Origin of the sequence: Streptomyces sp. NPDC052225 (genome assembly GCF_040679615.1) — a bacterium.
Classification (GTDB): domain Bacteria; phylum Actinomycetota; class Actinomycetes; order Streptomycetales; family Streptomycetaceae; genus Streptomyces.
Genome location: NZ_JBFAVD010000005.1, coordinates 286476 through 343223 on the forward strand (window position 1 = coordinate 286476; position 56748 = coordinate 343223).

The 56748-nt window shown below is 71.6% G+C and carries 52 protein-coding genes and 1 pseudogene (2 of these 53 running past the window's edge); 19 read left to right on the forward strand and 34 right to left on the reverse strand.

Annotation, left to right across the window (positions count from 1 at the left end; all coding sequences use genetic code 11):
* From ccrA to pssA, 7 genes are all read left to right on the forward strand, one after another.
* Window positions 1-432: the final stretch of a crotonyl-CoA carboxylase/reductase gene (gene ccrA, locus AB0L37_RS10665; RefSeq protein WP_365502572.1), read on the forward strand. 906 nt of this gene lie to the left of the window's left edge; 432 of the gene's 1338 nt are visible here — the last part of the coding sequence; its start codon lies beyond the left edge, outside the window; its stop codon occupies window positions 430-432.
* Complete coding sequence (locus AB0L37_RS10670; RefSeq protein ID WP_365502574.1) at window positions 368-2503, forward strand: protein meaA; 2136 nt, start codon at window positions 368-370, stop codon at window positions 2501-2503. Before ccrA ends, AB0L37_RS10670 begins: the two co-directional genes overlap by 65 nt.
* Window positions 2500-3465, forward strand: coding sequence for a CoA ester lyase (locus tag AB0L37_RS10675; RefSeq protein ID WP_365502576.1), 966 nt, complete (start codon window positions 2500-2502; stop codon window positions 3463-3465). The genes AB0L37_RS10670 and AB0L37_RS10675 overlap by 4 nt, the downstream gene beginning before the upstream one ends.
* Before the next feature lie 6 nt (window positions 3466-3471).
* The gene (locus tag AB0L37_RS10680) at window positions 3472-3984 is read left to right on the forward strand and encodes a MaoC family dehydratase (protein ID WP_365502578.1); all 513 of its coding nucleotides are present in this window, start codon (window positions 3472-3474) and stop codon (window positions 3982-3984) included.
* 2 nt (window positions 3985-3986) lie between these two features.
* Entirely contained in the window at window positions 3987-5192 is a 1206-nt protein-coding gene (locus AB0L37_RS10685) for an acyl-CoA dehydrogenase family protein (protein ID WP_365502580.1), read from the forward strand.
* Between the two features lie 184 nt (window positions 5193-5376).
* Entirely contained in the window at window positions 5377-6033 is a 657-nt protein-coding gene (locus tag AB0L37_RS10690; protein WP_365502582.1) for a phosphatidylserine decarboxylase, read from the forward strand.
* Window positions 6034-6055: 22 nt separating this feature from the next.
* Window positions 6056-6877, forward strand: a complete 822-nt coding sequence (gene pssA, locus AB0L37_RS10695) for a CDP-diacylglycerol--serine O-phosphatidyltransferase (RefSeq protein ID WP_338703846.1) — start codon at window positions 6056-6058, stop codon at window positions 6875-6877.
* Between the two features lie 248 nt (window positions 6878-7125).
* On the opposite strand, the gene AB0L37_RS10700 is transcribed toward pssA, so the two are convergent.
* From AB0L37_RS10700 to AB0L37_RS10720, 5 genes are read right to left on the reverse strand one after another with little or no spacing between them, the layout of a single operon-like run.
* Window positions 7126-8406, reverse strand: coding sequence for an ABC transporter substrate-binding protein (locus tag AB0L37_RS10700; RefSeq protein ID WP_365502584.1), 1281 nt, complete (start codon window positions 8404-8406; stop codon window positions 7126-7128).
* Window positions 8403-9527 (reverse strand): branched-chain amino acid ABC transporter permease, encoded by a 1125-nt coding sequence (locus AB0L37_RS10705; RefSeq protein ID WP_365502586.1) that lies wholly within the window; start codon window positions 9525-9527, stop codon window positions 8403-8405. The genes AB0L37_RS10700 and AB0L37_RS10705 overlap by 4 nt, the downstream gene beginning before the upstream one ends.
* Window positions 9520-10410, reverse strand: a complete 891-nt coding sequence (locus AB0L37_RS10710) for a branched-chain amino acid ABC transporter permease (RefSeq protein WP_365502588.1) — start codon at window positions 10408-10410, stop codon at window positions 9520-9522. The genes AB0L37_RS10705 and AB0L37_RS10710 overlap by 8 nt, the downstream gene beginning before the upstream one ends.
* Entirely contained in the window at window positions 10407-11234 is an 828-nt protein-coding gene (locus tag AB0L37_RS10715) for an ABC transporter ATP-binding protein (RefSeq protein WP_365502590.1), read from the reverse strand. The genes AB0L37_RS10710 and AB0L37_RS10715 overlap by 4 nt, the downstream gene beginning before the upstream one ends.
* On the reverse strand, window positions 11231-12064 hold the full coding sequence (locus AB0L37_RS10720; protein WP_365502592.1) for an ABC transporter ATP-binding protein: 834 nt from the start codon (window positions 12062-12064) through the stop codon (window positions 11231-11233). Before AB0L37_RS10720 ends, AB0L37_RS10715 begins: the two co-directional genes overlap by 4 nt.
* A gap of 226 nt (window positions 12065-12290) precedes the next feature.
* On the opposite strand from AB0L37_RS10720, the gene AB0L37_RS10725 reads away from it, so the two are divergent.
* Window positions 12291-13487: a helix-turn-helix domain-containing protein gene (locus AB0L37_RS10725; RefSeq protein WP_365502594.1), complete on the forward strand. Its 1197-nt coding sequence runs from the start codon at window positions 12291-12293 to the stop codon at window positions 13485-13487.
* Here AB0L37_RS10725 and AB0L37_RS10730 read toward each other — a convergent pair.
* Window positions 13476-14201, reverse strand: a complete 726-nt coding sequence (locus AB0L37_RS10730; RefSeq protein ID WP_365502596.1) for a class I SAM-dependent methyltransferase — start codon at window positions 14199-14201, stop codon at window positions 13476-13478. The two genes, AB0L37_RS10725 and AB0L37_RS10730, sit on opposite strands and share 12 nt — an antisense overlap.
* Before the next feature lie 265 nt (window positions 14202-14466).
* Window positions 14467-15621: a glycerate kinase gene (locus AB0L37_RS10735; RefSeq protein ID WP_365502598.1), complete on the reverse strand. Its 1155-nt coding sequence runs from the start codon at window positions 15619-15621 to the stop codon at window positions 14467-14469.
* Between the two features lie 155 nt (window positions 15622-15776).
* On the opposite strand from AB0L37_RS10735, the gene AB0L37_RS10740 reads away from it, so the two are divergent.
* The 6 genes from AB0L37_RS10740 to AB0L37_RS10765 all read left to right on the forward strand — a co-directional run bounded on the left by AB0L37_RS10740 (window position 15777) and on the right by AB0L37_RS10765 (window position 22552).
* Entirely contained in the window at window positions 15777-17462 is a 1686-nt protein-coding gene (locus tag AB0L37_RS10740; protein WP_365502600.1) for a BCCT family transporter, read from the forward strand.
* A 26-nt stretch (window positions 17463-17488) separates the two neighbouring features.
* The gene (locus AB0L37_RS10745) at window positions 17489-18568 is read left to right on the forward strand and encodes an ADP-ribosylglycohydrolase family protein (protein WP_365502602.1); all 1080 of its coding nucleotides are present in this window, start codon (window positions 17489-17491) and stop codon (window positions 18566-18568) included.
* 214 nt (window positions 18569-18782) lie between these two features.
* Window positions 18783-19274, forward strand: coding sequence for an NUDIX hydrolase (locus AB0L37_RS10750; RefSeq protein WP_365502604.1), 492 nt, complete (start codon window positions 18783-18785; stop codon window positions 19272-19274).
* Window positions 19275-19427: 153 nt separating this feature from the next.
* Window positions 19428-20375 (forward strand): nucleoside hydrolase, encoded by a 948-nt coding sequence (locus AB0L37_RS10755; RefSeq protein WP_365502606.1) that lies wholly within the window; start codon window positions 19428-19430, stop codon window positions 20373-20375.
* The gene (locus AB0L37_RS10760) at window positions 20372-21814 is read left to right on the forward strand and encodes an MFS transporter (RefSeq protein ID WP_365502608.1); all 1443 of its coding nucleotides are present in this window, start codon (window positions 20372-20374) and stop codon (window positions 21812-21814) included. The genes AB0L37_RS10755 and AB0L37_RS10760 overlap by 4 nt, the downstream gene beginning before the upstream one ends.
* 15 nt (window positions 21815-21829) lie before the next feature.
* Window positions 21830-22552, forward strand: coding sequence for a Sir2 family NAD-dependent protein deacetylase (locus AB0L37_RS10765; protein WP_365502610.1), 723 nt, complete (start codon window positions 21830-21832; stop codon window positions 22550-22552).
* On the opposite strand, the gene AB0L37_RS10770 is transcribed toward AB0L37_RS10765, so the two are convergent.
* From AB0L37_RS10770 to AB0L37_RS10835, 14 genes are all read right to left on the reverse strand, one after another.
* Complete coding sequence (locus tag AB0L37_RS10770) at window positions 22549-23040, reverse strand: methylated-DNA--[protein]-cysteine S-methyltransferase (protein WP_365502612.1); 492 nt, start codon at window positions 23038-23040, stop codon at window positions 22549-22551. The two genes, AB0L37_RS10765 and AB0L37_RS10770, sit on opposite strands and share 4 nt — an antisense overlap.
* A 12-nt stretch (window positions 23041-23052) precedes the next feature.
* Window positions 23053-24519 carry an AlkA N-terminal domain-containing protein gene (locus AB0L37_RS10775; protein ID WP_365502745.1) on the reverse strand — a complete coding sequence of 489 codons (1467 nt, stop codon included), beginning with the start codon at window positions 24517-24519 and terminating at the stop codon, window positions 23053-23055.
* 101 nt (window positions 24520-24620) lie between these two features.
* Window positions 24621-25148: an O-acetyl-ADP-ribose deacetylase gene (locus AB0L37_RS10780; RefSeq protein WP_365502614.1), complete on the reverse strand. Its 528-nt coding sequence runs from the start codon at window positions 25146-25148 to the stop codon at window positions 24621-24623.
* Window positions 25145-26557, reverse strand: a complete 1413-nt coding sequence (locus tag AB0L37_RS10785; RefSeq protein ID WP_365502616.1) for an NAD(P)/FAD-dependent oxidoreductase — start codon at window positions 26555-26557, stop codon at window positions 25145-25147. The genes AB0L37_RS10780 and AB0L37_RS10785 overlap by 4 nt, the downstream gene beginning before the upstream one ends.
* Before the next feature lie 115 nt (window positions 26558-26672).
* A complete protein-coding gene (locus AB0L37_RS10790) occupies window positions 26673-27536 on the reverse strand; it encodes an inositol monophosphatase family protein (RefSeq protein ID WP_365502618.1) in 864 nt (287 codons plus the stop codon).
* A 105-nt stretch (window positions 27537-27641) separates the two neighbouring features.
* Complete coding sequence (locus AB0L37_RS10795; RefSeq protein ID WP_365502620.1) at window positions 27642-29486, reverse strand: gamma-glutamyltransferase; 1845 nt, start codon at window positions 29484-29486, stop codon at window positions 27642-27644.
* Window positions 29487-29494: 8 nt separating this feature from the next.
* On the reverse strand, window positions 29495-30532 hold the full coding sequence (locus tag AB0L37_RS10800; RefSeq protein WP_365502622.1) for an oligopeptide/dipeptide ABC transporter ATP-binding protein: 1038 nt from the start codon (window positions 30530-30532) through the stop codon (window positions 29495-29497).
* Between the two features lie 14 nt (window positions 30533-30546).
* Window positions 30547-31563, reverse strand: coding sequence for an ABC transporter ATP-binding protein (locus tag AB0L37_RS10805; protein WP_365502624.1), 1017 nt, complete (start codon window positions 31561-31563; stop codon window positions 30547-30549).
* Complete coding sequence (locus AB0L37_RS10810) at window positions 31560-32435, reverse strand: ABC transporter permease (RefSeq protein ID WP_365502626.1); 876 nt, start codon at window positions 32433-32435, stop codon at window positions 31560-31562. The genes AB0L37_RS10805 and AB0L37_RS10810 overlap by 4 nt, the downstream gene beginning before the upstream one ends.
* A complete protein-coding gene (locus tag AB0L37_RS10815) occupies window positions 32432-33385 on the reverse strand; it encodes an ABC transporter permease (protein WP_365502747.1) in 954 nt (317 codons plus the stop codon). Before AB0L37_RS10815 ends, AB0L37_RS10810 begins: the two co-directional genes overlap by 4 nt.
* A 50-nt stretch (window positions 33386-33435) precedes the next feature.
* Window positions 33436-35004 (reverse strand): ABC transporter substrate-binding protein, encoded by a 1569-nt coding sequence (locus AB0L37_RS10820; RefSeq protein WP_365502628.1) that lies wholly within the window; start codon window positions 35002-35004, stop codon window positions 33436-33438.
* Window positions 35005-35292: 288 nt separating this feature from the next.
* Window positions 35293-35697 (reverse strand): cold shock domain-containing protein, encoded by a 405-nt coding sequence (locus AB0L37_RS10825; RefSeq protein WP_365502630.1) that lies wholly within the window; start codon window positions 35695-35697, stop codon window positions 35293-35295.
* A 42-nt stretch (window positions 35698-35739) separates the two neighbouring features.
* Window positions 35740-36465, reverse strand: a complete 726-nt coding sequence (locus AB0L37_RS10830) for a response regulator transcription factor (RefSeq protein WP_365502632.1) — start codon at window positions 36463-36465, stop codon at window positions 35740-35742.
* The gene (locus AB0L37_RS10835) at window positions 36462-37679 is read right to left on the reverse strand and encodes a sensor histidine kinase (RefSeq protein ID WP_365502634.1); all 1218 of its coding nucleotides are present in this window, start codon (window positions 37677-37679) and stop codon (window positions 36462-36464) included. Before AB0L37_RS10835 ends, AB0L37_RS10830 begins: the two co-directional genes overlap by 4 nt.
* 180 nt (window positions 37680-37859) lie before the next feature.
* Here AB0L37_RS10835 and AB0L37_RS10840 point away from each other — a divergent pair, with 180 nt between their 5' ends.
* From AB0L37_RS10840 to AB0L37_RS10850, 3 genes are all read left to right on the forward strand, one after another.
* Window positions 37860-38864 (forward strand): carboxymuconolactone decarboxylase family protein, encoded by a 1005-nt coding sequence (locus tag AB0L37_RS10840; RefSeq protein WP_365502636.1) that lies wholly within the window; start codon window positions 37860-37862, stop codon window positions 38862-38864.
* Window positions 38861-39712 carry a class I SAM-dependent methyltransferase gene (locus tag AB0L37_RS10845; RefSeq protein WP_365502638.1) on the forward strand — a complete coding sequence of 284 codons (852 nt, stop codon included), beginning with the start codon at window positions 38861-38863 and terminating at the stop codon, window positions 39710-39712. Before AB0L37_RS10840 ends, AB0L37_RS10845 begins: the two co-directional genes overlap by 4 nt.
* A gap of 90 nt (window positions 39713-39802) precedes the next feature.
* A complete protein-coding gene (locus AB0L37_RS10850) occupies window positions 39803-40459 on the forward strand; it encodes a hypothetical protein (protein ID WP_365502640.1) in 657 nt (218 codons plus the stop codon).
* A gap of 23 nt (window positions 40460-40482) precedes the next feature.
* Here AB0L37_RS10850 and ligA read toward each other — a convergent pair whose 3' ends face one another.
* The 3 genes from ligA to AB0L37_RS10865 are packed head-to-tail and all read right to left on the reverse strand — an operon-like array spanning window position 40483 to window position 43655.
* Window positions 40483-42567, reverse strand: coding sequence for an NAD-dependent DNA ligase LigA (gene ligA / locus AB0L37_RS10855; protein ID WP_365502642.1), 2085 nt, complete (start codon window positions 42565-42567; stop codon window positions 40483-40485).
* 36 nt (window positions 42568-42603) lie between these two features.
* Window positions 42604-42948: a hypothetical protein gene (locus AB0L37_RS10860; RefSeq protein WP_365502644.1), complete on the reverse strand. Its 345-nt coding sequence runs from the start codon at window positions 42946-42948 to the stop codon at window positions 42604-42606.
* A gap of 32 nt (window positions 42949-42980) precedes the next feature.
* Window positions 42981-43655 (reverse strand): DNA alkylation repair protein, encoded by a 675-nt coding sequence (locus AB0L37_RS10865; protein WP_365502646.1) that lies wholly within the window; start codon window positions 43653-43655, stop codon window positions 42981-42983.
* 199 nt (window positions 43656-43854) lie between these two features.
* On the opposite strand from AB0L37_RS10865, the gene AB0L37_RS10870 reads away from it, so the two are divergent.
* Window positions 43855-45069, forward strand: a complete 1215-nt coding sequence (locus tag AB0L37_RS10870; protein WP_365502648.1) for a beta-ketoacyl-[acyl-carrier-protein] synthase family protein — start codon at window positions 43855-43857, stop codon at window positions 45067-45069.
* An 83-nt stretch (window positions 45070-45152) separates the two neighbouring features.
* On the opposite strand, the gene AB0L37_RS10875 is transcribed toward AB0L37_RS10870, so the two are convergent.
* Window positions 45153-45707: a dihydrofolate reductase family protein gene (locus AB0L37_RS10875; protein ID WP_365502650.1), complete on the reverse strand. Its 555-nt coding sequence runs from the start codon at window positions 45705-45707 to the stop codon at window positions 45153-45155.
* 47 nt (window positions 45708-45754) lie between these two features.
* Window positions 45755-46390, reverse strand: a complete 636-nt coding sequence (locus tag AB0L37_RS10880; RefSeq protein WP_365502652.1) for a helix-turn-helix domain-containing protein — start codon at window positions 46388-46390, stop codon at window positions 45755-45757.
* 150 nt (window positions 46391-46540) lie between these two features.
* On the opposite strand from AB0L37_RS10880, the pseudogene AB0L37_RS10885 reads away from it, so the two are divergent.
* A pseudogene (locus tag AB0L37_RS10885) lies at window positions 46541-46678 on the forward strand (cupin); the annotation flags it as partial.
* 45 nt (window positions 46679-46723) lie between these two features.
* On the opposite strand, the gene AB0L37_RS10890 reads toward AB0L37_RS10885, so the two are convergent.
* From AB0L37_RS10890 to AB0L37_RS10925, 8 genes are all read right to left on the reverse strand, one after another.
* Entirely contained in the window at window positions 46724-48238 is a 1515-nt protein-coding gene (locus AB0L37_RS10890; protein WP_365502654.1) for an NCS1 family nucleobase:cation symporter-1, read from the reverse strand.
* A 93-nt stretch (window positions 48239-48331) separates the two neighbouring features.
* A complete protein-coding gene (locus AB0L37_RS10895; RefSeq protein ID WP_365502656.1) occupies window positions 48332-49351 on the reverse strand; it encodes a TIGR03842 family LLM class F420-dependent oxidoreductase in 1020 nt (339 codons plus the stop codon).
* Window positions 49352-49369: 18 nt separating this feature from the next.
* The gene (gene hydA / locus AB0L37_RS10900; protein ID WP_365502658.1) at window positions 49370-50776 is read right to left on the reverse strand and encodes a dihydropyrimidinase; all 1407 of its coding nucleotides are present in this window, start codon (window positions 50774-50776) and stop codon (window positions 49370-49372) included.
* 25 nt (window positions 50777-50801) lie between these two features.
* The gene (locus AB0L37_RS10905; protein WP_365502660.1) at window positions 50802-51644 is read right to left on the reverse strand and encodes a nitrilase-related carbon-nitrogen hydrolase; all 843 of its coding nucleotides are present in this window, start codon (window positions 51642-51644) and stop codon (window positions 50802-50804) included.
* A 111-nt stretch (window positions 51645-51755) separates the two neighbouring features.
* Window positions 51756-53315 carry a PucR family transcriptional regulator ligand-binding domain-containing protein gene (locus AB0L37_RS10910; RefSeq protein ID WP_365502662.1) on the reverse strand — a complete coding sequence of 520 codons (1560 nt, stop codon included), beginning with the start codon at window positions 53313-53315 and terminating at the stop codon, window positions 51756-51758.
* A gap of 3 nt (window positions 53316-53318) precedes the next feature.
* The gene (locus AB0L37_RS10915) at window positions 53319-54614 is read right to left on the reverse strand and encodes an aspartate aminotransferase family protein (RefSeq protein ID WP_365502749.1); all 1296 of its coding nucleotides are present in this window, start codon (window positions 54612-54614) and stop codon (window positions 53319-53321) included.
* A 68-nt stretch (window positions 54615-54682) separates the two neighbouring features.
* Window positions 54683-55525, reverse strand: a complete 843-nt coding sequence (locus AB0L37_RS10920) for a nitrilase-related carbon-nitrogen hydrolase (protein WP_365502664.1) — start codon at window positions 55523-55525, stop codon at window positions 54683-54685.
* 147 nt (window positions 55526-55672) lie between these two features.
* A protein-coding gene (locus AB0L37_RS10925; protein ID WP_365502666.1) for a hypothetical protein crosses the window boundary here: on the reverse strand, window positions 55673-56748 show its 3' portion. It continues 217 nt past the right edge of the window; the window shows 1076 of its 1293 coding nt (coding positions 218-1293); the start codon falls outside the window, past its right edge; the stop codon is at window positions 55673-55675.

Below are 56748 nucleotides of genomic sequence, written 5' to 3' on the forward strand. Positions count from 1 at the left end.
CGCGAGTTCACCGGCGGCGAGGACATCGACATCGTCTTCGAGCACCCCGGCCGCGAGACCTTCGGCGCCAGTGTGTACGTGACGCGCAAGGGCGGCACGATCACCACCTGCGCCTCGACCTCGGGCTACATGCACGAGTACGACAACCGCTACCTGTGGATGTCCCTGAAGCGGATCATCGGCTCGCACTTCGCCAACTACCGCGAGGCGTGGGAGGCCAACCGCCTGATCGCCAAGGGCAAGATCCACCCGACGCTCTCGAAGACGTACTCCCTCGAAGAGACCGGGCAGGCCGCCTACGACGTGCACCGCAACCTCCACCAGGGCAAGGTCGGCGTGCTCGCGCTCGCCCCCGAGGAGGGCCTCGGTGTGCGCGACCACGAGAAGCGCGCCCAGCACATCGACGCCATCAACCGCTTCCGCAACGTCTGAACTCCCGGGGGAGCAAAGTCTGATGACTGAGCGTCAGAAGGACCGGCCGTGGCTGATGCGCACGTACGCCGGTCACTCCACGGCCGAGGCGTCCAACGAGCTGTACCGGCGCAACCTGGCCAAGGGCCAGACGGGTCTGTCGGTCGCCTTCGACCTGCCGACCCAGACGGGGTACGACCCGGACCACATCCTCGCCCGGGGCGAGGTGGGCCGCGTCGGCGTCCCGGTCAGTCACCTCGGTGACATGCGCCGGCTGTTCCAGGACATCCCCCTGGAGCAGATGAACACCTCGATGACCATCAACGCCACCGCCATGTGGCTTCTGGCGCTCTACCAGGTCGTCGCGGAGGAGCAGGGCGCGGACATCACCCAGCTCCAGGGCACGACCCAGAACGACATCGTCAAGGAGTACCTGTCGCGCGGGACGCACGTCTTCCCGCCGGGACCGAGTCTGCGTCTGACGACCGACATGATCGCGTACACGGTGGCGAACATGCCGAAGTGGAACCCGATCAACATCTGCTCGTACCACCTCCAGGAGGCGGGGGCCACACCGGTCCAGGAGATCGCGTACGCGATGTCCACCGCCATCGCCGTTCTCGATGCCGTACGCGACTCAGGGCAGGTCCCCGCCGAGAAGTTCGGGGACGTCGTGGCCCGCATCTCCTTCTTCGTGAACGCGGGTGTCCGCTTCATCGAGGAGATGTGCAAGATGCGGGCGTTCGGGCGGATCTGGGACCAGATCACGCGCGAGCGGTACGGCATCGAGAACGCGAAGCAGCGCCGCTTCCGGTACGGGGTCCAGGTCAACTCCCTGGGCCTGACCGAGGCGCAGCCGGAGAACAACGTCCAGCGGATCGTCCTGGAGATGCTGGCCGTGACGCTGTCGAAGGACGCACGCGCCCGCGCCGTCCAACTCCCCGCCTGGAACGAGGCGTTGGGGCTCCCCCGGCCCTGGGACCAGCAGTGGTCGCTCCGCATCCAGCAGGTCCTCGCCCACGAGAGCGACCTCCTGGAGTACGAGGACATCTTCGCGGGCTCGCACGTCATCGAGAAGAAGGTCGACGCGCTGGTCGCCGAGTCCTTCGCCGAGATCGACCGGATCCAGGAGATGGGCGGCGCGATGGCCGCCGTCGAGTCCGGCTACCTCAAGTCGCAGCTCGTCTCCTCGCACGCCGAGCGCCGCGCGCGGATCGAGGGCGGCGACGAGAAGATCGTCGGTGTGAACATCTACGAGTCGACCGAGCCGAACCCGCTCACCGCCGACCTGGACGCCGCGATCATGACGGTGGACCACGCGGTCGAGGCGCGGGTCGTGCGGGCCATCGAGGAGTGGCGCACCACGCGTCAGGAGTCGAGCGACCGGCAGGGCATGGGCGACCCGTTCCACTACCCGACGACCGGGCAGGCCCTGGAACGCCTCAAGGAGGCCGCCGCCGGCACGGAGAACCTCATGGAGGCCACCCTGGAGTGCGCTCGTGCGGGCGTCACGACCGGCGAGTGGTCGCAGGCCCTGCGCGAGGTCTTCGGCGAGTTCCGCGCCCCCACGGGCGTCTCGTCGGCGCCGGTCGCGGTGACCGCCGAGGAGGGCACGCCGCTCGCCGTCGTCCGCGAGAAGGTGCGGCGCACCGGCGACGAACTGGGCGGCAAGCTCCGCCTGTTGGTCGGCAAGCCGGGCCTCGACGGGCACTCGAACGGCGCCGAGCAGATCGCCGTGCGGGCCCGCGACGCCGGGTTCGAGGTGGTCTACCAGGGCATCCGGCTCACCCCGGAGCAGATCGTGTCCGCCGCGCTCGCCGAGGACGTGCACTGCGTCGGCCTGTCGATCCTGTCGGGGTCGCATGCCGAACTGGTGCCTGACGTCCTCGCCCGGCTGCGCGAGGCGGGCGCCACCGACATCCCCGTGATCGTCGGGGGCATCATCCCCAACGCCGATGCCGAGGACCTGAAGCGTGCGGGTGTCGCCGCCGTCTTCACCCCCAAGGACTTCGGCATCACGGAGATCATCGGCCGTATCGTCGACGAGATCCGGCAAGCGAACCACCTCGACCCCCTGGAGGTCCCCGCATGACCAGTCCTGTGAACCGTCTCCGTCCGCGCCGCTCCTGTCTCGCGGTGCCCGGGTCGAACCCGCGTTTCCTGGAGAAGGCCCAGGGCCTGGCCGCCGACCAGGTCTTCCTCGACCTGGAGGACGCCTGCGCGCCGCTGGCGAAGCCGGAGGCCCGGCACACCATCGTCAAGTTCCTCAACGAGGGCGACTGGACCGGCAAGACGCGCGTGGTGCGGGTCAACGACTGGACGACCGAGTGGACCTACCGCGACGTCGTGACCGTCGTCGAGGGCGCGGGCCAGAACCTCGACTGCATCATGCTGCCGAAGGTGCAGACGGCCGACCAGGTCGTCGCGCTCGACCTCCTCCTCACCCAGATCGAGAAGACGATGGGCTTCGAGGCCGGCAAGATCGGCATCGAGGCGCAGATCGAGAACGCCAAGGGCCTCAACAACGTCAACGCGATCGCCGAGGCGTCCCCGCGCCTGGAGACGATCATCTTCGGCCCGGCCGACTTCATGGCCTCCATCAACATGAAGTCCCTGGTCGTCGGCGAGCAGCCGCCCGGCTACGGCGCCGACGCCTACCACTACATCCTGATGAAGATCCTGATGGCGGCCCGCGCCAACGACCTCCAGGCGATCGACGGCCCCTACCTCCAGATCCGCAACGTCGACGGCTACCGCGAGGTCGCCCAGCGCGCCGCGGCCCTCGGCTTCGACGGCAAGTGGGTGCTGCACCCCGGCCAGGTCGAGGCGTCGAACGAGATCTTCTCGCCCTCGCAGGAGGACTTCGACCACGCCGAGCTGATCCTGGACGCGTACGAGTACTACACGTCCGAGGCGGGCGGCAAGAAGGGCTCGGCGATGCTCGGCGACGAGATGATCGACGAGGCCAGCCGGAAGATGGCGCTGGTCATCTCCGGGAAGGGTCGTGCGGCCGGCATGCGGCGCACGACGAAGTTCGAAGCCCCGGAGGCGTAAGCGATCATGCAGTTCGGCCGCACCTACGAAGAGTTCACCGTCGGGGACGTCTACAAGCACTGGCCCGGCAAGACGGTCACCGAGTACGACGACCACCTCTTCTGCCTCCTGACGATGAACCACCACCCCCTCCACATGGACACCAACTATGCGGAGAAGACGACGGACTTCGGCAAGAACGTCGTCGTCGGCAACTACATCTACTCCCTGCTGCTCGGCATGTCCGTGCCCGACGTCTCGGGCAAGGCCATCGCCAACCTGGAGGTCGAGTCGCTCAAGCACGTGGCGCCGACCTTCCACGGCGACACGATCTACGGCGAGACGACCGTCCTCGACAAGACGCCGTCGAAGTCGAAGAGCGACCGCGGCATCGTCCACGTGGAGACCAAGGGCTACAAGCAGGACGGCACGCTCGTCTGCGTCTTCCGCCGCAAGGTGATGGTGCCCACCGAGACCTACATCAAGGAGCGCGGCGGCGAACAGCCCGGCCGCCCCGACCTCAAGCAGCAGGAGAAGTAGCCATGGCGCGACTCGCCCAGACCGCGGGCCTCACCGACGTCCAGCAGGAAATCCTCTCCACCGTCCGCGACTTCGTGGACAAGGAGATCATTCCGGTCGCGACGGAGCTGGAGCACCGCGACGAGTACCCGCAAGAGATCGTCGACGGGCTCAAGGAGTTGGGCCTGTTCGGGCTGATGATCCCCGAGGAGTACGGGGGTCTCGGCGAGTCGCTGCTCACGTACGCGCTGTGCGTGGAGGAGATAGCGCGCGGCTGGATGTCGGTCTCCGGCATCATCAACACCCACTTCATCGTGGCGTACATGCTCAAGCAGCACGGGACGCAGGAGCAGAAGGACCACTTCCTCCCGCGGATGGCGCTCGGTGAGGTGCGCGGCGCGTTCTCGATGTCGGAGCCGGCGCTCGGCTCCGATGTGTCGGCGATCACGTCGAAGGCGGTCAGGGACGGCGACGAGTACGTTCTCAACGGCCAGAAGATGTGGCTGACGAACGGCGGCACGTCAACGCTTGTGGCGGTTCTCACGCGAAGTGACGAAGGCCACCCCGAGGGCACGGCGCCCCACAAGTCGATGACGACCTTCCTCGTCGAGAAGGAGCCCGGCTTCGGTGAGGTCCGCCCCGGCCTCACGATCCCCGGGAAGATCGACAAGATGGGTTACAAGGGTGTCGACACCACCGAACTCATCATGGACGGACTACGCATTCCGGCCAATCGTGTACTCGGCGGGGAGACCGGCCGAGGGTTTTACCAAATGATGGACGGCGTCGAGGTCGGCCGGGTGAATGTCGCGGCCCGTGGCTGCGGCGTCGCACAGCGTGCCTTCGAACTGGGCGTCGCTTACGCCCAGCAACGGCACACTTTCGGAAAGCCCATCGCTCAGCACCAGGCGATCCAGTTCAAGTTGGCCGAGATGGCTACCAAGGTCGAGGCCGCCCATGCGATGATGGTCAACGCAGCACGCAAAAAGGACTCCGGGGAGCGAAACGACCTCGAAGCAGGAATGGCCAAGTACCTGGCCTCCGAATACTGCAAGGAAGTCGTGGAGGACGCGTTCCGCATTCACGGTGGATACGGGTTCTCCAAGGAGTACGAGATCGAGCGCCTGTACCGCGAGGCGCCGATGCTGCTGATCGGTGAAGGTACCGCCGAAATCCAGAAAATGATCATTGGTCGTCGACTGCTCGAGGAGTATCGATTCCAGGGCTGAGCCTGGGTGAGATGTCCTGTTTCGGGGTGTTTTCTTCGCGAAGAAGATCACACCCCGTCAACACTCTTCGGCCGTCGACTCGGCTTCCTGGCTTGCCCAGTTGTGGCTCGCAACCGATAGCATCCCCGGAAAAGCCGCCGTCCCCCCGTATACAGCGCGGCCTCATCCGCTACGAAGGTCATCCATGCCCCACAGCCAAACCTCTGCACCACGCGACGGCGCCCTCAAGGGACGTCTTGCGCGCGGAGCCTCGCCGTGGCTTCTCCCGACCGTGGCCACGGCCGCACTGAGCCTGGCCCGTTCGCGCCGCTCCAAGAAGGCCGCAGCACTCGCCGTCCCGACCACCGCTCTGGCGGCCGGCATGCTGTGGTTCTTCCGCGACCCCGAGCGCGAGATCGCTTCCGGCCGGGTCATCTCCCCGGCCGACGGCGTGGTGCAGAGCATCATGCCGTGGAAGGACGGTCGCACCCGCGTCGCGATCTTCATGAGCCCGCTCAACGTGCACGTGAACCGCGCTCCCCTCGCGGGCACCGTGACGTCGGTTGAACACATCCCGGGCGGCTTCGTCCCGGCGTTCAACAAGGAGAGCGAGAACAACGAGCGAGTGGTGTGGCACTTCGACACCGAGCTCGGTGACATCGAGATGATCCAGATCGCCGGAGCCGTCGCCCGCCGCATCGTGCCGTACATCCCCCAGGGCACGAAGGTCGAGCAGGGCGAGCGCATCGGTCTGATCCGGTTCGGCTCGCGCGTCGACATCTACCTCCCCGAGGGCGTCGAGGTCGACGTCGAGGTGGGGCAGAAGACGGTGGCTGGGGTGACTCGCATTGACCGTGACTGATCCCGAGACCCAGGCGGGCTGGGTGCCCGGTCCCGACGACACGGCGGACGACGCGGAGGAGATGCCGCTCTCACTGCGCCTGTCGATAGCGGACACCCTCACGCTCGGCAACGCCACGTGCGGCTTCATGGCGGTCTACTTCACGACGACCGGCATCCTGATCCCGCACATCCAGGGCAGCCAGGACTCCGGCATGGCGCGGCACAGCGCCGCGACCGCCGTGATCCTGATGCTGGCCGCCGCGATCTTCGACCTGTTCGACGGTCTGGTGGCCCGCAAGCTGCGCTCGTCGCCGATGGGCGCCGAGCTGGACAACCTGTCCGACCTGATCAGCTTCGGCCTCGCCCCCGCGTACTTCGTGCTCGTCTACGGCATGGTCGCCGACGACGCGCACCAGAGAGTCGCGGCGGTGGGTGCCATCGTGGTGCTGCTGGCGGTGGTGCTGCGGCTAGCGCGGTTCTCGTGCGTGACCGTGAAGGACGGCACGTTCCAGGGCATGCCGTCGCCGTTCGGCGCGCTGACCGTCGTCTCGATCGTGCTCCTGGAGCTGCCCTTCGTGGCGACGCTCCTGGCGATCCTCGGTACCGCGTGGCTGATGGTGAGCCGCGTCGAGTACCCGAAGCCGCGGGGCCGCCTGGCGGTCGCGATGCTGTCGTGGATCGTCCTGAGCATGGGTCTGCTGGCCGCGTGGGCGTTCGACGCTCCCGGGGGCCAGCTGCTGCTCGCGACGGGCTGTGCGCTCCAGCTGGTCCTCGGCGCGGTCATCCCGCTGTTCGCCACGGCTCGCCGGGTGAACAACTTCCGGGACAACCGGCGTGAGGCACGTACGGCACAGCTGCCGTAACCCGGCGGAACGCGACAACGGTGGGCCCGAGCCTTCTTGGCTCGGGCCCACCGTTTTTTCGTTTCGGGTGCGGGTTCGGTGGGGGTTGCTCACGCAGTTCCCCGCGCCCCTGGAGATGCTCCGCATCTCTCGGGGAAATGCGACGCGAAGCGTCTGCATTTCAGGGGCGCGGGGAACTGCGCGACCAGCCCCCACCGGCCGGCAGCCGCCCACGGAGCGAGATGCCCCGCCCCGTGGGCGCCACCCGGTCACCCCGCGGAGGACGTGTAGGCCTTCGCCTCCGGCGCCTCGCTCGCCTCGCGCACGACCTTCGTGCCGCCCACCGCGGACTTGTCGGGCTGGAGGATCACCGACTCGTGCGAGGACGGGGCCTTGGGGTCGCTGAAGTTCTGGTCGACGCCGAAGCCGTTGTCGAACGTGCTCAGGGTGAGCAGCGCCTTGTCGACGCCCTCGCGGGTGAGGTCCTTGCTCTCGCACGCCTTCTTGAGGGCCTCGCCGAAGACGGAGGCCGCGGTCCAGCCGGCGACGACGCCGTTGTCCAGGGAGTCCTTCGGGTACGCCTTCTTGTAGTCCGAGACGAGCTTCTTCGCCTCGGGGGTGTCGGCGCCGATCGGCAGCGACGGGGACGCGACCCAGTAGTTCTTCTCCAGGGCCGGGCCCGCCTGGGTGGCGAGGAGCTGCGGCGCGAACGCCGAGTTGTTGCCGATCACCGGCACGCTCAGCTTCGCCGCGGCCGCGACGCCGACGAGGGAGGCCGCTTGGCGCGGGCCGGCGCTGATCACGATGCCCTTGACTCCGGCCTTCTTCAGGGCGGCGACCTGGGCGGTCATGTCGTTGTCGGTGGGCTTGATCTTCTGCTCGACGACGGTGAGCCCGGCCTTCTCCGCGATGAACTTCGAGCCCTTGAGCGCGTTCTCGCCGTAGTCGCCCTCGAAGTAGACGTGGCCGAGCTTGTCGCCCTTCTTGAGGCCTTTCTCCTTCATCAGGAAGTCGACCGCGTTGATCGTCTCGATGTCGTACGTCGAGCCGATGACGCGCACGTACGGGTTGCCGAGCAGGTTCGCCGACCAGGCCTGCGGCAGCACGAGCGCCTTGTCCTCGCCGATGCGCTTCTCGACGGCGGCGACGAACGGGGAGCCGATGAACTGGGTGAAGCCGAGCACCTTCGGCGACAGCTCGGTGTACCCGGCGACGGCCTTCTGCGGGTCGTAGCCGTGGTCGCGGACGGTGAGCTTGAGCTGGTAGCCGCAGATGCCGCCGTCGGCGTTGGTCTGCTTCACGTAGAGCTGCTGGGCCTGGGTGACGGACTTGCCGAGGGTGGCGTAGACGCCGGTCATGTCGGTGAGGACGCCGAGGTCGATCGTCTTGCCCGAGATGCCCTGGCCGGTCTTCACCCCGCCCGCGCTCTGCTTGTCGTCGTCTCCCCCGTCCTTCGCCTTGGAGCTGCACGCGGCGGTCAGCGCGAGCAGCGCGGCCACGGTGGTCACCGTGAGCGTGCGGGATCGGGTGCGGGCGTTACGGGCGGTCATGCGTCCTCCTGAGGGTGTTTCCGGGCGCGCCGGGCGGCGAGTTGCACCAGGCCGCCCGGGAGAAAAAGGACCGCTGCCACGACGGCGGCGCCGTAGAGGTAGCGGGCGGCCTCGCCGGGGGCGATGCCGCCGGTGCCGGGGGCCGAGACCAGGGGCAGGGCGTCGCTGTAGCGGGTGAGGATCTGGGGCAGCAGCGAGACGAACGCGGCGCCGACGACGGCGCCCGCCACCGAGCCGAGCCCGCCGATGACGATCATGGCGAGGTATTCGAGGGAGAGGGCGATGCCGAAGTAGTCCGGCACGGTGCGCTGGAAGACGAGGGCGAGCAGGACGCCGGCGAGGCCCGCGTACATGGACGACAGCACGAAGACGCCTGCCCGGTAGCGGGCCACCGGGACGCCGAGGACGCCGGCGGCGATGCGGTGGTCGCGGATGGCGTTCATGGCGCGCCCTGGCCGGCCGCGCAGCACGCCCCGCGCGAACAGGGCGCAGAGGAGGGTGAGGGCGAGGCCCAGGTACCAGAGCTTCTCGGCGGAGCCGAACGGCACGTTGGCGACGGTGAGTTCGCTCTCGTCGAAGGTGATGCCGAACAGGCTCATCGCGGGGACGTCGCGGCCGTTGGCGCCGCCGGTCAGGTCCTCGGCGTTGAACAGGACGTGTTGCCCGATGAAGATCAGGGCGATCGTCGCGATGCCGAGGTACGCGCCCTTGAGGCGGCCCGCGATGGGGCTGAAGAGGCCGCCTGCCGCCCCCGCCACCAGCACGGCGAGCAGGGCGGCGAGCCAGGACGGCAGGCCGAGGCCGCTGATCTCCTCGCCTCGCTCCCCCGCGAAGACGCAGTACGCGTAGGCGCCGACGGCGAGGAAGAAGGCGTGGCCCATGGAGAGCTGGCCGGTGGCGCCGGTGAGCAGATTGAGGCCGATCGCGCCGATGGCGGCGGCCATCGCGAACAGACCGGCCTGGAGCCAGAAGCGGTCGAGGTAGAACGGGAAGGCGAGGAGCAGCAGCGCGCAGACGGCGATCACGTACGTGCGGCGGCGGGCGAGCAGCGACCGGGACGAACTCCGCGGCTGCGCGGGGGACTTGGCCGCCTCGGCCTGGGCGGTGAGGGCGTCAGACACGGGCGAGCTCCTTGGTGCCGAAGAGCCCGGAGGGGCGCAGCAGGAGGATGGCCGTCATCACGAGGTAGGGCGCGAGGTCGCCCAGCCCCCGCCCCATGAAGGCGAGTTCGCTCTGGTAGCCGGTGGCGAGGGACTCGGTGACGCCGACGACGAGGCCGCCGACGAGGGCACCGGTCGTGGAGTCGAGGCCGCCGAGGATGGCGGCCGGGAAGGCCTTCAGGGCGGCGAGCGACGTGGCCCGTTCGAGCCCGGGGGTCGGGAACACGGTCAGGAACAGGGCGGCGACGGCGGCGAGCCCGCCGGCCACGGCCCACGCCCCGAGCGATACCCGTCCCAGTCGTACGCCCATGAGCGCGGCGGTCTCGGAGCTCTCGGCGGCGGCGCGCATCGCGACGCCCCACGACGTGTACCGGAAGACCAGGAGGAAGCCGGTGATGAGCAGCGCGGCGGCCACGAACGCGGCGATCCGGGTGTGCGCGATGGAGATCCCGCCGACGGTGAGCACGGCGTCGCCCCACGGGTCGCCCATCGTGAGGACGTCGGTGCCGAGGCGGCGGGTGAGTTCGGTGGTGAGCAGGATGTCGACGCCGATGGTGACGATGGCGAGGACGCTGTGGTCGCGGCCCCGGTAGCGCCGCATGACGAGGAACTCGACGGCGGCGCCGACGACCGCGGCGGCGGCGATGCCGACACCGAGCGCGGGCCAGAACCCGAGGTCGTCATGGAGGGACGCGGTGACGTAGCCGCCCGCGAGGAGCAGCGACGCGTGGGCGAAGTTGACGACTTCGGTCGCGCGGAAGATGACGACGAAGCCGAGGGCGATCAGAGCGTATACGGAGCCCAACGAGACGCCGTTGAGGAGGAGTTCGAGGAAGGTGGTCATGGGGTGGCCTCTTCGTTCGTGTCACCCGTGTCGGGTGCGCCCAGGTAGGCCTGGATCACCGCCGGGTCGTTCTGGACGCGGGACGGGGGTCCTGCCGCGATGCGGCGGCCGAAGTCGAGGACGGTGACCTCGTCGGCGAGCCGCATGACGACCCCCATGTCGTGCTCCACCAGGACGATGGAGATGCCGAGGCTGTCGCGGACGCCGGCGATGACGGCGGCGGTGCGGCGCCGTTCGTCGGCGGTCATCCCGGCGACGGGTTCGTCGAGCAGCAGCACGCTGGGCTCCATGCACAACGCTCGGGCGAGTTCGGCGAGTTTCTGGAGTCCGTACGGCAACGCGCCGGTAGGTGTGGCGAGCTGGTCGCCGATACCGACGAACTCGGCGATTTCGCGCACCCGTTCGCGGTGCGCGCGCTCCTCGCGGACGGCGGACGGCAGCCGCAGTCCGGCCGTGACGAAGCCCGTGCGGGTGAGCCGGTGGCGGCCGAGCAGCAGGCTGTCGGCGACGGTGGTGCGCGGCGGCAGGGCGAGGTTCTGGAACGTGCGGGCGACACCGAGGGCGGCGATGCGGTGCGGAGGCAGGCCGGTCAGTTCACGGTCGCCCAGGTGGACGGTGCCGGAGGTGGCACGGTAGACGCCGGAGAGCACGTTGAAGGTGGTGGACTTCCCCGCGCCGTTGGGGCCGATGACGGCGTGCACGGTGCCGGGTGCGACGGTGAGGCTGATGCCGTCGAGCGCGGTGAGTCCGGCGAACCGTACGGTCAAATCCCGTACGCGCAACGGGAGTACGTCGGTGGCTCGGTCGGTGGTGGCGGTGGTCATCGGGTTCCCTCCCAGCGCCGCAGGGCGGGGGCGTGGGCGGCGCCTCCGGAGGCATCGGCGGCGGCGGTCTCGTCGACGACGCCGAGATAGCGCCGGCGCACCTCGTCGGAGCCGGCCAGTTCGTCGGCGGGGCCGTGCAGGGTGATCTCGCCGACTTCGAGGACGTACGCGTACGAGGCGAGGCGCAGGGCGAGTGCCGCGTTCTGCTCGACGAGGAGGACGGAGACGCCCTGGGCGTTGATCTCGCGGACGGTGTCGGCGATGCGGGCCGCCATCAACGGGGCGAGGCCCAGGGACGGTTCGTCCAGGAGGAGCAGTTTCGGCCCCGCCATCAGGGCGCGTCCGACGGCCAGCATCTGTTGCTCGCCGCCGGAGAGCAGTCCGGCCCGCTGGTGCGCGCGGTCGGCGAGCACCGGGAAGAGTTCGTGGACGCGGCGCAGCGCCGCGGCCTTGTCGGCGCGCGATCCCGTGGCGCCGAGTGCTCCGGCGCGCAGGTTGTCGGCGACGGTCATGCGGGCGAACACCTGCCGCCCTTCCGGGACTTGGCAGATCCCGGCGGCGACGACCCGGTCGGGGCCGAGGCCGCTGGTGCGGCGCCCGCCGAACCGCACCTCGCCGGACGTCACCGTCCCGCCGTGGAAGGTGAGCGTGCGCGAGACGGCGCGCAGCAAGGTCGACTTGCCGGCTCCGTTGCCGCCGAGCACGGCGACGACGGAGCCGTCCCGCACCTCCAGCGTCACGTTGCGCAGCGCGCGTACGGGCCCGTAGCCGACCGACACGTCGTCGACGGCGAGCCCCGACCCGCCTGTAGCCCTTTGTGCTTCGTTCACTGTCCGGGTCCTCCCCTGGGCTGATGGCGTCACGACAGCACCGCGCGGGCGGCCCGTCCACGGGCGGCCCGGGAATCGCTGCGCGGGCCCAGCGCCCGAGCGGGTCGGTTGTGCCCGCGCACAAGACCGCGTGTCAGGGGCCTGCCGAGGAGCGGCTCGGGGTGGCATCCTCCGCACAGGAAGAAGAGTCCTTTGCCGTCGCTTTACGGGATGTTGGGGAGGGGCGATGGGCGGGCGCAGGCACCGCACGGAGCAGGACTGGAAGCTCCTCAAGGAGGCGTGCGCCAGTCTGCTGGAGCGGATCCCGGAGCTGGTCGACGAGCATCTGCGGCAGTTGTTCGCCTACTCGGACGTGTACGCGCGGGTGCTGCCGTACGACGCCCAGTGGCGGGAGGCCGAGGAGGCGATGCGGATCGGGGTCGAGACGATCTCGGCGCCCCGCGACTCGCCGCGCAGGGACCTGGAGTACGCGGAGGACGCGGGCCGGCGCCGGGCGGGCCAGGGCCTCCCCCTCGACCTGCTGATCCACGCGTACCGCAACGCGGGCTATCTCGTATGGGACGCCCTGATGGAGAGCGCGGGCGGCGAACCGGCCCGTCTCTCGGCGCTGATGCGGTCGGCGACGATGGTGTGGGCGGCCGTCGACGCGCAGGCCGAGGCGGCCTCGGAGGCTTACCGGGCAACGGAGTTGGAGCTGCGGCGCCGCACCGACGAGCAGATGCAGGCGCTCCTCGACGCGCTCCTTGAGGGCCGCCCGGCGCCGGGCCTCGCGCCCCGCGCGGCGGCAGGGCTCGATCTGCCGGAGCACGGCCCGTACGCGGTGGTGGTGCTGCGGGTGGAGCGGCGGGACGGGCGCGAGGCGTTCCACCGGCGCATCCAGGACCCGGGGTTCCGGTTCGTGTGGCGGATGCGGGCCGACTGCGAGGTCGGGGTGGTGGCGATCGGCGCGGACCGCACACTGGACGATCTGGCGGGCGTCCTCGACGGGCGGTGCCCGGGGCCCGGCGGGCTCAGCCCGGTCGTCACGGGCCTCACGGAGCTGGGACACGCCCGGCGTCTGGCCGAACTCGCGCTGCGCACCTGCCCGCCGGACACGACCGGCGTCGTCCGCCTCGACCACCGGATGCCGACGGCCCTCGTGGTCAGCCAGCCGGATCTGGCGCAGCGCCTGGTCTCCGGTGTCTTCGGCGAACTCCTCGCCCTCGAACCGGCCGACCGGGCCGTGCTGTTGGAGACGCTCGACGCGTGGCTGGCCTGCGAGGGTTCGGCGGGCCGCGCGGCCGGCCGCCTCTACTGTCACCGCAACACGGTCTTCAACCGCCTGCGCCGCCTTGAGCAGTTGACGGCACGGTCGCTGTCGAGGCCGCGGGATCTGATGGAGATGACGCTGGCGCTCGACGCGTACCGGCTGTCAACCGGCTGATCTGCGGAACAGAGCGGTGAGGAGGACGGGCACGCCGTACGTCGCCGAGTGCGCGGGCTGCGCGCGCATGGGCCGGATCTCGACCTCTTCGAGGCCCACCTCGGCGAACAGGTGACGCAGTTCGTCGGGGGTGAAGGCGAGCCCGCCTTCCAGGTCGCCGGTGCGGTACAGCTCCGCGTCGGGTGTGCGGGAGCCCTCTTCTCCGGCGGCGAAGCAGACGAGCCCGAAGTGACCGCCCGGGGCGAGGACCCGGTCGAGGAGGGCGAGGTAGCTGAGGCGGCGGTGCGGCGGGAGGTGGTGCAGGCACCCGGAGTCGTACACCACGTCGTAGGTCGCGTGCGGCAGTTGGACGTCGAAGATGTCGCCCTGGTGGAACCGTACGGGGACGTCCGCCGCGGCGGCGCGCTCCTGTCCCCACGTGACGGCTGTGGCGGACAGGTCGACGGCGTCCACGTCGTGGCCGTGGCGGGCGAGGTGGACGGCGTTGCGGCCCGGGCCGCAGCCGAGGTCCAACGTGCGGGCTTCTCGGGGGATGTGGCCTTGTTCCAGGTGGGCGGCGAGGTTCTCGTCGGGCTTGTCGACGAAGAAGGGGACGTCGCGATCTCGGTCCCCGTAGAACTGGTCCCACCAGTCGGCGCCGCCGGCTCCCGAGCGGGCGAAGACTCCGTCGAGGAGGGTGAGGAGGTCGTCCTGGGTGCGGATCTTTCTGTCCACCTGAGGGCTCCTATTCGCCGTGGGGGGGGATCGGTCGGGTGGCGGCTGCGGCGCCATCCTGGCTGGTCGCGCAGTTCCCCGCGCCCCTGAAATGCAGACGCTGCGCGCCGCATTTCCCCGATACGAACGCGCCCGATGAGATGCCGCACCGAAGGTGCGCATCTCAGGGGCGCGGGGAACTGCGCGACCAGCCCCCACGCACCCGCACCCGGCAACCGAACCCGCCGAAGTCACGGCGAGACGGCACACCCGGCAACGAGACCGCTCACCCCGGCAGGAAATCCGCCCCGACACGCGCAGCCAGCTCCTCAAGGATCGGCCCCGCCTCGGCGATGCACCGGGCCACATCCGGCTCCACGTCCGTCAGGGCATAGGCGCGGCGAATCCCGGCCCGCCCCAACGCCTCCGGCGGCAGCGCGAGGCGCCCGCACACCGCGATGACGTCCACCCCGGCGGCCCGCGCCGCGGCGGCGACACCGGCCGGCGCCTTCCCGTGCAGCGTCTGCTCGTCGAGCGACCCCTCACCGGTGATCACCAGCGTGGCCCGCTCCAGCGCCGGCGCGAAGCCGAGGACGTCGAGCATGACCTCGATCCCGGCCCGGAAGCTCGCCCCGAGGCCGACAAGGGCCCCGTACCCGATCCCGCCCGCGGCCCCCGCCCCCGGCGACTGCGCGTACTCCAGGGCGCGCGGCCCGACGCACTCCCCGAGCACCTTGGCGAAGTGGCCGAGCGCGGCGTCCAGCTCCGCCACGTCCTCGGGCGTCGCGCCCTTCTGCGGCCCGTAGACCGCGGGGGCGCCCTTCGGCCCGGTGAGCGGGTTGTCGACATCGCTGGCGAGGACGATCTCCACCTCGGCGAGGCGCGGGTCGAGCCCGGACAGGTCGGCGGAGGCCACCTTCGCGAGGGGGGCGCCGCCGGGTCCGACGGGCTCGCCGGCCGCGTCGAGGAAGCGGGCGCCGAGCGCGGAGAGCATGCCGGCGCCGCCGTCCGTGGTGGCGCTGCCGCCGACACCGAAGACGATGGAGCGGGCGCCCGCGTCGAGCGCCGCGGCGATGAGTTCACCGGAGCCGTACGTGGTCGAGGTGAGCGGGGCGAAGACGCCCTCCGGCAGGAGCTGGAGGCCCGACGCCTCCGCCATCTCCACGACGGCGGTACCGTCCCGCAGCGCCCACGCGGCGGTGACCGGCTCGCCCAGCGGCCCCGTCACCCGCGTCTCGCGGCGCTCGAACCCGGCCGCGACCGCCGCCGCGACGGTTCCGTCGCCGCCGTCCGCGACCGGCACGGACTCGACCGTGACCTCCGGCGCGACCCGGTGGAGCCCCGCCGTCACACGCTGTGCGACCTGCACCGCGGTGAGCGAGCCCTTGAACTTGTCCGCCGCGATCAACACGTGCCGCGCGGCCTGTGCAGCGTCCGCCACCTTGCTCCCCTTGCTGTTCGTGCCTTGCTCGCGGCAAGGCAGTCGCGCCGCTGCGACCTTAACCGCAGGAGGGGCCCGCTGCCCATGGTCGTCCGCGTCGCGGGACGGCGTGCCCAGCGGATAAATCACCCTATGCGCGTCCATAGTGGGTCGCCATGAGCACGGAAACGATCGATCAACCTGTCCACGACGAGGGCCCGCCGGACGACTCCCCGGACTTCACCGTGGTCGGCATCGGCGTCGTCGCGGTTCTCGCGGTGGTCGCCTGGGCGGCGTTCGGCCAGGACTCCTTCGCGAGCGCGTCGAGCACGGCCCTGGCCTGGGTCCTCGACAACTTCGCCTGGCTGTTCGTGATCGCCGCCGACGTCTTCCTCGTCCTGTGCGTGGTCCTCGCCCTCAGCCGCTACGGCCGTATCCGGCTCGGCGCCGACGACTCCGAACCGGAGTTCACCAACCTCGCCTGGATCGCGATGATGTTCAGCGCGGGCATGGGCATCGGCCTGATGTTCTACGGGGTCGGGGAGCCGCTCACCCACTACCTCAACCCGCCGCCGTCCACCGGCGCGCAGCCCCGCACGGGCGGCTCCGCGCTGGTGGCGATGGAGTACTCGTTCTTCCACTGGACGCTGACCCCGTGGGCGATCTACGGCATCGCGGGCCTCGCGCTCGCGTACGCGGGCTTCCGCAAGGGCCGCGGGAACAGGCTGAGTTCGGTGTTCGTGCCGCTGATCGGCGCGCGCCGGGCGGCAGGCTGGCCGGGCCGGGTCATCGACCTGCTCGCCGTGTTCGCGACGGTCTTCGGGACGGCGACGAGCCTCGGCGTGGGCGCGCTCCAGGTCGCCACGGGCCTCAACCTCACCACCGGCGTCGACAACACCACGACCACCCAGCTGATCATCATCGTCGCGCTCGGCGCGGCCTTCGTGTGCTCGGCGTTCTCCGGCCTGCACAAGGGCGTCAAGTGGCTGAGCACGATGAACATCGTGCTCGCCGCGTGCCTGATGGTGTTCGTGTTCGTGCTCGGCCCGACCGTGTACATCCTGAACGAGATCCCGGCGAGCGTCGGCGGCTACCTGCACGAGCTGATCCCCATGGCGTCGCGCACGGGCGCGTTCACGGACCGCGAGTGGCTGGGCTCGTGGACGATCTTCTACTGGGCGTGGTGGCTGTCGTGGGCGCCGTTCGTGGGGACGTTCATCGCGCGGATCTCGCGCGGCCGCCGTATCCGCGAGTTCCTCATCGGCGTGCTCGTCATCCCGAGCGGGGCGACCGCGGTGTGGTTCTGCGTGATGGGCGGCACCGGCATCCGCCTGGACTCCACCGGCAAGGTCGACATGTCGGCGAAGATCTCGGAGGGCGCGGAGTCCTCGCTGTTCGCGATGCTCGACGCGCTGCCGATCGGCACGGTCACGTCGTGGATCGCGATGATCCTCGTGATGACGTACTTCGTCACGAGCGCCGACTCGGCGTCCCTGGTGATGGGGTCGCTGACCAGCCGGGGCGCGCTGCACCCGCGGACCTGGCTCGTGGTGACGTGGGGCGTGCTGATGGCGGCGGTCGCGGCGGTGCTCCTGGTCGCGGGCGGGCTCGACTCGTTGCAGAGCGCGACCATCCTCGTCGCCCTCCCCTTCGTCGTGGTCATGCTGGCGCTGTGCTGGGCGCTCCTGAAGGAGCTGCGCGAGGACCCGGGCGCCGGACCGGTGCGCGGGCACGCGCTGCACGGACTGCGGGACGCGGTGCGGACGATGGTCGGCGACGCGATGACCGAACAGACGCCGGGCGCGGCCCGCCACCACCGCCTGCGCCGGATCGCGAACTCCCGCAATCAGGACGACAGTTGATGTACGGAAGCGGGTAGACCGGATTCATGACGCCTACGAGCCCCCGGCTCACCGGAGAGGTCCTCGCCGACCGTGTGCTCGGCGGCTGGCTCGGCCGGATCGCGGGCAACATGCTCGGCAAGCCGGTCGAGCAGGGCGAGGTCTGGACGCGCGAGCGCATCGACCGCTATCTGCGGCAGGCCGAGGCCCTGCCGCTGACCGACTATCTGCCCGAACCCCCGTCGGACGACGTGGAGTTGGCGCTCCGTCCCGAGTGGCGTCGCTGTGTGCGCGGCCGGATCCACGGCAGCTGCCGTGACGACGACGTGGACTACGCGGTGCTCGGCCTGCACCTCCTGGAGACCCACGGCTTCGCCTTCACGACGGAGCAGGTCGGCGAGTTGTGGCTGCTGCGCCTGCCGTACCTCCAGACGTTCACGGCCGAGCGGGCCGCCTACCGCAACCTGGCGAACGGCCTGAAGCCGCCGCTCACGGCGACGTACGACAACCCGTACCAGGAGTGGATCGGCGGTCTGATCCGCGCGGACGTCTTCGGCTGGACGTGCCCGGGCGTCCCGCGCCGCGCCGCGTCCCTCGCCCGGCGCGACGCCGTCCTGTCGCACACCGGCAACGGCGTGTACGGGGCGATGTGGGCGGCGGCCCTGGTGTCGGCGGCCTTCACGGCGCCGACCCCGCGGGCCGCCCTGGACGCGGCGCTCACCGTGATCCCGGCGAGCAGCCGCCTCGCCCGCGTCGTACGCCGCACGATCTCCCTGCACGACTCGCGCCTGACCTGGGAGGAGACCCTCTCCACGATCGAGGAGGAGACGGGCGGCCTCGGCTGGATCCACACCGTGCCGAACGCCGCGGTCATCACGGCCGGACTCCTGTACGGGGACGGGGACTTCACCCGCACGGTGACCCTGACGGTCCGCGGCGGCCTGGACACCGACTCGAACGGGGCGACGGCCGGTTCGGTCGCCGGCGTCCTGTGCGGAGCGGCGGCCCTGCCGCCCCGGTGGACGGAGCCGCTGGAGGACCGGGTGCGCAGCGCGGTCTTCGGTTTCGACGGCGTGCGGATCAGTGAACTGGCCGCCCGCACCGCCGAGTTGGCGGAGCTGACCTAGGCCGTGTCCGCACAGTCGTGGGAGCCGGAGTGGTAGGCCGGAGTTCGCGGCGCTGTCGTCGGCCGACGACGTCACGGCGTTCCGCTCGCCGGTACGGCGCCTCGGTGACGTGGCGTTGATGTACGTACCGTCTGGAAGTGGCCGGGGCACCCAAGCTGAGCGGGTCCGGGGCGGAGCCCCGAGGCCCGCCGGCGGGCCTCGTTAAGGTGGTCGAATGACCACCGCGGACTACGCCACCTACATCGCCGGACTCCCCCGCATCCTCGCCGGAGCTGCCGTGCTGTTCCGTGACGACGACGGCCGCGTGCTGCTCGTCGAGCCGAACTACCGGGACGGCTGGGCGCTGCCCGGCGGGACCGTGGAGTCGGACGAGGGCGAGACGCCGCGGCAGGGCGCGCGGCGCGAGACGCTGGAGGAGATCGGGCTCGACGTGCCGCCCGGGCGGCCGCTCGCCGTGGACTGGGTGCCCGGCACCGCGCGGCCGCCGATCGTCGCCTACCTCTACGACGGCGGCGTGCTGAGCGCCGAGCAGATCAAGGCGATCCGGCTCCAGGAGGAGGAGCTGGTGTCGTGGCGGTTCGTGCCCCGCGCCGACCTGCCCGCGCATCTCCTGGGCGCTCTCGGCGGACGTGTCCTGGCCGCCCTCGACGCGCTCACCACCGGCACGGGCCCCGTCGAGCTGGAGAACGGGACGCCTGTCGCCTGACCCCGGCTTCCGCCCCTCACCTGGGCCTTCTCGGAGGACTCTCCATATCCGTACGCCTCGTCTTGGGTATCTACGCGCGTTGACAAACTCGTGTGGCGCCGGGTGAGCTTTGCGTGGACAGTTTTCCCATCCGGAGCAAAGGGGCTCGAACCGTTGGCCAGGAAGATCATCCTCGACTGCGACCCGGGGCACGACGACGCCATCGCGCTGCTGCTCGCGCACGGCAACCCCGACATCGACCTGGTCGCCGTGACCACCGTGGTCGGGAACCAGACCCTGGAGAAGGTCACCCGTAACGCGCTCTCCGTCGCGGCGATCGCCGGGATCACCGGCGTGCCGTTCGCCGCGGGCTGCCCGCGGCCGCTGGTCCGCGAGATCGAGAACGCGCCGGAGATCCACGGCGAGACCGGCCTCGACGGGCCCGACCTGCCGGAGCCGACCACCGAGCTCGACCGCCGGCACGCCGTCGACCTGATCATCGACACCGTCATGGCCCACGAGCCGGGCGAGATCACCCTCGTACCGACCGCCGGACTCACCAACATCGCCCTCGCCGCCCGCAAGGAGCCCCGCATCGTCGAGCGGGTCCGCGAGGTCGTGCTGATGGGCGGCGGCTTCCACGAGGGCAACTGGAGCCCGGTCGCCGAGTTCAACATCGTGATCGACCCGGAGGCGGCGCACATCGTCTTCAACGAGTCATGGCCGGTCACCATGGTCGGGCTCGACCTGACCCACCAGGCGCTCGCCACCCCCGCCGTCGAGGAGAAGATCGCCGCCGTCGGCACGAAGCCGGCCCGCTTCGTCCTCGAACTGCTCGACTTCTTCCGCGAGGCCTACCGCGAGAACCAGGGCTTCGAGCACCCGCCCGTGCACGACCCGTGCGCCGTCGCGTACGTGATCGACCCGGGCGTCATGACCGTGCGCAAGGCACCCGTCGACATCGAGCTGCGCGGCGCGCTCACCCTCGGCATGACCGTGACGGACCTGCGCTCCCCCGCGCCCGCCGACTGTCACACCCAGGTCGCCGTCGACCTGGACCACGACCGCTTCTGGAACCTGGTCGTGGACGCTCTCGTACGCATCGGAGACCCCGCAGCATGAACGTCGCCGCCTCCCCCCACACCCCGGCCGGCGACCCCCGCGCGGGGCGTCCGGCCAGGATCGGCGCGCTCATGGTCGCGCTGCTCGCGGCCAGCTTCGCCTTCCAGCTCAACGCGTCGATGCTCAGCCCGGCGCTCGCCACGATGGCCGACGAGCTGCACACCACGTCGTCGGCGATCGGCGTCACCCAGACGGCCTTCTTCACCGCCGCCGCGCTCTTCTCGCTGTTCCTGCCGCGCCTCGGCGACCTGATCGGCCGCCGCAAGGTGCTCACCGGGATGATGGTCCTGATGGCCGTCGGCTGCGTGATCGCGGCGCTCGCCGGGTCCGTCGGGACGCTCGCCGTCGGCCGGGTCGTCCAGGGCGCCTCGGGTCCCACGATCCCGCTCGCGCTGATCATGCTGCGCGTCGAGGTCCCCGACCCGAAGAAGTACGGCACGCTGCTGGGCATCGTCACCGCGGTCAACGGCGGTATCGCGGGCGTCGACTCGTTCGCGGGCGGCTCGCTGGCCGAGCACCACGGCTACGCCTCGATCTTCTGGGTGATGACCGCGTTCGCGCTGGTCGCGGCCGTGCTCGTCCGGTTCCTCGCGCCCGAGTCGCGGGCGGACGAGCGGCCGCCGATGGACTGGCCCGGCGTCGTGCTCCTCGTCATCTCGGTGGGCGCGCTGCTGATCGCCTTCAACGAGGCGGGCAAGCTCGCCGACGCGAACTGGGCGCTGGCGATCGGCCTGATCGTGCTGGCCGCGGTCGCGTTCTGGGCGTTCTGGCGGATGGAGACCCGCGCCAGGCACCCGCTGGTCACCACGCATCTGCTCAAGCGGCGCGCGACCTGGTCGATCCTGCTGTCGACGATGCTGACGATGACCGGCGTCTTCGCGATCATGAACGGCCTGCTTCCGGGTTTCGCCCAGGACACCGCCGTCGGTCTCGGCCTCGGCGCCGAGGGCGCGACGTGGTGGACGCTGACGCCGTACGCCCTCGCGGGTCTCGCGATGGGCCCGGTCTCCGGGCGGCTCGCGGCGACCTTCGGCTACGGCCGCATCCTGCGCATCGGCCTGATCGCCACCGCCGCGGCGACGGTCCTCGCGCTGCTCACGCTCCAGACCGACTCCTCGGGCCTGCTGCTCACCGTGTCGATCCTGCTCGGCGTGACCTACGCCGGCACCGTCAACATCATGCTCAACGGCCTCGGCATCCTGCTCTCCCCCGACGAGAACCCGGGCTTCCTGCCGGGGCTCAACGCCGGCTGCTTCAACCTCGGCGCGGGACTGAGCTTCGTCGTCCTGTACGCGGCCGTGGACGCGGTCGCCCCGGCCGACGGATCGTCGGTCGGCGGGTACAGCGCGGGTGTCGTGGCGGGCCTCGTGCTCATCGTCGCCGCCCTGTTCGCGTCGCTGCTCATTCCGAAACCGGTGGACGCGGAGGAGGGCGCCTGATCTACCGTTGAGGTCATGACTCTCGTCGCGTTCCTCACCGGTGCCGGTGTCAGCACGGACTCGGGCATCCCCGACTACCGCGGCCCCGACGGGGTGTGGACCAAGGATCCCGACGCCGAGAAGCTCGTCACGTACGAGTACTACATGGGCGATCCGGAGATCCGGCGCCGCGCCTGGCAGGTGCGGCGCCGCCAGCGGACCCTGACCGCCGAGCCGAACGCGGCGCACCGCGCCATCGCGGAGCTCTCGGCGGCGGGCATGGCGGTGCGGGTCATCACGCAGAACGTGGACGGGCTGCACCAGCTCGCCGGTCTGCCGGCCCGCAAGGTGCTCGAACTGCACGGCTCCGCGCTGAAGTTCGTCTGCACCCAGTGCGGCGAGCGCGGGCCGATGGAGGCGGCGCTCGCCCGGGTCGACGCGGGCGAGGACGACCCCGCCTGCCTGATCTGCGGCGGCATCCTCAAGTCGACGACCGTGATGTTCGGCGAGCACCTCGACCCGGTGGTGCTCGGCGAGGCCGTGTCGATCACCAAGGCCTGCGAGGTGTTCTTCGCGGTCGGCTCCAGCCTCCAGGTGCAGCCGGCGGCGGGCCTGGCCGGCGTCGCCGCGCAGCACGGCGCCCGTCTGATCGTGGTGAACGGGGAGCCGACCCCGTACGACGAGCTGGCCGACGAGGTCGTCCGCGAGCCGATCGGCACGGCGCTGCCGCGGCTCCTGGAGGAGTTGGTCGCCGCCTAGAACAGCGCCGTGCCGCGCTCGAAGTCGAGCAGTCGGCGCTTGCGGTCCAGGCCGCCGCCGTAGCCGGTGAGGCTGCCGTTCGCGCCGATGACGCGGTGGCAGGGGACGATCACACCGACCGGGTTCTTGCCGTTGGCGAGGCCGATCGCGCGGGACGCGGCGGGCTTGCCGAGGGCGTCGGCGAGTTCGCCGTAGGTGCGCGTCTCGCCGTACGGGATCTGCTGGAGCTGCTGCCACACGGACCGCTGGAAGGGCGTGCCGTTCAGGTGCAGCGGCAGGTCGAACGTCGTCAACTCGCCCTGGAAGTAGGCGTGCAGCTGGTCGACGACCGCGCCGAACGGGCGGTCGTCGCGCTCCCCGAAGGTCTCCTCGGCGGGGCGGTGGCGCTGGTCGGTCATGTAGAGGCCGCAGAGGGTGCCGTCGGTGGCGACGAGCGTGAGGGCGCCGTAGGGGCTGTCGATCACTGTGTGCCGGACGTGCGGTGACATGGTTCGGATTCCTTACGCGGGAAGGAAGTTGATCGGGTGGTCGTCGGTGGCCCAGAGGTACTGGGTCGCGTACGCCCGCCAGGGGCGCCAGGCCGCGGCGCGTGCGGTGAGCGCTGCCGGGGTGTGCGGCAGCCCCAACTCCTGTGCAGCGCGCCGCATCCCGAGGTCGGTGGGCAGGAAGGCGTCCGGGTCGCCGAGGGCGCGCATGGCGATGGCCTCGATGGTCCAGGGGCCGAACCCGGGCAGCTCGGCCAGGCGGGCCCGGGTCGCGTCCCAGTCGGACTCGGGGCCCAACGTCAGCGTGCCGTCGGCGAGTTGGCGTACGAGGGTGAGCAGGGTGGTGCGGCGGCTGCGGGGCAGCGCGAGGGACTCGGGGTCGAGGGACGCCAGGGCGTGCGGTCCGGGGAAGAGGTGCGTGAGGCCGCCCTCGGGGTCCTCGATCGGGTCGCCGTGGGCGAGGACGAGGCGGGCGGCGTGGGTGCGGGCGGCGGCGGTGGAGACCTGCTGGCCGAGCACGGCCCGTACGGCGAACTCGGCCTCGTCGACGGTGCGCGGCACCCGGCGGCCCGGCGCCTTGTCCACGAGCGGCGCGAGCAGCGGGTCGGTGCGCAGCCGGTCGTCGACGGCCACGGGATCGGCGTCGAGGTCGAGCAGGCGGCGGCAGCGGCTGATGGCGACGGTCAGATCGCGCTGGTCGGTGAGGATCAGGCGGCAGCCGATGTGCTCGGCGCCGGGGGTCAGCGCCACGATGCCGTGCCCGTACGGGAGCCGGAGCGTGCGCCGGTAGGCGCCGTCGCGCCACTCCTCGACGCCGGGCACGGCGGTGGCGGCGAGGTGCCCGAAGAGGTTGTCGGGGGTGAGCGGGGCGCGGAACGGCAGGCGGAGCGTGATCGCCCCGGGGGCGGCGGTGCGGCCCTGCGGCGCGCGGGTGCGCAGTTCGCTCGGGGAGAGGGCGAAGACCTCGCGGACGGTGTCGTTGAAGGTGCGGATGGAGGCGAACCCGGCGGCGAACGCGATGTCCGCCATGGGGAGTTCGGTCGTCTCGATGAGCAGGCGGGCGGTCTGGGCGCGCTGCGCGCGGGCCAGGGCGAGAGGGCCCGCGCCCAGTTCGGCGAGGAGCTGCCGCTCGATCTGGCGCTCGCTGTAGCCGAGCCTGCGGGCGAGGCCGGGGACGCCGTCGCGGTCCACGACGCCGTCGCCGATCAGGCGCATCGCGCGGGCGGTGAGATCGGCGCGCTGGTTCCACTCCGGGGAGCCGGGGCTGGTGTCGGGGCGGCAGCGCTTGCAGGCCCGGAACCCGGCCTGCTGGCAGGCGGCGGCGCTCGGGTAGAAGACCATGTTCTGCGGTTTGGGCGGCACGACGGGGCAGCCGGGCCGGCAGTAGATGCGGGTGGTCAGGACGGCGGTGAAGAAGACGCCGTCGAACCGGGTGTCCTTGGCCTGCACCGCGCGCACACAGCGCTCGGTGTCGGTGTGCATGGCGGCGGTTCCTGCCGTGCGGTCCACGGCCTCTTCGGTGGGCATGACTCAAGGATCGGCCATGGTGAGCGCCCTGGCTGGCGAGAATCCGACATCGACCTTCAGGGGGCGGTCTCCCCCAGGTGCGCGGCGAACGCCGCCCGCGCCCGCTCGTCGAACACCACGAACCGCACCTGCGTCACGGACGTGGTCCGCGCCTGCCGCACCGTCTCCACGGCGATCCGGGCACCGTCGTCCAGGGGCCAGCCGTAGATCCCGGTCGAGATCGCCGGGAAGGCGACGGTGCGCGCCCCGAGCTCGTCGGCGACGCGCAGTGACTCGCGGTAGCAGGAGACGAGCAGCGCGGAGCGGTCCTCGGTCGGGGACCAGCGGGGGCCGACGGTGTGGATGACGTGGCGGGCGGGGAGACGGCCCGCGGTGGTCGCCACGGCCTGTCCCGTGGCCAGGCCCTTGCCGTAGTGCGAGGCGCGCAGCTCGCGGCAGGCGGCGAGGATCTCGGGGCCGCCGCGGCGGTGGATGGCGCCGTCGACTCCGCCGCCGCCGAGCAGCGACGAGTTCGCCGCGTTGACGATCGCGTCGACCTCTTGCTCGGTGATGTCGCCCTGGACCAGGGTCAGTCGAGGGCTCATGAGGCCGCTCGCAGCTTGCGCCAGACGGCCTTCGCCGCGTTGTGCCCGGACATGCCGTGGACGCCGGGGCCCGGGGGCGTCGACGACGAGCAGATGAAGACGGCCGGGTGCGGCGTGGTGTACGGGGAGAGGGTCAGCTTGGGGCGCAGCAGCAGTTGGAGGCCGCTGGCGGCGCCCGCGGCGATGTCGCCGCCCACGTAGTTGGCGTTGCGGGAGGCGAGCTGGGGCGGGCCCGCCGTGGCGCGGGCGAGCACCAGGTCCCTGAACCCCGGGGCGAAGCGCTCCAGTTGGCGCTCGATCGCGTCGGTCAGGTCCCCGTCCCAGCCGTTCGGCACGTGACCGTACGCCCAGAACGTGTGCTTGCCCTCGGGCGCGCGCGTCGGGTCGGTGACGGTCGGCTGCACGGTGATGAGGAACGGCGACTCGGGCCCGCGGCCCTCGCGGGACGCGGCGCGCAGGGCGGTGTCGATGTCGGAGCGGTACGGGCCGACCTGGACCGTGCCCGCCGAGCGGGCCTCCTTCGCCGTCCACGGCACGGGGCCGTCCAGGGCGTAGTCGACCTTGAAGACGCTCGCTCCGTAGCGGAAACGGTCGTAGTAGCGGCCGAGGCCGGCGATCCGGGCGAGGGCCGTGGGCGAGGTGTCGAAGATGTAGGCGCGGGCGGGCGGCAGATCGTCGAGCCGCTTGACCTCGAAGTCGGTGTGGATCGTGCCGCCGAGGTCCTTCAGGTACGCGGCGAGCGCGTCGGAGATCGACTGGGAGCCGCCGCGGGCGAGGGGCCAGCCGCGCGCGTGGGCGGCGAGCGCGAAGACGAGACCGATCGCGGAGGTCGCGAAGCCGCCGAGCGGGGCGATGACGTGGGCGACGAGACCCGCGAACAGGGCGGCCGCCCGCTCGTCGCGGAAGCGGCGCAGCTGCCAGGTCGCGGGCGGCAGGCCGACGAGTCCGAACCGGGCGAGGGTGACCGGGTCACGTGGCAGCGCGCTGAGCGGCAGCGACATGAAGTCCCGTACGAGGGTGTCCCAGTGCGGAAGCAGCGGCTCGACGAGCCGGCGGTACGTGCCCGCGTCGCGCGGCCCGAACGAGGCGGCGGTCTCGGCGACCGACCGGGAGAGGACGGCGGCCGTTCCGTCCGGGAAGGGGTGCGCCATGGGCAGCGCGGGCTGCGCCCACTCCAGTCCGTACCGCTCCAGCGGCATGGCGCGGAACGCCGGGGAGTTGATCCCTAGCGGGTGCGCGGCGGAGCAGGGGTCGTGGCGGAAGCCGGGCAGCGTCAGCTCCTCGGTGCGCGCCCCGCCGCCGACGGTGTCCTTCGCCTCGAACAGGGACACGGAGAAACCCCGTCTGGCCAGTTCGACAGCGGCGGTCAGCCCGTTGGGCCCCGCTCCCACCACCACCGCATCGAGCATCGACGGCACCTTCGGACTCCTTCGTCAGCCGATGGCCACTGCTCCCACAGGATAGGCCTGAGCACCGACAGGGCAGGGGCGCGGGTGGGGCGCGGCGGACGGCAGCCCCTTCGGGTCAGGCTCCGCCCGACAGAAGTCCTGCCACCCGGCGGGCCGTGGCCGCGTCCCGGGCCGCGGTGAACGGCAGGGCGTTGCCCCCGGTGATCACGAACGGGACGCCCCCGCGGGTGAGGTGGGCGCCGCCCGCCTCCTCCACGAGGAGCAGGCCCGCCGCGTGGTCCCAGGCCAGCTCCCAGCTGAACGCCGTGGCGTCGAGGGCGCCGCGGGCGACCGCCAGGTACTCCAGACCGGCCGAGCCGCAGGGGCGCGGCGCGAAGCCGTCCGTGCGCAGGCAGAGCAGCGCGCGCTTCTGGTCGTCGGTGGTGTAGTCGGGGTGGGAGGTCGCGACGGCCAGGTCCGCGCCCGGAGCGGGCGAACCGGCGTGCAGCGCCTGCCCGTTGAGCCGCGCGCCCCGGCCGCGGACCGCGACGGCGAACTCGTCGAGCGCGGGCGCGTACGTCCACGAGGCGACGACCACGCCGTCGAGCGCGAGGGCGACGAGGGTGCAGAAGCCGGGGTCGCCGTGGACGAACTGGCGGGTGCCGTCGACCGGGTCGACGATCCACACCGGGGCGGTGCCCCGTATCGCCTCGTACGTCGTCGGGTCCGCGGCGACGGCCTCCTCGCCGACCACGACGGAGCCGGGCAGCAGGGCGGCCAGCTCGCGCGTGAGGTACACCTCGGCGCGCTGGTCGGCGACCGTGACGAGGTCGTGCGGGGCGCTCTTCTCCTGGATCTCGTGGGCGGCGAGCTGCCGGAAGCGCGGGGTGATCTCGGCGGCGGCCGCGGCGCGCACGGTGCGCTCCACGTCGGACACGAGCTGGTCGGTGACCTTGTGGTTCAGAAAGTCGTCGATGCTTTCCGTCATTGTTTCGATCATGGCTCCATGAGAACACGCGCCACTGACAACGCGTACCCGCAGGGTGAACAGAGGGTGGAATCACCGTGAAATCGGCGATTCCACCCTCTGTGACGCAGGGCGGCGTCAGCGGCCGACGGCGTAGCCCTGCATGCCCCGCGGGTTCGCCGCCGCCGACAGGACGCCGGTGCGCGGGTCACGGGCGACCGCGCACAGCCGCCCCTCCGACCAGGCGTCGCCCACCGTCACGTCATGGCCGCGGCGCCGCAGCTCGGCGACGACCTCCGCGTCCATGCGGGACTCGACGGTGACCGACCCCGGCCGCATGCCGCGCGGGAAGAAGGAGCCGGGGAACGAGTCGTTGTGCCAGTTCGGGGCGTCGATGGCGCCCTGGAGGTCGAGGCCGCCGCGGACCGCCTCGCGCAGCGCCACCGCGAGGAAGAAGTGCACCTGCCACTGGTCCTGCTGGTCGCCGCCCGGGGTGCCGAAGGCCATGACCGGGACGCCGTCCTTCAGGGCGAGGGACGGGGTGAGGGTCGTGCGGGGGCGGCGGCCCGGGGTGAGCGAGTTCGGCAGTCCCTCGTCGAGCCACGCCATCTGGAGGCGGGTGCCGAGCGGGAAGCCGAGCTCGGGGACGACCGGGTTGGACTGGAGCCAGCCGCCGGACGGGGTCGCGGCGACCATGTTGCCCCAGCGGTCGACGATGTCCAGGTGGCAGGTGTCGCCACGGGTGAGCCCGTCCTCGCTCACGTCGGGCTCACCGGGCACCGGCGACGTCGGGCTCTTGGCGACGGTGGGCTCCCCCGCGCCCGCGAGCCCCATGGCGTCGAAGCCGGGCTCTCCGGAGGCGACGGCGTGCGCGTGGGCGCTCAGCCGCGGCTCGGCGCCGAGCGGGCTGCCGGGGCGCAGCTCGTGCGAGGCCTTCTCGGGGTCGACGAGGGCGCGCCGCGCCGCGTTGTAGTCGTCCGACAGCAGCACGTCCACGGGGACGTCCGCCGCGTCGCCGTACCAGGCCTCCCGGTCGGCCATCGCGAGCTTGCAGCCCTCGATCAGGAGGTGGACGTAGTCGGCCGACATGTAGGCGGGCAGTTCCGGCGGGAGGAGCGCGAGCTGCTGGAGGAACGCGGGGCCCTGGCTCCAGCCGCCGGCCTTGCACAGCGTCCAGCCGTTCCAGTCGTACGTGGCGGGCGCCTCGTAAGTGGCCTCCCAGGAAGCGAGGTCCTCAAGGGTGAGCGTGCCGGTGTGGCGCTCGCCGCTGGTGTCCTTCGTGGGGCGCCCCGACTGCCGTACGAGCGCCTCGGCGATGAAGCCCTCGCGCCAGATGCGCCGGGCCTCCTCGATCTGGGCGACGCGGTCCGCCCCGCCGCCCGCCTCGGCCTCTTCTATGAGCCGCTTCCAGGTGGCGGCGAGCTGCCGGTTGCGCAGGAGTTCGCCGGGCCGCGGCGCCTTGCCGTCGACCAGGTAGATCTCGGCTGACGAGAGCCACTCGTCCTCGAAGAGGGCGCGGACGGTCTCGACGGTCTCGCCGACGCGCTCGACCGGGGCGTGCCCGTCCTCGGCGTAACCGATCGCGTACTTGAGGACGTCGGCGAGCGGCTTCGTGCCGTGGTCCTTCAGGAGCAGCATCCAGGCGTCGAAGGCGCCGGGCACGGCCGCGGCGAGCGGTCCGGTGCCGGGCACGAGGTCGAGGCCGAGGGAGCGGTAGTGCGCGACGGTGGCGCCGGCCGGGGCCACCCCCTGTCCGCACAGCACCCGCACCTCGCCGCCGGCCGGGGCGAGGATGATCGGCACCTCGCCCGCGGGCCCGTTCAGGTGCGGCTCGACGACGTGCAGCACGAAGCCCGCGGCGACGGCGGCGTCGTAGGCGTTGCCGCCGTCCTCCAGGACCGCCATCGCGGACTGGGAGGCGAGGTAGTGCGTGGAGGACACCATGCCGAAGGTGCCCTGGAGGGTCGGCCGGGTGGTGAACAAGGAGGCTCCTAGCGGGTGGCGGTGCGGGTGTTCGGGATCGTACGAGAGGGGGCGCCGGCCGCGTCGGGTGCGGTGCCGTCGTCGGCGACCAGGTGGCAGGAGACCTCGCGGCCGCCTTCCAGGGTGCGCAGGGCGGGTACCTCGGTGCGGCAGCGGTCCACGGCGAGCGGGCAGCGCGTGTGGAAGCGGCAGCCGGGCGGAGGGGCGAGGGGGCTGGGCAGTTCGCCGCTGAGGACGATGCGCCGGCGGGTGCGCTGGGTGGCCGGGTCGGGGACGGGAGCGGCCGACAGGAGGGCCTGGGTGTAGGGGTGCTTGGGATCGGCGAACAGCTCGCCCGTAGGGGCCTGTTCGACGATCCGGCCCAGGTACATGACGGCGATCCGGTCGGCGAGGTACTCCACGGCGGCCAGGTCGTGCGTGATGAACAGGCAGCCGAAGCCGCGGTCGCGCTGGAGGTCGGCGAGGAGGTTGAGCACGGACGCCTGCACGGAGACGTCGAGCGCCGACGTCGGCTCGTCCGCGACCAGGAGGTCGGGGTCCACGGAGAGCGCGCGGGCGATGGAGATGCGCTGCCGCTGGCCGCCGGAGAGTTCGTGCGGGTGGCGGTCGGCGTGTTCGGGGCGCAGCCCTACTTGGGCGAGAAGTTCCGCCACGCGCGCGCGTGCGGCGTCTTTGCTCTTCACCATGGCGTGCAGCCGGATCGGTTCGGCGATGATCTCGCCGACCGTCATGCGCGGGTCGAGCGACGAGGGCGGGTCCTGGAAGACCAGGTGGAAGTCCTTGCGCAGGGGGCGCAGGGCCCGCCGGGACAGGGTCGTCACGTCGGTGCCGTTGATGCGGACCGTGCCGGACGTGGGGTCGTCGAGGCGTACGGCGCAGCGGCCGACGGTCGACTTGCCGCTGCCGGACTCGCCGACGAGGCCGACGACCTCGCCGCGGCCGACGGTGAGGGTGACGCCGTCGGCGGCGCGCACGGTGCCGCCGGAGCCGGCGAAGTGGCGTTCCAGGGCGACGAGTTCAAGGACCGGGGTGCTCTGGGTGCTCATAGCACTCATGGTGCTCATGGGGCGATCGCCTCCTGGAGGGTGTGCGGGTGCCAGCAGGCGGCGCGGTGGGCGGCGTCGGCCCCGGCGGCACCGTTCTTGTCGGGGACCGCCTTGAAGCCGGGGCGGCTCGCGGTGCAGGTGTCGTCGGCGCGGGCGCAGCGCGGCGCGAACGTACAGGCGTCGGGCTGCGCGTCGAGGCTCGGCACCAGGCCGGGGATCTCGGGCAGCCGCCGCTTGCCGGTGGCGCCGGGCTTGAGGACCGCGGAGAGCAGGCCGCGCGTGTACGGGTGCCGGGGTGCGGCGAACAGCTCGTCCACCGGGGCCTGTTCGACGGGACGGCCCGCATACATGACGAGCACCCGGTCGGCGGTGTCGGCGACGACTCCCAGGTCGTGCGTGATGAGCACGATGGCGGTGCCGAGCCGCTCGCGCAGCGACCGGAGCACGTCCAGGATGCCCGCCTGGACGGTCACGTCGAGGGCCGTCGTCGGCTCGTCGGCGATGAGGACCGTCGGGTCGCAGGCGACCGCGATGGCGATCATCACGCGCTGGCGCATGCCGCCGGAGAGCTGGTGCGGATACTCGTCGACGCGCTCGGCGGGCGCCGGGATGCCGACGAGGTCGAGGAGTTCGACGGCACGCGCGCGTGCCTCCTTCTTGCCGAGCCCCTGGTGGCGGCGGAGCACCTCGCCGATCTGCCGCCCGACGGTGAGCACCGGGTTCAGGGAGGTCATGGGCTCCTGGAAGATCATGGCCATGTCCTTGCCGCGGATCTTCCCGTACGTCCTGTCGTCGGCGCCGGCGAGTTCGCGCCCGCCGAGGCGGATCGAGCCGGTGACGCGGGCGGTGGGCGGGAGCAGCCCCATGACGGCCATGGACGTGACGGACTTGCCGCACCCCGATTCGCCCACCACCGCGAGGACCTCGCCGGCGTGGACCTCGTACGAGAGGTGGTCGACGGCGTGCACGGTGCGGGTGTCGGAGGTGAAGGAGACCGACAGGTCCCGCACGCTGAGAACCGGCTCGTTCATCGGGTCGCTCCACGGGGGTCGAGGACGTCGCGCAGGCCGTCGCCGAGCAGGTTGAACGCCAGGGTCGCGGCGACCACCGCGAGGCCGGGGAACACCGCCATCCAGGGCGCGGGCGCGAGGAAGGACTGGGCGGACGACAGCATCACGCCGAGGGACGGGTCGGGCGGCTGGACACCGAGGCCGAGGAAGCTGAGCAGGGCCTCGCTGATGATGGCGGCGGGGATGCCGACGGTGGCCTGGACGGTGAGCGCGGACGTCGCGTTCGGGAGGATGTGCCGGAACAGGACGGTGCCGTCCCCGCCGCCGTTGGCGACGGCCGCGGCCACGTAGTCGACGTGCTTGAGGCGGAGCGTCTCGGCGCGGGTTATCCGTATGACCGCCGGGATCTGCGAGATGCCGATGGCGATGGTCGCGTTGGTCAGGGACGGGCCGAGGACGGCGGCGAGGCCGACGGCCAGGACCAGGAAGGGGAACGCGAGCATCGTGTCGGTCACGCGCGAGACGACGCTGTCGGCGATCTTCCCGTAGTACCCGGCGAGCAGGCCCAGCGGGACGCCGACGAGGAAGGCGAGCACCACCGCGAGGACGCCGACCTGCATGGAGGCCCGCGCCCCGAACATGACGCGGGAGAGCTGGTCGCGGCCGAGGTCGTCGGTGCCGAGCCAGTGGGTCCAGCTCGGTGCGGCGAGGACGTGCGCGAAGTCCGGCCGCGACGGGTCGTACGGGGCGACGAGCGGGGCGAACAGCGCGGCGAGCACGAAGACCGCGGCGATGACGCCACCGGTCATGGCGAGCTTGTTCCGGCGCAGGGCGCGCAGCTTGCCGTTGCCGGCGATCCGGGCGCGGACCGTCGTGAGGGCGAGCGTGGTCACCGGGCACCTCCGAGCCGGATGCGCGGGTCGATGACCGAGTACGCCACGTCGACCAGCAGGTTGATGAAGATGTACGCGAAGGACGTGCACAGGACGACGCCCTGAAGGGTCGCGTAGTCCCGGGTGAAGACGGCGTCGATGGTGAGTTTGCCGAAGCCGGGGAGCACGAAGATCTGCTCGGTGACGACGGCGCCGGAGATCAAGTGGCCCAGTTGCAGGCCGAGTACGGTCACGACGGTGACGAGCGAGTTGCGCAGCGCGTGCCCGCCGATCACCTCGCGGCGCGACAGGCCCTTGGCGCGGGCCGTGCGGACGTAGTCGGCGGAGAGCGAGTCGAGCATCGCGGCGCGGGTCTGGCGCATGACGACGGCGGCGAGCCCGGAGCCGAGGACGATCGACGGCAGCACCATGCGGCGCAGGTTGTCCAGCGGGTCGGCGGCGAAGGGCACGAAGCCGGAGGCCGCGAAGACGGGCACGGCGATGGCGAACGCGAGGACGAGGACCATGCCCAGCCAGAACGTCGGCACCGACAGGCCGAGCAGCGCGAGGGCGTTGGCGATCCACTCGGCGGGCCTGCCGCGGCGTACGGCCGCGACGACACCCGCGCCGATGCCGAGGACGATCGCCAACAGCAGGGACAGCGCGGCGAGTTCGAGGGTGACGGGCAGCGCCTGCGCGATGGCGTCGGAGACGGGCAGGCCGGTGCGCGAGGACGTCCCGAGGTCGCCCTGGAGGGCGTGGCCGATGAAACGCCCGTACTGCACCACGATGTTGTCGTCGAGCCCGTACTCGGAGCGGATCGCGGCGAGTGCCTCGGGGCTGCGCTCCTCGCCCGCGAGGGCGAGCGCGGGGTCGCCGGGCAGTGCGCGGATGCCGGCGAAGACGACGACCGAGACGAGGAAGAGCGTGATGACGGACTGGCGCACGCGCGTCAGGACATACTTGGCCATGGGGTGCCCGGCGAGCAGCCCGGGCCGCTTGAGGGCGATCTGAGCGGTCGTCACTTGGCGTACCCCGCATCCTTCACGCGGACGAGGCCGTCGCCGTAGACGCGTACGCCCGCGACGTCCTTTCCTGCGACGACGTAGTTCTTCTGGCGGTAGAGGTAGACGAGCGCGCGGGCGTCGTTCGCGCGGCGCGTCAACTCGGCGTAGATCCGGGCGCGTTCGGCGGGGTCGGCCTCGGTGCGGCCACGCTCGATGAGGGCGTCGATCTTCTTGTCGGAGAGTCCGTAGGCGTTCATCGCGCCCTTGGTCTGGAGGAAGCTCGCGATGTTGCCGTCCGGGTCGAGCCGTCCGGACCAGCCGCTGTTGAAGGCCTCGTAGTGGCCGTCGTCGGTCTCCTCCAGCATCGTCGCGTACTCGGTGGGACGCAGTGTCACGGCGAATCCGGCGTCCTTGGCCATGGCCTGGACGACCTGGCCGATGCGGCTCCACTCGGGGGTCGTGGACGTCTTCAGCTCGATGTGCACGGGCGTCTTGACGCCCGCCTGCCTCAACAGCCGCTTGGCGCGGGCGACATCGCGCTTCGGGCACTGCGACGCCTTCACGCCGGGCGCGAGCGCCGACTCGGGCGAGACGGGGCCGCACGCGGGCTCGTACATGCCCTGGAAGACGACCTTGTTGATGAGGTCGCGGTCGATGGAGAGCTCGAAGGCCTCGCGGACGCGGGCGTCGCGGGCGAGCGGGGTGTCGACGCGGCCGGGCGCCTGGCCGAGGCCCTTGACGTTGCCGACGTTGATGCCGATGCCCTGGTAGCCGAGGGAGGGCGAGTTGAAGAGCTGGAGCTTGTTGTCGGTGAGGGCGCTCTTCACGTCGACGGGGACCATCTGGTCGCCGATCTGGATGTCGCCGGAGCGCAGGTTGGCGAGGCGGACGCTGCCGTCGGGGATCGGCTTGTAGATCACCTTGTCGAGGTGGACGGCGTCGGAGTCGTAGTAGTGCGCGTCCTTGGCGAGGACGATGCGGTCGCCGCCGACCCGCTCGACGAATCTGAACGGCCCTACGCAGGAGGGGTGGTTGGTGAAGTTCTTGCCGTACTTCTTGAGCGCGGCCGGTGACATCACCATGCCGGAGCGGTCGGCGAGGACGGCGGTCAGCGGCACGTACGGCTGCTTGAGCGTGAGCTTCACCTCGTACGGCCCGGTGGCCCGCGCCGATTTCAGCGGGGCGAGTTCGGTGGCGCGGGCCGAGCCCGCGAGGTCGCGGTGGCGCAGCAGCGAGGTGACGACGGCGGCCGCGTCCAGCTTGGTGCCGTCGCTGAACTCCGCGTCGTCGCGGACGCCGAAGGTGACGGTGCGGCCGTCGCCGGAGACCTTCGGCAGGGCGGTCGCGAGCTGGGGCACGACCTTCCCCTCCGCGTCGACGTCGTAGAGCTTCTCGCACATGCCGGCGAAGACGGTGCGGCCCACGAGGGTCTGCGCGAGGGTCGGGTCGAGCTTGTCGGGGTCCGCGTTGAGGGCGACGGTGAGAGTGCCGCCGTCACGGACCGGGCGGTCGTCGGCCATCCGCTCCCCGCCGACCTCGGTGGCCGAGGACTGAAGGGAGCCGCAGCCCGCCGTTGTGGACATCACCAAGGCAACTGCCGCGAGGGCAACCGCTGTTCGGCGCACGAGGAGATACCTCCGCCAGGGAAGAGATCCGCAGGAAACCTGTGGGCGATCAAGGAATACCGCAGAACGTATTTCGCATACAGTCCGCGAGACAAGGGGGTTGTCCGGATGCCGGACCGCAATCGATGAAATTTGAATGACCGGCCGCGACATCCTGGGAGAAGAGGGGGAAGAACGGACAGGGCCCGGACCGAGTACGTCGACTCGGCCCGGGCCCCGGGCAGTTCATCTGCGGTGCGGCAGGGGTCAGCTGTCCACCCAGCCGTGCTTGCGGCCGTTCTGCACCAGCTCACGGCGGATCGCCAGGATCTGCTCGCCGGTGAGGGACGGGGCGGAGCGCAGCAGCAGCTCCGTGACCTCGTTGGTGAACTCGTCGACGCGCAGCACGTCGCACAGGACGTCGTCGCCGTCGGCCGCCACGTGCCGGGCGGGCGCCGGGGCGGAGGCGCCCTCGGCGAGCCGGACCGACGACGCCTTGGGGCCGCGGTCGCCCTCCTCGATCTCGAACTCGACCTTCAGACCCGTGCGCAGATACGACTCGGGGATGAGGAGGTCGTTCACATGCAGGAAGACGTCCTCACCGCCGTCGTCCGGCGCGATGAACCCATAACCGCGCGCTCCGTCGAAGCGCACCACACGACCAGCGGCCAACGCCGACCCCCAACCACCACGGCGGACCAGGCGTCCGCGCCCTCAGCAACGTGTCCGGATCCTAGCGGGCACTTCCCCGCGTTCATACGAAGGTGCCGGCCCGGCCCCGTGGCCGCGTGCGGTGACCAGGCCCGACTCGTACGCGAACACGACGAGTTGGGCCCGGTCGCGGGCGCCGAGCTTGATCATCGCGCGGCTGACATGGGTCTTGGCGGTGAACGGGCTGACCACCATGTGCGTGGCGATCTCCTCGTTGGTCAGGCCGCGCGCGGCGAGCGCGGTGACCTCGCGCTCGCGCGGGGTCAGGCCCTCCAGGCCCGGTGCGGTCGCCCGGTCCGGCGGCCGGGCCACGAACTCGCCGATGAGGCGGCGGGTCACGGACGGCGACAGGAGGGCGTCGCCCCGCGCGACGACCGCGATGCCGGCGAGCAGGTCCTCCGGCTCACTGTCCTTGAGCAGGAACCCGGAGGCGCCCGCGCGCAGCGCCTCGAAGACGTACTCGTCCAGGCCGTAGTTGGTGAGGATGACGACGCGTACGCGGGCGAGGTCGGGATCGGCGGCGATCCGCCGGGTCGCCTCGATCCCGCTGACGCCCGGCATCTGCACATCCATCAGGACGACGTCGGGCAGGCGGGCGCGCACGAGCCGGACCCCCTCCTCCCCGTCCCCGGCCTCCCCGACGACCTCGATCCCGTCCTCCGCGTCGAGGAGCGCACGGAAACCGGCCCGCATGAGCGCCTGGTCGTCGACGAGGACGACCCGGATCACGGCGCCACTCCGGCCGTCGCGGCATGGGCCGTGTCCAGCGGCAGCACCGCCCGCACCTCGAACCCGCCCTCCGCGCGCGGGCCCGCCGTCAGCGTGCCGCCGAGCGACGCGACGCGCTCGCGCATGCCCGTCAGGCCCGTGCCCTCCACGGGCGGACCGGCCGGAGCGGCGGCGCCGTCGTCCGTCACGCTCACCGTCAACTCACCGTCTCCGTACGCGAGATGGACGTCCACCCGCGCCTCACGGCCCGCGTGCCGCGCCACGTTCGTCAGGGTCTCCTGGACGATGCGGTAGACGGTGCGGTCGACGGGCGCAGGCTGCGGGCGCTCGCGTCCGGTGACCGTGAGCGTGGCGGCTATCCCGGCCGAGCAGGCCCGCTCGACCAGCAGCGCCGGCGTGCCCGTCGGCTCGTCCGCGCGCAGCACGCCGAGGGTCGCCCGCAGTTCGCGCATCGCCTCGCCGCTGGCCTCCTGGATGGCGAGCAGTGCGGGGGGTATCTCCTCGCCGCGCTTGCGGGCGAGATGGACGGCGACGCCCGCCTGGAGCTTGACGATCGAGATGCTGTGGGTCAGCGAGTCGTGCAGCTCGCGGGCGATGCGCAGCCGCTCCTCGCCCGCGCGGCGCAGCGCCGCCTCCTCGCGGGTGCGCTCCGCCTCCAGGGCCCGCTGCTCGGTCTGGCGCAGATACGCCTGCCAGTTCTTGTCGGCGAGCCCCGTCGCGACCGCGCACAGGAACCAGCCGGCGAGCAGCAGTCCGCGGGTGACCGCACCGTCGTGCGCGAACGCGTCCTGCACCGTGTAGAGCGCGAGGAAGGACACCGCCGCCATCGCGCCGAGCCCGCGGTGGCCCGCCCGGGCCGCCGTGTGCACGGAGCCGAGGACGGGGAGCGCCGCCAGCGGGTCCGGGTGCGCGTGCGCGACGTAGGCCGCCGTCAAGGCGGTTGAGGCGATCAGGACCGCGCGCGGCGCCCGTCGATAGCCCGCGAGCGATGCCGCCGCCGCGCACATCAGGACGTAGTCCAGCGGCGCCGCGCCGTCCCCGAGCGCCGCGCCGAGCACGACGAGCGCACCGACCACGACGGCGAGCGCCGCGTCGCCGCAGTACGCGCGCCACGACGTCGGCACCTTCGCCGATGCCTTCGCCGGCGCTGTCGGTGGCGCTGCCGGTGGCGCCTTGAGCGGCGCGCTCTCCTTCTCCGCCAAGTCCCCCTGCATGCCTCGAAGGTTAGACGCGCCCACTGACAACGTCCCTCCGTCGCGAGGACTGCTCCGGCGGCACGGCTACTCCCCCGGGAGTAGATCGAGCTCGGCTCCGCCGTACGACGCCCCGGCCTGCCCCGCCGGGCCAGCCTGTGGAGGTCAGATCACACGACGCGTCACCGCCGAGGAGCCGCCATGTCCGGCCAGTTCCGCCACACCGTTCCGCCCGCCCCGAAGTCCGCCACCGGCACCGCCGCCGCGGTCTACGCGCAGACCGCCACCGACTTCGGCATCGCGCATCCGCCGACCCTGGTCGTCCTGGCCTCGGCTCCCGAACTCCTCGCGCCGGCCTGGGCGTTGCTGCGCGAGTCCCTGATCGCGGGCAGCGGCTCGCGCACCGACCGCGAACTGATCGCGGCCGGCACCTCCCTGGCGAACCGCTGCCCGTTCTGCGTGGACGCCCACGCCGTGCTGCTGCACGCGAACGGCGACCACGGGCTCGGCGAGTCGGTGGCCCGCGCCGAGACCCCGCGCGACGCCCGCGCGGCACGGCTCATCGAGTGGGGCCGCGCCACCCGCGTCCCCGGCTCCACCGACCTGCTGGCGCCGCCCTTCGCCCGCGACGACCTCGCCTCCCACCTGGGCACGGCGCTCACCTTCCACTTCATCAACCGGATCGTGTCGGCGCTGCTCACCGAGCGCCTGCTGCCGGCCGGCGCCCAGCGCGTGCAGGCGATCCGTTCGCTCGCGGGCCGCAGCATGTCCCGCGTCGTGCGCGCCGACCACACGCCCGGCACGTCCCTCGCCCTGCTCGACTCCCCCGGCGCGGGCCCCGCCTGGGCCGCCGGCACCTCGGTCGGCCCGGCCTACGACGCCCTGCGCACCGCCGCCACTACGGGCGCCGGCCTGCTCGACGACGCCGACCTCACCCTCGTACAGGAAACCGTCGCCAAGTGGGACGGGTCCCATCCGCCGGCGGTCTGGGGCGAGTTGCCCGACCGGCGGGAGCGGCCGGGGGCGCGGCTCGCGCTGCTCGCCGCGCTCGCGCCGTACCGGATCACCGAGGAGGACGTCGCGGCGTGGCGGGTGCCGCCGTTCACCGATCACTGCCTGGTCCATCTGATCGCGTACGGGGCGTTCGCCGCCGTCGACCGCATCGAGTCGGCGCTGCCCGTACCGGAACTCCTGGAGACGTCATGACCACCACGAACGTGCATCTCGCGGACGCGTGGAACGGGCCGCTCGGACAGCACTGGGCCACGCACCACCGGCAGTTCGACGCGATGATCGGCGACGTCGACGAGGCGCTGTTCGCCGCGGCGGGCATCGGCCCCGGCGACCGGGTGCTCGACATCGGCTGCGGCGCCGGCGCGACGACGCGGACGGCGGCGCGGCTCGCGGCGCCCGGCCATGCCGTCGGCGTCGACATCTCGGCGCCGCTCCTGGAGCAGGCGCGGGCGCGCACCGCCGGGGAAGAGGTCCGCAACGCCGCGTACGAACTCGGGGACGCGCAGACCCACCGCTTCCCGCCCGGCGGCTACGACGTCGCGATCAGCCGCGGCGGGGTGATGTTCTTCGACGACCATGTGGCGGCGTTCGCGAACGTGGCGCGGGCGCTGCGCAGGGGCGGCCGGCTCGTCTTCGTCTGCCCGCGCCGCCCCGGGCCCGAGATCGAGGAGAGCGCCGCTCTCGGTCTGTTCGCCCGGCGGCTGGCGCAGGACGGCACTCCCGTCGAGCCCGATCCGGGCCTGCTCGCCGCGCACGCCGCGATGGCGTCCCTGGCCGAGCCGTACCAGGTGCACGCCGCGCTGCACCGCACGTACGAACAGATCGCGGTCAACCCGCTGGACGTGCACACCCGCTGGGGCGATTCCCCGGCGGACGCCGTCGACTTCCTGCTCTCGCGCACCCCGGACCGCCGCGTGTCCGCGGCGACGCGCGCCGCCCTCGAGGACACGCTCCGCCCGTACGCGACCGCGAGCGGCGTACGGATGCGCGCGGGGGTCTGGCTGGTCACGGCCGTACGCCGGGACGATGCCGGTGCGTGATGCCGGGGTGACAGAAGTGGCGGTATCGCCGCACAGCAACTCGTGTGAGACTGGCGTCCCCCACCCCACCTGACGTAAGGGACGTACGCCGTGCGTTCTCTCCCGCTCCCGGTCACCCTGGCGGCCCGGCTGCTGCCGGTCGCCGTGCTCGCCTGCGCGGGCTGGGCCTGGTCCACCGGAACGATGGCCGAGCCCGCCGCCGAGCACCACGACGGGGCGAGCCCGCAGTCGTCGGCGCCGCAGAGCCCCAGCGCGAGCGTGGCCGCCAAGACGTACCCCGAGCCCCCGGTGCCCTGCGACGCGGTCGCCGCCAAGACGGTCACGTCGCTGGTGCCGGGCGCGAAGCCGGCCGGCAAGGAACTCTCGGCGACCGACCGGTCGGTGCGCCGCGGCTGTTCCTGGAGCGCGCTCAAGGGCTACGACTACCGCTGGCTCGACGTCTCCTTCGAGATGAAGGGCTCCGACGCGCTCGCGAAGGAGGCCTTCAAGAGCAACGTCGACGGCGAGGACCGGTCCGGTCTCGGTGACGAGGCCCGGCTGACGACGGGCCTCACCACCAAGGACAAGCAGGAGACCCGCGAGTCCGTGGTGACGGTCCGCAAGGCCAACGCGCTGATCACCGTCACCTACAACGGCAGCGACTTCGAGTCGAAGGGTGCGCCCTCGGCCGACACCGTGCGCAAGGGCGCCCTGAAGGCCGCCGAGGACGCGCTCGGGGCGCTGGAGTCAGGAACCGGCAAGTCCTGACCCGGCGCGGCACCACCGGCGGTTCACTCCAGGAAGTCGGCGACCAGCGCGGCGAACTCGTCCGGGTCGGCGAGCCGGATGCCGAGGTCCTCGGCCTTGGCCCGCTTCGATCCGGCGCCCTCTCCTGCGACGACGAGGCTCGTGTTCTTCGAGACGCTGCCGGACGACTTGCCGCCCGCCCGCTCGATCAGCTCGTTCATCTGGTTGCGGGACAGGCTCTCCAAGGGCCCTGTCATCGCCCCGGTGACGACGACCTTCATCCCGGCCAACGGGCCTGCGGGCGCGGCGACTTGATCCTCCTCCGCCTCGACGGGCGCGGTCGCGCCGGGCTCGCTCATCCCCAGGCCCGCGGCCGCGAGCCGGTCGATCTGCTCGGCAAGGTCGGCGAGTTCGGCCACGATCACCGGGGCCTTCTCCGCGCCGATCCCCTCGACCCGCTGCATCGCCTCGGGGTCGGCGGCCCGGATCGCGTCCATCGTGGCGAAGTGACGGGCGATACGACGGGACATGGACCGGCCCGTGCCACGGATGCCCAGCGCACACAGCACCCGGGACAGCGGCTGCCGCTTGGCGGCGTCGAGGGCGGCGAGAAGGTTGTCGGTGCTGGTCTCGCCCATCCGCTCCAGGCCGAGCAGTTGCTCGCGCGTGACACGGTCGAACAGATCGGGCAGCGCGGTGACGAACCCGGCCTCCACGAGCTGGACGACACGGGAGTGGCCGAGGCCCTCGATGTCGAGCTGGTCGCGGCCCGCGGCGTACGAGATCGCGGCGACCAGATGGCAGTTGCGGCCGCGCTCGCACCGCCAGCGCTGCTCACCGGTGTCAATGCCGGAGCCGCACTGCGGGCACTCGGCGGGGAAGACGATCTCCGTCTCGTCGCCGGTGCGCAGATGGGCGACCGGGGCTTCGATGCGGGGGATGATGTCGCCCGCCTTGTAGACCATGACCTGGTCGCCGATGCGCAGGTCGCGGCGGGTGATGTCGTTCGGGTTGTGCAGGGTGGCGTACGTGACGGTGGACCCGTCGATCTCGACCGGCTGCAGGACCGCGCGCGGGGCGATGATCCCCGTACGCCCCACGTTCCACTCCACGCCCAACAGCTTGGTGATCTTCTCGACGGCGGGGAGCTTGAAGGCGACGGCCCAGCGCGGTGCCCGCGAGCCCGATCCGGCTGCCTGCTGGTCGGCGGCGAGGTCGGCCTTGACGACGATCCCGTCGATGCCGAACGGCAGTTCCGCGCGGCGCGCGGCGACCTCCCGGACGCGGGCGAGCACCTCCTCGACGGTGTCGACGACGACGCCCGGGACCTCGGTCGTGGCCGGGGTGTTGACGCCGTACCCGGCGGCCCGGTCGAGCAGCGCGCCGTGCGCTTCCTCGCCGAGTACGGCGGCCAGGGCCCCGTCCGTCTCGGGCAACGGCAGCAACCCGTACCCGAAGAACGTCATGGGCACCGTGTAGGCGCGGTCCTTCGCGCGCAGGGTGCCCGCCGCGGCGTTGCGCGGGTTCGCGAACGGGGCCCCGCCGTGCTCGGTGCGGACCTGGTTGGCGTACTCGAACTGGGCGAGGGTCATGAGGACTTCGCCGCGCACCTCGACGGTGACCGGCTCACTCAGCGTCTCAGGGAGACCCTCGATGGTGCCGATCGCGTGCGAGACGTCCTCGCCGGCCGTGCCGTCGCCCCGGGTGATCAGCCGGCTCAGCCGCCCGTCGACGTACCGGGCGGCGATCGCGAGGCCGTCCAGCTTCGGCTGCACGTTCCAGCGCGTCACGGGCCGGCCGATGCGGCGCTCCAGGGAGGCGGCCCAGGTGGTGAACTCCTCGTCCGAGAACACGTTGTCCAGGCTCAGCATCACCACCGTGTGCGCCACGTCGCCCTCGACCGCTCCCCCGGCGACCTTCCCCGACGGCGACTCGGGCAGCACCTCTTCGGGATGCGCGTCCTCGTACGCGGCGATCGCCCGCGCCAGCCGGTCGTACGCGTCGTCGTCGAGCACGGAGGTGCCGCCCTCGTAGTACGCGGCGGCCGCGCCCCTGGCCTGCTCCACGGCGGCGGCGTAGGCGGTGGCGTCGGACAGCGGAAAGCCCGGAACGGCTGAAGTCGTCGTCATGCGCTCATCCTGCCGCCCACCACTGACAATCCCGGGTCAGCGAGCTTCCAGGGCCTCTGCCCGCCGTACGAGATCCGCCGCGATGCCGTCCCAGTCCGGGCCGTGCAGCCAGAGGTTCTCGGCGGCCTCACGCAACAGAGCCGGTTCGTCCGGCCGCTGCAGGAGCACCAGCCGGTACGCCAGGTTCCGGACCCAGACCGGCAGCAGGCCGTCGACGACGTGCGGGCACAGTGCGCGCAGCATGGCGAGGATCGCGTCCGCGTCGGCGAAGGTCAGCTCCTCGACGAAGTAGTGCTCTCGGTGCTCGCGCCCGCACTCGGGCGTGGCGCGGTACTCGTCCCCGTAGAGGCACCGGGCGTGCTCGGTGAGGGTGCTGTGCATGACCGGAGGCTAGCGAGCCCGCTGCCCCCCGCCTACTTGATCGCGGTCCGCCGCCGCACCATCTCGTCGATCCACACCGGCGCGTACGGCGACGTGCACCCCTTCGGGGTCGGGTAGTCCTTCAGCACCCCGAGCCGTTCCCCGATCCCGATCGCCCGGTCCCGGTACGCGGCGTGCTCGATGCCGATCTGGGCCAGGCAGTGGTTCATCGCCCACTGGAGGCGGTCCGGGGCGTCCTTCATCCGCGCCTCGATGACGTCGAGGAGGGCCGTGAGGTCGAGGTCCTGCGGGTGCTTCGCGACGCGGTCGGTGGTCAGGGCCCAGCCCGCGCTCGCGACCACGGGATCCGGATCGGCGATCCAGGCGAGGCGCAGTTCCTCCGCGTACGGGCTCTTCTTCACCACGTAGGTCACGAGCCAGTCGTGCACCTTGGGCGTACGGGCTTCGCGCAGCATGGAGTCGAGTGCGTCGCGCTCGAACGCCTTCGGGCGGCAGATCAGGAGGGCGAGCAGCCGCGCCGCGCTGTCGCCCGTGGCCCAGAGCTCGACGGCGAGTGCCTGCTGCGTCTTGAGGCGCTTGGCGATGGCGCGCAGTTTGCCGAGGTTCACGCCGTGGTCGTCGCCGTGTTTCTCGTTCACGGCGCGCGCCTTCGGGTCCTCGAGCGCGGCCAGTTCGGCCAGCACCTCGGCCACGGTCGTTCCGGCCACTGCGTTCTCCCGTCGTCTCGCGCGTGCGGACGGTCAGCGTACGACGAGGACAGGCTGTTGTAGATGTGCCACAAACCGCCTGGCTCAGATCCGTCGACACATCCCCTGAATCTCCACACCCTCCCTGGCAGGATGGCCATGTCGCAACTCGCTCCCCCTGTGGGATATGAACAATCGCGTGCCATCCAAGGAGGCTCGTATGACCCGGAACGATCGCGTCCTGGTGACCGGCGTCGGTGCGATGACGCCGCTGGGATCCGACGCGCCGTCGACGTGGTCGGGGCTGCTCGACGGCAAGTCGGGGGTGCGGCTCCTGGAGGAGGAGTGGGCCGACGGCCTGCCGGTGCATGTCGCGGCGGGGCTCACCGTGGACCCGGCCGGACTGCTCCCGAGGGCGGAGGCGAGGAAGCTGGACCGGGGTGAGCAGGTCGCCGTCCTCAGCGCGCGCGAGGCGTGGCGGGACGCCGGCGCTCCCGAGGTCGAGCCGGAGCGGTTCGCCGTCGTCATCGGCACGGGGACCGGCGGGATGCTCTCCACGCTGGGGCAGGACGACGTGTTCGAACGCGACGGGATCCGTCGGGTCTCGCCGTTCACGGTCCCGATGCTGATGCCCAACGGCCCCGCCGCCTGGGTGAGCATGGACCTGGGCGCGAAGGGTGGCGCCCGCACCCCGGTGAGCGCGTGCTCGTCCGGGGCGGAGGCCCTGGCGCTCGGGCAGGACCTGATCCGCGCGGGCCGGGCGGACGTGGTCCTCGCCGGCGGGGTGGAGGCCTGTCTGCACCCGTTCACCCTCGCGGCGTTCGCCCAGATGAAGGCCCTGTCGACGCGCTCCGACGACCCGGAGGGGGTGTCGCGCCCGTTCGACGTCGCGCGCTCCGGATTCGTGATGGGCGAAGGCGCGGGGATGATGGTGCTCGAGCGCGCCGGATTCGCCGAGGCCCGCGCGGCTCGCTCCTACGGCACGCTGGCCGGCAGCGCGGTGGGTTCCAGCGCGCACCACATCACGGCATCCGACGCGAACGGCCAGGACCGTGCCATTCAACTGGCTTTGCGTGACGCGCAGTTGAGCCCCGCGGACATCGGCGTCGTCCACGCCCACGCCACGTCGACCGAGTCCGGCGACCTGGCGGAGGCCGAGGCGATCCGCCGGGCGGTCGGCGACCACGCCGCGGTGACGGCGACGAAGTCCATGACCGGCCACATGCTGGGCGCCTCCGGCGCGGTCGGCGCCCTGGCGTCCCTCCTCGCCCTCAGGGAGGGCGCCCTCCCTGCCACTCGCAACCTCGACGCGCTCGACCCGCGCGTGGACCTCGACGTGGTGCGCGGCGAGCGGCGCACCGGTCAGTGGTCCGCCGCACTCTCCAACTCGTTCGGGTTCGGCGGACACAACGTGTCACTCGTCTTCACGAAGTAGGTGCAGGCCAGGGAGAGTTGATGACGCATCAGGCGCCCGCACGTGACGCGCAGGCTCGGGAACGGCCCGGGAGGGTCCAGCGCTCAGCGCACCGGACGGTAGGTCGCGATGATCACTCCGCTACTGGTGGGCTCCGCGCTCACCAGCTCCAGCTTCTTCAGAGCGGCGTCGTCCGCGAACAGCTTCCTGCGGCCTTCGCCGGCCACCACCGGGTGGATCAACAGCACCAGTTCGTCCAGCAGATCCAGTTCCAGCAGCGAACGAACCAGCGTCGGGCTGCCCGCGACGGTGATGTCCTTGCCGTCGCCCGCCTTGAGCTTCTCGATCGCGGTCGCCAGATCACCGTTGATGAGCGTGCTGTTGGCCCAGTCCTCGACGCTGTCCAGCGTGGAGGAGACGACGTACTTGGGCGAATCGTTGATCCACTTGGCGAAACCGGCGTCCTCGCCGCTGGTCACCGTCGGCCAGTACCCGGCCCACTCGGTGAACGTCCCCCGGCCCATCAGAATCGTGTCCGCCGTTTCCAGCGCCTTCCCCAGCACGGCGCCCATCTCTTCGTCGAAGGCGAACTGCCATTCGTTCGGCGACTGGACGACACCGTCGAGCGAGATGAACGGACTCGAAACGACCTTGCGCATGATTCCTCCGTGATGACCGGCCGACGCTTGTCGGCACGCCGGGAAACCTACGCGGGCATCGAGGACGAGGGCTTGTACAGAAGCGACAGCGGCTCGGTCCCGGCCGGGCGGCTCAGGCCGGTGGCGGTCCGGCCGATGTACCGGGTCAAGGACCGCGCCAGATGCGGCTGGTCGAAGTAGCCGAGGCGGTGCACGACGTCCTGGGCCGGCGCACCCTCCTGGATCAGTACCGCCGCCTCACGGGCCCGGTGGATCTGGCGGATGGCGCCCCGGGTGAGGCCCGTCGCCGCGACGAAGCGGCGCTGGAGGGTGCGCTCGGAGACACCGGGGGCAGCACCGTCGAGCACGGCGGGCACGATCGGATCGCAGTCCACGATGCCTTCGCGCACCATGCGCCGTACGAACGCCTCCGCGTTGTCGTAATCGGGCGGGTGCCAGGCAGAGCCCTTCAGCCAGACGGAGCGCCGCGTCACATCGGGTATCTCCGCGCCGCTGCCCACGAGCCGGCCGATCGGAATGTGCGGCATCGAGGTGCCCAGGGCGAAGCTGATGCCGAAGAACGTGGCGTCCTCGGGGACGGGCGCCGGGCATGCCCTGGGTTCCGGGCCCATGACGGCCGCCTGGACCTGCCCTCGGTGCTCCCAGAAGACGAGCTCCCAGTGCGCTGCCGCGATCGACGTCATGCGACCCACTGCGTCGCTACGGCTGCGCCACACCCGCTCGATGTACGGCAGCTCCGACGGCCTGCTCTCGATCTCCAGCCCCAACGGGCCCCCTCCGCTCCTTGAGGGCGCCAACTGTAATGCGGCGGGCAGCCGTTGGAGTCGAGCGCACACTTCCGGCACCTCGAACGCATCGCCTACGGCAAGGCCCCGCCCGAGCGCCTTCTGGACGTCCAGGAGCTCTACGACACGTACTTCGCGACCAGCAGCACCTGGACCGACGCCCGAGGGGAGAACCCTGCCTGCTGACCGGTGGTCGGCCGACGCGACGGGCCCTCCCCGGGTCGCCGCAACTCAGCCGCGCCGCCTGGCCGCCATCAACCCCAGATACACAACCGTCGAGGCCCCGAGCCCCACCGCCCACCCATAATCCGCCAGCGGCTCGAGCGCCGGGATCGGGCGTCCGTCGATGAGCGGCTTGAAGCTGGCACCGCCGATGGCCAGGACGCCGCCGACCACGAAGGCCACCACCGCCCGCCAGTTCCACCCGCCCTGGTACCAGTACCGGCCGCCCGCCCGATACAGATCGCCCAGGTCGAGCCGGCCACGGCGCAGGATCCAGTAGTCCGCGATCAGGATGCCCGCCACCGTGCCGAGCAGGCCGCCCACCAGGCCGAGCCACGTGAAGATGTAGCCCTGCGGGTCCGAGTACAGCTTCCACGGGAAGATCAGCACCGCCAGCACGCACGTGATCAGCGCGCCCGCGCGGAAACTCACCTTGCGCGGCGCCACGTTGGAGAAGTCGAAGGCCGGCGAGACCAGGTTCGCCGCGATGTTCACCGACAGCGTCGCCACCAGGACCGTGACCAGAGCGAACAACAGACCCACGACGTTGTCCGTCTTCGCCGCCAGCTGCACCGGGTCCCAGATCGGCTCCCCGTACACCGCCTGCGAACCCGAGGTCACCATCACCGACAGGAACGCGAACAGCGTCATCGTGGTGGGAAGACCTAGTCCCTGGCCCCACATCTGCGCCTTCTGGCTCTTGCCGTAGCGGGTGAAGTCGGGGATGTTCAGCGACAGCGTCGACCAGAACCCGATCATGCCCATCAGCGACGGCCAGAACAGCTTCCAGAAGTCGGCGCCCCAGCCCAGCTTGGAGGGCTGGTCGAACAGCGGGCCGAAACCGCCCGCCTTGTCGCTCATCCAGACCAGCATCACCAGCGCGCCGACGATGACGAACGGCGCGGCCCAGTTCTCGAAGCGGCGGATCGTCTCCATGCCCCGGTAGATGATCGCGACCTGAAGCACCCAGAACAGCGCGAACGACAGCCACATCGTCCACGCGTACCCGCCGATCTTCCCGGCGTCGCTCCACCCGCTGCCGATCAGTTTCCCGGCGAGGAAGAAGATCGCCTCGCCGCCGATCCACGTCTGGATCCCGAACCAGCCGCACGCCACCAACGCCCGTACCACCGCAGGCAAGTTGGCGCCGCGCACCCCGAACGAGGCCCGTGCGAACACCGGGAACGGGATCCCGTACTTGGGTCCCGCATGCCCGGTGAGCAGCATCGGCACCAGCACGATCACATTGGCCAGGGCGATGGTGAGCACCGCCTGCTTCCAGTCCATGCCCACCGCGATCAGCCCGGACGCGAGGGTCCAGGACGCGGTGTTGTGGGCCATGCCCACCCACAGGGCGGAGAAGTTGTACGTCGTCCAGGTGCGCTTCGCCGCCGGAACCGGCAGCAGATCCTCGTTGGCGTAGGCCCCGCTCGGCGCGGGCGCGCCCGGAGCCAGTTCGACCCGGCCGTCGGGCAGGGTCACTTGCGCGGACGGTGGTATGTGCGAGGGGGCGGTGTCGGTCATGAGGCAGTCCGTTCTAGGGAGGGGAACGAGGGATGGCGGCCGTGCGGTAGCCGTGAACTGCCGTGCAGGAAACTGGTGTTGCTAAATCTGCGGTCATGCGCCGAGGACGGGGATGACGTCCTGCCCGTACGCGTCGATGACTTTCTCCTTCGCGTCGTGCATCGCATAGATCGCGAACTGGTCGACGCCCAACTCCTTGAGCGCACGCAGCTTTTCGATGTGCGCCGAGGCCGGGCCGATCAGGCAGAAGCGGTCGACGATCTCGTCCGGGACGAACGCCGTGTCCGGGTTCCCGGAGCGCCCGTGGTGCGCGTAGTCGTAGCCCTCGCGCGCCTTGATGTAGTCGGTCAGCGCGTCCGGCACCATCCCGGAGTGAGCGCCGTACTTGGACACCAGGTCGGCGACATGGTTGCCGACCATCCCGCCGAACCAGCGGCACTGCTCCCGGGCGTGCGCGAGCGCCTCCGGCGAGTCGTCCTCCGTGACGTACGCGGGCGCGGCGACGCAGATCTTCACGTCCGACGGGTCCCGGCCGGCCGCGACCGCCGCGTCCCGCACCGCCTGCACCATCCACTGCGTCAGGAACGGGTCGGCCAGCTGGAGGATGAAGCCGTCCGCCTCCTCGCCGGTCATCTTCAGCGCCTTGGGCCCGTACGCGGCCATCCACACCGGGAGTTCGGCGCCTTCGCGCACCCAGGGGAAGCGCACCACCGTGCCGCCGAGGTCCGCCTCGTCGCCGCGCCCGAGCGCCCGGATCACCTTCATCGCCCCGCTGATCCGGGCCAGCGTGTTGGGCGTGCGCCCGGCCACCCGCATCGCGGAGTCACCGCGCCCGATGCCGCACACCGTCCGGTTGCCGTACATGTCGTTGAGCGTGGCGAAGGTGGACGCGGTCACCTCCCACGTCCGCGTGCCCGGGTTCGTGACCATCGGGCCCACGATCAGCCGCTCCGTCTCCGCGAGGATCCGGCTGTAGATGACGAACGGCTCCTGCCACAGCACACACGAGTCGAACGTCCACCCGTGCGTGAACCCGACCCCCTCCGCGCGCTTCATCAACTCCACGACCCCGGAGGCGGGCGGGTCGGTCTGCAGCACAAGTCCGAAGTCCATGATGTTCCCCTTGCTCGTTCAGTTCAGGTACTGACTGATGCCACGCGGCGTGTACGTGCCGTGCCCGGCGCGGCCCGTGAACTCCCGCTCGGTGACGACGAGTTCGCCGCGCGAGAGGACGGACTCCACCCGGCCGGTCAGGCGCTTGCCCTCGTACGCGGAGTAGTCGACGTTCATGTGGTGGGTCTCGGCGCTGACGACCTGCTCGGCGTGCGGGTCGTAGATGACGATGTCGGCGTCGGCGCCCGGCGCGATGGTGCCCTTCTTCGGGTACAGGCCGAACATCCTGGCCGGCGAGGCGCACGCGATCTCGATCCAGCGCCGCCGCGAGATGTGCCCGTCGACGACCGCCTGGTGCAGGAGGTCCATGCGGTTCTCGACGCCGGGCATCCCGTTGGGGATCTTCGAGAAGTCGCCGCGGCCGAGCTCCTTCTGCCCCGTGAAGCAGAACGGGCAGTGGTCCGTCGAGACGACCTGGAGGTCGTTGGTGCGCAGGCCACGCCAGAGGGCCGCCTGATGGTCCTTGGGCCGCAGCGGCGTCGAGCACACGTACTTCGCGCCCTCGAAGTCCGGCTCCGCCAGATTGTCCGTCGACAGGAACAGATACTGCGGGCAGGTCTCGCCGAAGACCGGCAGACCCTCGTCCCGCGCCCGCGCCAGTTCGGCCACGGCCTCCTGCGCGGAGACGTGCACGATGTACAGCGGGGCGCCGGCGACCTGCGCCAGCTTGATCGCGCGGTGCGTCGCCTCGGCTTCGAGGAGCGCCTTCCTGACCTCGCCGTGGTAGCGGGGGTCGGTCTCGCCGCGGGCGAGGGCCTGTTCGACGAGGACGTCGATCGCGATGCCGTTCTCGGCGTGCATCATGATCAGCCCGCCGTTCTCGCCGGCCCGCTGCATGGCGCGCAGGATCTGCCCGTCGTCGGAGTAGAAGACGCCGGGGTACGCCATGAACTGCTTGAAGGACGTGACCCCCTCCCCCACCAGCAGGTCCATCTCCTTGAGCGTCTCGTCGTTGACGTCGGAGACGATCATGTGGAAGCCGTAGTCGATCGCGCACCGGCCGTCGGCCTTCGCGTACCAGTCGTCGAGGCCCTCGCGCAGCGAACGCCCCACGCTCTGGATCGCGAAGTCGACGATCGTCGTCGTGCCGCCCCAGGCCGCGGCCCGCGTCCCGGTCTCGAAGGTGTCGGCGGCGAACGTGCCGCCGAACGGCATCTCCATGTGCGTGTGGGCGTCGACACCGCCCGGGATGACGTACTTCTGGCTCGCGTCGATGGTGCGCGCGTCCGTCCAGGACGCGGCGGTGTCGCTGCCACTGGCCGCGAGGGCCACCACACGGCCGTCCTCGATGAGGACGTCGGCGTGCATCTCGTCGGCGGCGGTGACGACGAGACCGCCGCGGATGACGGTACGGACGGCGCTCATGTTCTCCTCCAGAAGTACGGCGGTCTTACGGGCGGGTCAGGGGCTCGTACGCCTGCGGGGCGCGGTCCCGGTAGAACTGCCAGCGGTCGCGGACCTCGTGCAGCTTGGCCATGTCGAGGTCGCGGACGACGAGTTCGGGCGCCTTGTCGTCGGCGACCTCACCCACGAACTGGCCCTCGGGGTCGACGAAGTACGACGTTCCGTAGAAGTCGTTGTCTCCGTACTCCTCGACGCCGACGCGGTTGATGGCTCCGACGAAGTACTCGTTGGCGACGGCCGCGGCGGGCTGCTCCAGCTGCCAGAGGTAGCGGCTCAGGCCGCGGCTGGTCGCCGACGGGTTGAAGACGATCTGCGCTCCTTCGAGGCCGAGCGCGCGCCAGCCCTCGGGGAAGTGCCGGTCGTAGCAGATGTAGACGCCGATCTTGCCGACGGCGGTGTCGAAGACCGGCCAGCCGGAGTTGCCCGGACGGAAGTAGAACTTCTCCCAGAATCCCTTGACCTGGGGGATGTGGGTCTTGCGGTACTTGCCGAGGTAGCTGCCGTCGGCGTCGATGACGGCGGCCGTGTTGTAGAGGACGCCGGGCTGCTCCTCCTCGTACATCGGCAGGACGAGGACGATGTGGTGCTCGCGGGCCAGCTCCTGGAAGCGCTGGACGATCGGCCCCTCGGGGATCGCCTCGGCGTACTCGTAGAAGGCCGGGTCCTGCACCTGGCAGAAGTACGGGCCGTAGAACAGCTCCTGGAAGCACAGGACTTGGGCGCCCTGCGCGGCGGCGTCACGAACGGCCTGTTCGTGCACCTTGATCATGGATTCCTTGTCGCCGGTCCATGCGGTCTGGAAGATCGCGGCGCGGATCACGGAACTCATCGGGACCTCCGACTCAGGGGGTGCGCGGTGTGTCCACGACGATAGGAACCGGCCGTGTCCGTGGCCGAGTCGCACCGTGTCACGTCCCTGGGCGCCCTGCGTTGCACGGTGTCACGCGCCGGTCTGCGCGTCGTGCGCGAGCAGGGCGATGTGCACGGACGCGGCCTGCTCGAAGTCGTCGAGGTCGACGCCGAGCAGCGCTTCGATGGCCTCCAGGCGCCGGTAGAGGGCGGGCCGGCTCATGTGGTGGAGCACGGCGGTGCGGGACTTGTTGCGGCCCGTGGCGAGATAGGTGCGCAGGACGGGGAGGAGGTCGTCGGCGGCCTCGTCCGCGTACAGCAGCCCGTCCAGCTCCCGTTGCGCGAAGGCCTGTACGCGCGGGTCGTCGCGCAGCAGCCGCATCAGGCCCCGCAGTCGTACGTCACCGAGGCGGACGACGGCCGGCAGGTCGGGCGGCGCCCCGGCGACGGCGTCGGCGACGTGCAGCGCCTCGCGCAGCCCCGCGGGCACGTCCTCCCAGCCGGCGCAGGCGGGCCCGGCGGCGACGACGGCGGGCGTATCGGTCTCGGCGCGCAGCCGGGCCGCGAAGTGCGCGGCGAGGGGTTCCGCGGCCTGGTCGCGGGCCAGGCTGAGCAGCACGGCGGTGGAGTGCTCGGCGAGTTCGGCGACGAGCCCGGACAGGCCCAACAGGCGCCGCACACGGTCGAGTTGGGCCGGTTCGCCGTCGCGTACGACGAGGGGGACGAAGGTGCGCCGGTTCACCGGGAGGCCCGCCGCCCGCGCCCGGGGCAGGAGCTGGCGCGCGGGCACGACGCCGGAGACCAGGTCGGCGAGGAGGCACTGCGCGGACTGCTCCTCCCAGCTCACGGCGGAGCCGGCGAGCATCCGGTGCAGGACGAGGGCCTCGGCGGCACGGTCGGCGAGCAGCCGCCCGGACGCGCTGTCGCCGCGGTAGCCGCAGAGCACGACCGAGCCCCAGCGCTCCCCGCGCCCGCCGAGGTCGGCGGCGACCCAGCCCTCGCCGTCGACTCCCCCGGGGCGGCGGGCGATCCGGTCCCAGTCGCGCAGCACGTCGTCCACGGCGGGGTGCTCCCCCGCCGTGGCGAGGACCCGGTGGGCGAGGTTCGTGACGACGACCGGGCAGGCGCTGTGCGCGGCGACCTCGTCGAGCAGCCGCTGGAGCGGGGCGCCCGCCGTGATGAGGCCGGTGAGCGCGGTCCTGATCCCCTCGGACAGGCTGACGGCGGCGAACTTCCGCCGTACGAGCCGCGACTGGACCTCCTCGGTCAGTTCCGCGAACGGGAACGGCCGGTGCAGCACCACCATCGGAAGGCCGTACCGCTCGGCGGCGCGCCGCATGTCGTCGGGCGGCGCCGGGAAGGCCCGGCCGAGGCCGAGCACGAGCGCGGAGGCCTCGGCGCGGTGCAGCGACCTGATGTACTCGGTGCGGACGCGGGCGTCACCGGCGAGCAGCACACCCGTGGTGAGGACCATCTCGCCGCCGCTGAGCATGACTCCGACGTCCGCGGCCTCCGCGACGTGGACCCAGCGCACGGGCCGGTCGAGGTGGCCGGCCCCCGCGACCACCTCGGGCTCCCCCGCGGCGATCCGCTCCAGGGCGAGTATCTGCCGTACGGACAGGGCGTGTTCGGGACCCGTCGCCGCGAGCACCGGTTACGAGACCTCTCGCAGCGCCCGCTCCAGGATCGCCGCGCCTTCCTCCGCCTCCGCCACCGTCAGGGACAGCGGCGGCGCGATCCGCAGGACGCTCGTGTCGTGGCCGCCGCCCTTGCCGATCAGGAGGCCCTGCTCGCGACAGGACTCCAGGACGGCCGCGGCGGCATCGGGCGCCGCCTCGTCCGTGCCCGGCCGCACCAGTTCGACGCCGATCATGAGGCCCCGGCCGCGCACCTCCCGTACGGCGGCGGCGCCCGCCGCGACGGCCCGCAGCCGCTCGATGAGCAGGCCGCCGACCCGGCGCGCGTTGCCCTGGAGGTCGTGTTCCAGGAGGTACGAGAGGTTGGCGTTGCCCGCCGCCATCGTGATCGGGGAGCCGCCGAAGGTCGAGATGGAGTTGGAGTCGAGGGAGTTCATGACGTCGGCACGCGCCACGACCCCACCGATCGACATGCCGTTGCCGATGCCCTTGGCGAAGGTGAGGATGTCCGGCGGCCCGGACTGCCCGTGCGCCTGCCAGCCCCAGAAGTGCTCGCCGGTCCGCCCCCAGCCGGTCTGCACCTCGTCCGAGATCCACAGGATGCCGTCCTCCTTGAGGACCTCGCGGAAGCGCGCGTACAGACCGTCCGGCGGGGCGGTGAACCCGCCGACGCCCTGCACCGGTTCGGCGATCAGCGCCGCGACGCCGCGCGTCTGGCCGAGCATGTCGCGCAGGTCGGCGACGCACGCGTCGATGAACTCGGCGTCGGACAGCGCAGCGTACGGGCCACGGCTGCGGACGCCTCCGTGCACGTACAGCGTCTGGAGCGGGGACAGACTCGTCGGCGACCAGCCCTTGTTGCCGGTGATGCCGACCGCGGTGAAGGAGCGGCCGTGGTAGCTGTTGCGCATCGCCAGGATCTGGTTCGAGCGGCGGTACGCGGTCGCGAGCAGCAGCGCCGTGTCGTTGGCCTCGGTGCCGGACGTGGTGAAGAAGACGCGGGCGTCGGGGATGCCGGACAACTGCGCGACGCGCTCGGCGAGTTCGACCATCGGCCGGTTCAGGTAGAGGGTCGAGGAGTGGATGATGCGGCCCGCCTGCTCGCTGACCGCTTTGGTCACCTCGGGCAGCGCGTGCGCCGTCATCGTCGTCAGGATGCCGCCGAAGAAGTCGAGGTACTTCTTCCCGTCGGCGTCCCACACATGGCGTCCCTCACCGTGCGTGATCTCGATCGGCTCGTCGTAGTACAGGGCGAGCCAGTCCGGCAGGACGGAGCGGTGGCGGGCTTGCAGAGAGGCGCGGTTGGGGGTCATCACGGCTGCGGCGTCCCTTCGTCGATCACGGCTCTGACGTGCTGTTCCAAGCGTCGGTACGAATACGGCTACGGCTGGACGAGGCCCTCGTAGGCGTCGGGGCGGCGGTCCCGGTAGAACGCCCACTGCTGACGCACCTCGTCGATGAGCCCGAAGTCCAGGTCGCGGACGAGGAGTTCCTCCTCCTTGTCGCTCGCGACGTCGCCGACGAACTGGCCGCGCGGGTCGACGAAGTAGGACGTGCCGTAGAAGTCGTTGTCGCCGTACTCCTCGACGCCGACGCGGTTGATCGCGGCGACGAAGTACTCGTTGGCGACGGCCGCGGCGGGCTGCTCCAGCTGCCACAGATAGCCGGACAGACCGCGGCTCGTGGCGGACGGGTTGTAGACGAGCTGCGCGCCGTTCAGGCCCAACTGCCGCCAGCCTTCCGGGAAGTGGCGGTCGTAGCAGATGTAGACGCCGACCTTGCCGACGGCGGTGTCGAAGACGGGCCAGCCCGCGTTCCCCGGCTTGAAGTAGTACTTCTCCCAGAACCCCTTGACCTGCGGGATGTGGTGCTTGCGGTACTTGCCGAGGTACGAGCCGTCGCCGTCGATCACAGCGGCCGTGTTGAAGTAGAAGCCGGACTGCTCGACCTCGAAGACGGGCACCACGATCACCATGCCGGTCTCGCGGGCGAGTTCACGCATGCGTGTCACGGTCGGCCCGTCCGGGACGGGCTCCGCCCAGCGGTAGTGCTCGGGCTCCTGGACCTGACAGAAGTAGGGGGCGTTGAAGACTTCCTGGAACCCGATGACCTTCGCCCCCTGCCGGGCGGCCTCGCGCGCGTGCTCCTCGTGCTTGGCGATCATGGATTCGGTGTCGCCCGTCCAGGTGGCCTGGACGAGTGCGGCGCGTACGACGTGGGCCATGAGCCGCTCCTTTGCCTGATCCTCTACGCCCGTAGACCGGGTCGTAGAGGGACGAACGTAAGCCCACCCGGAAGGCTTGCCAAGACCATCGTCGTTAACCCGCTGAATCGATCGCGTTTCGCACCCGGCCGGGTGACCGCGGGCGGCTCAGGCGGTGAGACCCGCGACGCGCAGCGCGTGCACCACGTCCCAGTAGCGCTCGTCGGAGACGCGCAGCGCCGCCTCCGTGATCAGCGGGACGAGCCGGGCCGGGTCGGCCTCGGCGCTGCGGGCCGCCTCCTCGGGGGTGCGGCTGCGGACGTACGTGTCGAGGAGCACGCGGGCCTCGCGGTGCCGCCCTTCGGCGTCGAGCCGGCCGACCGCCGCGCCGATCTGCTCGGGCGGGCGGCCCACACCCTGGCGCAGGACCTGTTCGGCGTCGGCGGTCCTGCCCGCCGCGGTCAGCGCGTCCGCCGCGGCGACGAGCCGCTCCGGCGGCAGCGACGCCGCCTCCCACAGCAGGGTGGCCCAGTCGGCGCCGAGCCCGGCGCGCTGGAGTTCGGCGGCGAGCAGCGGGAGGCGGGCGGCGGGGCCGTGCACGGCGTCGACGAGGACGCCGTGGGCCTCGCCGCTGCGGCCTGCGGCGCGGAGGCGGAGGAGGGTGCGGATCGCCGCGGCCACGTCCTGGTGGGCCCGGGCGTCCACCACGGGCGGGGGCTGTGCCGTCGGGGTCTCGTCGATGCCGCCGCCTGCGAAACGCGCCCCGCGCGGGGTGGCCGCAACGTCCGGTGCGGGGGCGGGAGTTGCGGGCCGGGAGGCTTCGTCCGTCGGGAGTCCGGCGAAGCGGGCGCCGCCTCGGCGTCGGCGTCTGCCCGGTTGCGGTGCCACCGGCGGCTGCGGGTCGTTCGCGGCAGGGCGCGCAGTCCCCCGCACACCTGAGGGGGCCGCCTCGACCGCCTCCACGTCCCGGAGCCTCGACCGGAGTTCGGCCAGCCGTGCCGTCGCGCGTTCATGGTCGTCCCGCACCCACGCAAGGTCCAGGCGGGCGGCGTCCGCCTCCTCCGCCGAGGTCGCCGCGTCGAGGCGGCGGGTCAGTTCCTGGCGGCGTTCGGTGGCGTGCCGCTGCTCGCGGGTCATGACGTCGATCCGGTCGGCGAGGGCCGCGCGGCCGCCGGGACCGTCGTCGTAGGCGCGCGCGGCCGCCCGGTGCAGGGCTCGCGCCCGCAGGCCCTCGCGCTCGGCCC

Excerpts from the sequence above, each read along its gene's own strand:
- AB0L37_RS10675 (WP_365502576.1), top strand. The coding sequence starts at position 2,500 with ATGACCAGTCCTGTGAACCGTCTCCGTCCGCGCCGCTCCTGTCTCGCG.
- AB0L37_RS10680 (WP_365502578.1), top strand. The coding sequence starts at position 3,472 with ATGCAGTTCGGCCGCACCTACGAAGAGTTCACCGTCGGGGACGTCTAC.
- AB0L37_RS10685 (WP_365502580.1), top strand. The coding sequence starts at position 3,987 with ATGGCGCGACTCGCCCAGACCGCGGGCCTCACCGACGTCCAGCAGGAA.
- AB0L37_RS10690 (WP_365502582.1), top strand. The coding sequence starts at position 5,377 with ATGCCCCACAGCCAAACCTCTGCACCACGCGACGGCGCCCTCAAGGGA.
- AB0L37_RS10700 (WP_365502584.1), bottom strand. The coding sequence starts at position 8,406 with ATGACCGCCCGTAACGCCCGCACCCGATCCCGCACGCTCACGGTGACC.
- AB0L37_RS10710 (WP_365502588.1), bottom strand. The coding sequence starts at position 10,410 with ATGACCACCTTCCTCGAACTCCTCCTCAACGGCGTCTCGTTGGGCTCC.
- AB0L37_RS10715 (WP_365502590.1), bottom strand. The coding sequence starts at position 11,234 with ATGACCACCGCCACCACCGACCGAGCCACCGACGTACTCCCGTTGCGC.
- AB0L37_RS10725 (WP_365502594.1), top strand. The coding sequence starts at position 12,291 with ATGGGCGGGCGCAGGCACCGCACGGAGCAGGACTGGAAGCTCCTCAAG.
- AB0L37_RS10740 (WP_365502600.1), top strand. The coding sequence starts at position 15,777 with ATGAGCACGGAAACGATCGATCAACCTGTCCACGACGAGGGCCCGCCG.
- AB0L37_RS10745 (WP_365502602.1), top strand. The coding sequence starts at position 17,489 with ATGACGCCTACGAGCCCCCGGCTCACCGGAGAGGTCCTCGCCGACCGT.
- AB0L37_RS10750 (WP_365502604.1), top strand. The coding sequence starts at position 18,783 with ATGACCACCGCGGACTACGCCACCTACATCGCCGGACTCCCCCGCATC.
- AB0L37_RS10760 (WP_365502608.1), top strand. The coding sequence starts at position 20,372 with ATGAACGTCGCCGCCTCCCCCCACACCCCGGCCGGCGACCCCCGCGCG.
- AB0L37_RS10765 (WP_365502610.1), top strand. The coding sequence starts at position 21,830 with ATGACTCTCGTCGCGTTCCTCACCGGTGCCGGTGTCAGCACGGACTCG.
- AB0L37_RS10770 (WP_365502612.1), bottom strand. The coding sequence starts at position 23,040 with ATGTCACCGCACGTCCGGCACACAGTGATCGACAGCCCCTACGGCGCC.
- AB0L37_RS10775 (WP_365502745.1), bottom strand. The coding sequence starts at position 24,519 with ATGCACACCGACACCGAGCGCTGTGTGCGCGCGGTGCAGGCCAAGGAC.
- AB0L37_RS10780 (WP_365502614.1), bottom strand. The coding sequence starts at position 25,148 with ATGAGCCCTCGACTGACCCTGGTCCAGGGCGACATCACCGAGCAAGAG.
- AB0L37_RS10785 (WP_365502616.1), bottom strand. The coding sequence starts at position 26,557 with ATGCTCGATGCGGTGGTGGTGGGAGCGGGGCCCAACGGGCTGACCGCC.
- AB0L37_RS10790 (WP_365502618.1), bottom strand. The coding sequence starts at position 27,536 with ATGATCGAAACAATGACGGAAAGCATCGACGACTTTCTGAACCACAAG.
- AB0L37_RS10800 (WP_365502622.1), bottom strand. The coding sequence starts at position 30,532 with ATGAGCACCCAGAGCACCCCGGTCCTTGAACTCGTCGCCCTGGAACGC.
- AB0L37_RS10805 (WP_365502624.1), bottom strand. The coding sequence starts at position 31,563 with ATGAACGAGCCGGTTCTCAGCGTGCGGGACCTGTCGGTCTCCTTCACC.
- AB0L37_RS10815 (WP_365502747.1), bottom strand. The coding sequence starts at position 33,385 with ATGGCCAAGTATGTCCTGACGCGCGTGCGCCAGTCCGTCATCACGCTC.
- AB0L37_RS10820 (WP_365502628.1), bottom strand. The coding sequence starts at position 35,004 with ATGTCCACAACGGCGGGCTGCGGCTCCCTTCAGTCCTCGGCCACCGAG.
- AB0L37_RS10835 (WP_365502634.1), bottom strand. The coding sequence starts at position 37,679 with ATGCAGGGGGACTTGGCGGAGAAGGAGAGCGCGCCGCTCAAGGCGCCA.
- AB0L37_RS10840 (WP_365502636.1), top strand. The coding sequence starts at position 37,860 with ATGTCCGGCCAGTTCCGCCACACCGTTCCGCCCGCCCCGAAGTCCGCC.
- AB0L37_RS10845 (WP_365502638.1), top strand. The coding sequence starts at position 38,861 with ATGACCACCACGAACGTGCATCTCGCGGACGCGTGGAACGGGCCGCTC.
- ligA (WP_365502642.1), bottom strand. The coding sequence starts at position 42,567 with ATGACGACGACTTCAGCCGTTCCGGGCTTTCCGCTGTCCGACGCCACC.
- AB0L37_RS10860 (WP_365502644.1), bottom strand. The coding sequence starts at position 42,948 with ATGCACAGCACCCTCACCGAGCACGCCCGGTGCCTCTACGGGGACGAG.
- AB0L37_RS10870 (WP_365502648.1), top strand. The coding sequence starts at position 43,855 with ATGACCCGGAACGATCGCGTCCTGGTGACCGGCGTCGGTGCGATGACG.
- AB0L37_RS10875 (WP_365502650.1), bottom strand. The coding sequence starts at position 45,707 with ATGCGCAAGGTCGTTTCGAGTCCGTTCATCTCGCTCGACGGTGTCGTC.
- AB0L37_RS10880 (WP_365502652.1), bottom strand. The coding sequence starts at position 46,390 with ATGACGTCGATCGCGGCAGCGCACTGGGAGCTCGTCTTCTGGGAGCAC.
- AB0L37_RS10890 (WP_365502654.1), bottom strand. The coding sequence starts at position 48,238 with ATGACCGACACCGCCCCCTCGCACATACCACCGTCCGCGCAAGTGACC.
- AB0L37_RS10895 (WP_365502656.1), bottom strand. The coding sequence starts at position 49,351 with ATGGACTTCGGACTTGTGCTGCAGACCGACCCGCCCGCCTCCGGGGTC.
- hydA (WP_365502658.1), bottom strand. The coding sequence starts at position 50,776 with ATGAGCGCCGTCCGTACCGTCATCCGCGGCGGTCTCGTCGTCACCGCC.
- AB0L37_RS10905 (WP_365502660.1), bottom strand. The coding sequence starts at position 51,644 with ATGAGTTCCGTGATCCGCGCCGCGATCTTCCAGACCGCATGGACCGGC.
- AB0L37_RS10915 (WP_365502749.1), bottom strand. The coding sequence starts at position 54,614 with ATGACCCCCAACCGCGCCTCTCTGCAAGCCCGCCACCGCTCCGTCCTG.
- AB0L37_RS10920 (WP_365502664.1), bottom strand. The coding sequence starts at position 55,525 with ATGGCCCACGTCGTACGCGCCGCACTCGTCCAGGCCACCTGGACGGGC.